Raw genomic sequence first — 57,671 nt, forward strand, 5'->3', positions numbered from 1 at the left:
GCGTCTTCTGGCCGATCTGGAGCTTGTCGATGTCGACCGGATTGACCTTGGCCTCGACCTGGAGATCGTCGGACTGGGGCACGATCAGCATCAGGGTATCGCCCGCGGTGACGACGCCGCCAACCGTATGCACGGTCGATTGCAGCACCATGCCGTCCTGCGGCGCGCGGATGTCAACGCGGCGGAGCTGGTCCTCGGCGGTGACCTTGCGCTCGATCAACTCGCCGATCTTGTCGTTGGTCTCGCGCAGATCCTTGGAGACCTCACTCACCATGTCCTTGTCGACCTGGATGATCTGGAGCTCGGTCTCGGTGATCTTGCCCTTGGCCTGCGCCCGCGAGGCGATGTATTGCGCGCGCTCGCCGTTGAGGCGGGCGGAGTCGCGCTCGAGCGTGGTGAGGCGCGAGAGCTGCACCAGATGCTTGTCGTAGAGATCGCGGACGCCGGTGAGCTCCTGCTGCACCAGGGCGATTTCCCTGTCCTTGGCCTTTTCCTGGGCGGAGAGACCTTCGATCTCCTCATTGAGCTGCTGGATGCGCTCGCGAAGCTGCGCCTTCTGGCCGGCACGGCCGTTGACGCGAACGTCAAACAGCTTGCTTTCACTGGCGATCAGCGTTCTGACGTCGGGATCGGCGACGCGATCGAGCAGCGACTGCGGGAACTGGATCTGGTCGAGGCCGCGCTGCTCGGCCTGGAGCCGCGCCGCGCGCGCCTGTGCGGCGTCGAGATTCTTGGTAACGATGGCAAGGTTCGCCTTGGTGACGGTATCGTCGAGCCGCACTACGATGTCGCCGGCTTTGACCACGTCGCCATCGCGGGCGCGCACCTCGCCGACAACCCCGCCGGTCGGGTGCTGTACCTTCTTGACGTTGGATTCGACGACGATCTGCCCGGGCGCGATCAGCGCACCCGAAATCAGCATCGTGGATGCCCAGCCGCCCAGCCCAACGGCCAGAATCAGCATGATCGACAGCCCGAGGATCAGGTGAAACCTGATCGAATGCCGCACGCCCTGCTTCGCGCCGGGCTTCGTGCCGCCAATCGTCATCGTACTCATGGCTTGGTCACTCCGCCCTCGCTGACGATCTTGATCGGCGCCGGCGGCGCGACACGGGGCTGCAGCACCTGGGCCAGCACCTGCTCCTTGGGACCAAAGGCCTGCACACGGCCATCGCGCAGCACCAGGATCTGGTCGACCGCCTCGACGCCGATCGGCCGGTGCGCCACGACGATGACGATGGCACCGCGTTCGCGCGCCGCGCGGATCGCGCGGGTCAGCGCCTCGTCGCCCTCGGTGTCGAGATTGGAGTTCGGCTCGTCGAGCACGATCAGGAACGGATTGCCGTAGAGCGCGCGCGCCAGCGCGACGCGCTGCGCCTGGCCTGCGGAGAGGGCAGCGCCCTGCTCGCCGACCTGCGTGTTATAGCCCTCGCGCATCTTGATGATCATCTCGTGCACGCCGGCCTCTTTGGCCGCGGCGATGATGCCGTCCGACGTCGCCTCGGGATCAAAGCGGCTGATGTTCTGCGCGATGGTGCCGCCGAACAGTTCGACGTCCTGCGGCAGATAGCCGATATGGCGGCCGAGCACATCCGACGACCATTGGTCCAGCGCCGCGCCGTCGAGCCGCACCTTGCCGCGGACCGGCTGCCAGACGCCGACGAGTGCGCGGATCAGCGACGACTTGCCGGAGCCGCTCGGCCCGATCACGCCGAGACCATTGCCCGCGGTCAGCGCGAAGGTGGCGTCCTGCACGATGAGGCGCTGATCGCCCGGCGGCACAATGGAGACGCCTTCGACCGACAGCCGGCTGGAGGGCACCTGCAGTTGCGTCGGCATCGCCTGCGCCGGCATCTGCTCCAAGAGCCGGCTGAGGCGATGCCAGCTCTGGCGGGCGGCGACGAAGGACTTCCAGTGCGCGATCGCGAGATCAACCGGCGCCAATGCGCGCGCCGCCAGGATCGAGCCGGCGATGATGATGCCCGCGGTCGCCTCCTGGTGGATGACGAGATAGGCACCGACCGCGAGCACGGCCGATTGCAGCATCATGCGCAGCACCTTTGCGACCGCACCGAGACCGCCAGCGATGTCGCTCGCGCGCTGATTGCCGGTGAGATATTTTTCGTTGGCCTCGCTCCAGCGCTGGTTCAGCCGGCCGGCCATGCCCATCGACACCAGCACCTCGGCGTTGCGTCGGCTGGCCTGGGCGAGATCGTTGCGCTGTGCGGCGAGCCCCATCGCCTCGCGCGCCGGCTGGCGCGACATGAACTCCGTGACCAGCGTCAGCCCCACCAGGATGATGGCGCCGATCAGCGCGGTCACGCCGATCAGGACGTGGAAGGCGAAACAGATGGCGAGATAGAGCGGCAGCCAGGGTAGATCGAAAAACGCGCTCGGTCCCATGCCGCCGAGGAAGGCGCGGACATTGTCGAGATCGCGAAGCGGCTGCAGTCCCTCGTTGCGGCCACCGATCATAAGCGGCAGGCGCACGATGGTGTCGAACACGCGCTTGTTGAGAGCTTCGTCGAGCGCGGTGCCGACCCGCCCGAGGATGCGCCCGCGGATCATGTCGAGCACGCCCTGCGCGATATAGAGGCCGCCGGCCAGGATGATCAGGCCGACCAGGGTCGGGATGCTGCGGCTCGGCAGCACCCGGTCATAGACCTCCAGCATGAAGATCGACCCAGTCAGATAGAGCAGGTTGATCATGCAGCTCATCAGCCCAACGCCAATGAACGCCGTGCGACAGGCGCGCAAAGCGTCACTGAGCTCTGAACGGCGAAAGCCGGGAACGGCTGCCATCAGTCTGATCTCTTTCGGGTAATGGGCGAAGCCCCTGATCTAAAATGCAATTTCAGGGCTACTTGACCCGGATTAACACCGCGTTTTCGGCCCTTGTCCAATGCAGTCAATAAATCCTAGAAACTGGTACTTCATCATCTACCCCGACCGCGCACGTGCGCAAGTCCGGAATTTCACAGGCTCGCGGCTTTTTCTTCCAAGCTTAACGGCCCTCCCCAGCCTGCAAGCGGCGCCGGGTTCCGACTTGCCAAGCCTCCCGCTAAAGCCGGCCACCGCCGCGGAGCAGCCGCACAACCAGCAGCAGAATGACCGCGCCGATGGCGGAATAGACGATCTCGGACACGAGGCCGGTGCCGAGGCGAATGCCGAGCTTCGGAAACAGGAAGCTCGCCACCAGTGCGCCGGCGATGCCGACCACGATGTCGCCGATGATACCGAACCCGGTCCCGCGCACCACCTTGCCGGCCAGCCAGCCCGCGATCAGGCCGACGAACAGGATGACGAGCAGGCCTTCATTGGAAATGTACATGAGTGAGGTCCCTCTCCGCGAACGGCCTCATGGAACCGGAACGGCGATGAATGAGGTGTGAATGTGCTTCACCTTCGTCCGGTTGCCCCTCAAACAAAAATCGCGAAAACAACCCCATGCAAAGTAGACCGGCACTCGCCGGGATGCGCCCGGTGAATTGTGACAAGTCCATCTTGGCACAAGAGATTTTTCTGTCCTGGCGCAGAAGATTTTCGAAGTAAGGAGCGGGCGAAGTAAGGCGCGCACTTCTCTCTCATTCCCTCCCTCCTTGCGGGGGGAGCGGCAGGGAGGGGGTAGCCACGAACTCCGATCTCGCTTGGGGCTACCCCCTCCCCAGCCCTCCCCCGCAAGGGGGGAGGGAGCGCAGCGTGCGTTGGGCTGCACTTCAGCTCAAATCGACCAGGTCATATCGACAACAAGCTCGCTACGAAGCTGCTGTCACCGCCTCCGCCAGCACGCACCTTGCCGCCCTGCCGGGTGCCACCTCCACATTCGGCGGCAGTTGCTGCAGGCAGCGCGGCTGGGCCGCGGCGCAGCGGGGGGCGAAGGAGCAGTTGTGCGGCTTCTCCGCCAGCGAGGGCGGGGCGCCCGGGATGGTCTCGAGCCGCTGTCCGCGCCTCGCGCCGTGGATGGTGGAGGCGAGCAGGCCCTTGGCATAGGGATGCAGCGGCGCGCGGACGATGTCGCGAAGGCTGCCCTGCTCCACGATCTGGCCGGCATACATCACCGCGACGCGGTCGCAGATCTCGATTGCGACGCCGATGTCGTGGGTGACGAAGATGACGGACATGCCGAACTCGCGCTGCAGCTCGCGCAACAACAGCAAAATCTGGATCTGCACGGTGGCATCGAGCGCGGTGGTCGGCTCGTCCGCGAGCAGGATCTTCGGCCGGCAGGCCAGCGCCAGCGCGATCATCGCACGCTGGCGCATGCCGCCGGACATCTCATGCGGATAGGCGTCCAGCCGGCGTTTGGCCGAGGGGATGCGCACGACCTCGAGCATCTCGAGCGCGCGCGCCCTGCCCTCCGCAAAACTCTTGCCTTCATGGCGCACCACGCTTTCGGCGATCTGCGCGCCGATGGTGTAGACCGGATCGAGCGCCAGTGCAGGCTCCTGGAAGATCATCGAGACGGTCTGGCCGCGGAAGGCGGAGAGCTCCTCGTCGTTCATCGCGAGCACGTCGCGGCCCATGACGTTGACGCGGCCGGAGATCTGCGTGCGCTTTCTCGGCAATAGCCGCATCAGCGCGCGCAGCGTCACGCTCTTGCCCGAGCCGGACTCGCCGAGCAGGCCCAGCACCTCACTGTTCCCGAGCGAGAGGCTAAGGTCGTTCACGGCGAAGACCGTGCGCTCGCCGGTAAAGCGGATGTTGAGGCCTGAGATCTCGACGAGCTTTGTCATGACGGCAGTTTCGGTACCCGGTCGTGGTAATCGGTCACGCGCTGGAAGGCGGCGCCGATGGTGAGCAAGGTCGCCTCATCGAAGGAGCGACCGATGAGCTGCATGCCGATCGGCAGGCCGCTTTGAGTGAAGCCGGACGGCACCGTCAGCGACGGCAGGCCGAGATAATTCACCGGACGGGTGAACAGCGTCAGCCGCTGCAACAGCGCCGGCGCGTTCGGTCCGCCGCCGACGTCGCTCTCCGCAATCGTCGGCGCTGGCACCGGCGAGGCCGGCGCGATGACCGCATCGACGTCAGCGGTTGCCGCATTGTGCGCGGCGAGCGCCGGCCCGCGCCAGCGCATCGCCTCCAGATAGGTGATGGCGGGAACGGCGAGCCCGTTCTGCAGGCGCATCAGGACCTGCGGGCCATAATCCTGCGGCCGCTCGATCATCCAGCGCTTGTGGAAGGCGGCGGCTTCGACGGCGAGAATGAGCTGGCTCGCCGCGGACAATTGCCGCTGGTCCGGCAGCTCGACCTTGATGATGTCGGCGCCCTCGCGCTTGAGCACCGCGATGGTCTCGTCCAGCACACGCGCGACCTCGCTGTCGAGATCGTCGACATAGAACGACGCGGGCACGCCGATCTTCAGGCCCTTCAGCGAGCCCTTCGTCGCGACGACATAGTCCGCGAGCGGCTCGTGGCTTGCGGTCGGGTCCTCGGGATCGGGGCCGGCGATCAATGCCAGCAGCAACGCGCAGTCCTCGGCGGTGCGAGCGAGCGGGCCGACCGTGTCCAGCGACTGCGACAGCGGCATCGCGCCGGCGCGGCTGACGCGACTCCAGGTGGTCTTCAGCCCCGTGACGCCACAGAAATGCGCGGGCATGCGGATCGAGCCGCCGGTGTCGGAGCCGAGCGCGGCATAAGTGAGCCGCGCCGCGACCGACGAGCCGGAGCCCGACGAGGAGCCGCCGGTGATGTGCGCGACATTCCAGGGATTGCACACCGGGCCGTAGTGGCTGTTGTGGCCGGTCGGGCCGTAGGCGAATTCGGCCATATGCAGCGTGCCGAGCCGGACCTGGCCGGCATCCTTCAGCCGCTGCAAGGCGGTCGACGTGGTGGTGGCGACGAAGTCGCGGCGGATCAGCGAGCCGCAGGTCGCGACCTTGCCGGCATCGTAATACATGTCCTTGTGCGCGAGCGGCACGCCGTGCAGCGGGCCGCTCACTTCGCCTTTGGCCAGCGCGGCGTCGGCGGCATCGGCCGCCTTCAGCGCCGCCTCCGATTCGATTGCCATGAAGGCATTGAGATGCGGTTGCCACTGCTCGATGCGATGCAGCAAGGCCCGCGTCACCTCTTGCGAGGACACCTGCTTCAGCGCGATCGCACGCGCGACCTCGGTGAGCGTCATCAAGGCGGGCTCGGTGCTCATTTCGAAACCTTCACATGCTGCGCGACCACGTAAAGCGCGGGCTCGAGATCGAACGGCAGCGTGCCGGCGATAGCCGCGAAACCTTCGAAAGCCGGTCCGATCGAGTTGGAGATGCGCGTCGCGATCTCGTCATCCACGGCAATGCCGGCCACCTGCGCCGTCGCCTTGATCTCTTTTGTCGTTGGTCTCGTCATGCAAGTTCCTCCCTCGGCGCGCGGCTATGGCCTGAACCCGGGATCGCCATGTAGCACGCGGCCTCGTGGCCCATCTTATCGAGCGCGGTGAGCTTTGGTGTAGCTTTTGCGCAGAGCGGTTCCGCAAACGGGCAACGGGTGTGGAAGCGGCAGCCCGACGGCGGATCGATCGGATTGGGCGGATCGCCCGTGATCGGCGGCTTCTCGGTGCGCCTGTCAGGGTCGGAGGACGGCATCGCGGCGAGCAGCGCGCGTGTATAGGGATGCGCGGGTGCGTCCCAGACCTGGTCGACCGGGCCGAGCTCGACAACCTCGCCGAGATACATCACCAGCACGCGATCACTGATGTAGCGCACCACGTTGAGGTCGTGGCTGATGAAGAGATAGGTCAGGCCGAACTCGCGCTTGAGATCGGCGAGCAGGTTGAGCACCTGCGCCTCGACCGATTTGTCCAGCGCGGAGACGGCCTCGTCCAGGATCACCAGCCGCGGCGACAGTGCCAGCGCTCGCGCGATGTTGACGCGCTGGCGCTGGCCGCCGGAAATCTCGTGCGGATAGCGGTTGGCGAAATTTTCCGGCCGCAAGCCCACCTTGCCGAGCAGCTCGCGCGCCAGCGCGCGCGCCGCGCTGTCAGCCATGCCGTGGACCTTCGGGCCGAAGGCGATCGACTCCTCGATCGTCAGGCGCGGATTGAGCGAGGCATAGGAGTCCTGGAACACCATCTGCATGCCGCGGCGCAATTCGCGCAAGGACAGCGACCGGCCGACGGTCATGCCGTCATAGACGATGTCGCCGGCATCGCGCGGCATCAGATGCATCAACAGCCGCGCGGTGGTCGACTTGCCGCAGCCGGACTCGCCGACGATGCCGACCGTCTCGCCCTTGGCGACGGAGAAGGAGACGTTGTCGACGGCGCGCACGGTGCGCTTGGCGCTGAACAGCTCGCCGCGAACCGGAAAATGTTTTGTCAGGCCGCTCACCCGCAGGAGCGGCTGCGCCACGCCGCCGCGGTCTTCGACCGGCTCGAGCATTTCGACAGTGGTGGTGGTTTCGCTCATGGCCTAGTTCCTGATATCCATGGCGCTGCGCAGGCCGTCCGAGAGCAGGTTGAAACAGATCGAGACCGCGAAGATCATCGCGCCGGGAAGCGCGGCGACCCAGGGATTGACGTAGATCGCGGTGCGCAGCGTGTTGAGCATCAGGCCCCATTCCGGCTCCGGCGGCTTGGTGCCGAGGCCGAGGAAGGAGAGCCCTGCGGCCAGGATCATCGAGACCGAGATCAGGCTGGTGGCATAGACGAAGATCGCGCCCAGCACGTTGCCGAGGATGTGCACGCGCATGATGGTGAAGGGACCCGCGCCGGAGGCGCGCGCGGCCTCGACGAAGTCCATGTTGCGCACGCCGGTGGTGACGCTTTCGGCGACGCGCGTGATCTGCGGCACGAACACGATGGTCAGCGCCACGATGGAGTTGAGGATGCCGGCCCCCAACGCGCCGGAGATCGCGATTGCGAGCAGCACGGAGGGGAAGGCGTAGAACACGTCGACCGTGCGCATGATCGCGGTGTTGAGCCTGCCGCCGACATAGCCGGCAATGATGCCGAGCGAGGTGCCGATGCCGATGGCGAGAATCACGGGCAGGATGCCGATGACGAGCGACAGTCGCCCGCCATAGATCAGTCGCGCCAGCATGTCGCGGCCGAGCTCGTCGGTGCCGAGCGGATAGCCGGGCGTTGCGATGTGACGGAGACGGCGGATCATCGAGCCCTTGTAGGGATCCTCCAGCCCAAGCCACGGCGCGAGCAGCGCCGAGAGAAAGATCAGGAGCAGCACCAGCGCGCAGGCGATGCTGACCTTGTCGCGCAGGATGCGGCGGCCGACGGTCGCCCAATAGCCGCGCGCCTTGGTCGCCGGCGCGGCCTGAAGTGCCGCATCGCTCGTCGCGGACAACGGAAGCTCGCTCATCGGCTAGCCCCGCTTGATGCGCGGATCGATCGCGGCCTGCGCGATATCGACCAGCAGATTGAGGAAGACGAAGAACAGCGCCAGCACCAGGATGGTGCCCTGCAGCAGCGGCAGGTCGCGCTGGAAGATCGCCGAATTCAAGAGGAAGCCCGAGCCCGGCCAGGAGAACACGGTCTCGATCAGGATCGAGCCGCCGAGCATGTAGCCGAGCTGCAGCCCCATCACCGCCAGCGCCGTGGGCGCCGCATTCTTGATGACGTGGCGGAACACCCCTCGCTCGCGCAGGCCTTTTGCGCGCAAAGCCTCGACGAAGTCCTGCGAGAGAATATCGCCGGTGAGTGCACGCACCGTGCGGGTGACGATGCCCATCGGGATCACCGACGTCGTGATCGCCGGCAGAACCAGGTATTTGAGATGCGCCCAGTCCCAGGCCCAGGCGCCGGAACCGCCGGGACCGGCGCCGACCGCGGGCAGCCAGTTCAGCTCGACCGAGAAGATGATGACGAGCAGCATGCCGAGCCAGTAATGCGGCACCGAGACGCCGGCGATCGCAAAGGACGTCGCCAGCTTGTCGATCCAGGTCTCGCGGAAATAACCGGCGATCAGGCCGAACAACAGGCCGAGCGTGAAGCCGATGATGGCCGCCGCAATCGCCAGCGTGACGGTGTTACCGACCGCGCGCATGACCTCGGCAAGCACGGGACGCCCCGTCGCGATTGAGTTGCCGAGATCGCCATGCAGCGCGCGCAGCAGCCACAGTCCGAACTGCACCGGCAGCGGCCGGTCGAAGCCGTAGGCGGCGCGAAGCTGCGCCGCGAGCTCCTGCGAGGCGTCGGCCGGCAGCACCGCCACCAGCGGATCGCCCGGCGTGATGTGCACGAGCAGAAAGCACACCAGCGCCACGCTGATGACGATCGGGACGACGTAGACGATGCGTCTGGCGATATAGGCGAGCACGTTTGGTTCTTTCTTCCTTCTCCCCTTGCGGGAGAAGGTGGCGCGAAGCGCCGGATGAAGGGTTCTGTCCGCGGGTGCAGTCATTTCGAACGAGGGGTCCGCATCCGCGGAGGGAGACCCCTCACCCGGCTTCGCTTTGCGAAGCCACCCTCTCCCACAAGGGAGAGGGTGCACCGGTCGTGTTGCGCGAGCTACTGCGTCATCGAGATCGGCGAGAAATCGACGAACCAGCTCTTGGGCTGCACGAAGCCCTTGACCTTCGGACTCATCGCACGCGGTGCGACGTCGTGGGCGACGTAGAGGAAGGCCGCATCGTCGACGGAGGCCGCGTGCAGTTCGGCGAGCGCGGCGTCGCGGGCGGCGGGATCGAAGGTCTGCCGCGCCTTTTTCACCAGCTCATCGAACTTGGGATTGTTGATGAAGCCCCAATTGTTCGAGACCGGCGGCGCCATGCCCGATTGCAGGAAGCGCACCAGCGCAAAGAACGGGTCCATCGCCGCATAGGTGACGTTGGTGGCGTTGGAGCCATTGGCGCTGGGATCCTTGGCGCCGCGCCGCCAGTTGGTGAACAGCGTATTCCACTCGATGACGTCGAGCTGCACGTCGAAATAGCACTCGGCGAGTGCCTGCTGCAGATATTCGTTCATCGGCAGCGGCAGCATCTGGCCCGAACCGGATGCCGAGGTCTGCACCTTCACCGTCAGCTTCTTGTTGGGGCCGTAACCTGCTTCCTGCATCAGCTTCTGCGCTGCCGCCTTGTCGTACTTGATCTGGAACGTGGGATTGCCGCGCCAGGGATGGCCGGGCTCGAAGGTGCCGGTCGCCGGCACCATCAGGCCGGCAAGCAGCCCATCCTTCAGGCCTTCGCGGTCGACGCAGAGGTTCGCCGCCTTGCGCACGCGGATGTCATTCCAGGGTGAGCCTTCGACGCGCGAGAACTGCCAAGGCCAGACATGCGGCTCTTCGTTGGAATAGAGCACGAAGCCGCGCTGCTTGATCTCCGGCAACGCATCCGGCGCCGGCGCCTCGACCCAGTCGACCTGGCCGGAGAGCAGCGCCGCGGTGCGCGCATTGGCTTCGGGCATCGGCAAGAGCACCATCTTGTCGACCTTGGGCACGCGCGCCTTGTCCCAGTAGCTCGCGTTCTTGACGAGCTCGAGCCGCTCGCGCGGCGTGAAGCTCGACATTTTCCAAGGTCCGGTGCCCGAGGCGTCCTTGGCGAACGCGGCCCAGGCTGCTTGCGACTTCGCCTTGGCGTCGGCGCCTTCGGCGGCATCATAAAGCTTTTGCCACTTCGCCGGGCTCGCCATGAAGAGATTGGTGAGGTTGATCGGCAGGAAGCTGTCGGGCTCCTTGGTGGTGAGCTCGACGGTCATGTCGTCAATTTTCTTCGCGGAGGCGAGCGTGGGCATGCGCGAGGCGGTAACGCCGACCTGGCTCGCGTCGAATTGCGGCGCGTCCTGCTTCAGCACCTTCTCGACATTCCACACCACGGCGTCGGCGTTGAACGGCGAGCCATCATGGAAGGTGACGCCGGGACGCAGCTTGAATATCCACTTGGTCTTGTCGGCATCGTCGACCTTCCACTCGGTGGCAAGGCCGGGGATCACCACGCTCGCCTTGTCGGCGGAGGACAGGTCCCAACCGGTGAGCCCGTCATACATCGTGAGGCCGGTGAAGCGGTTGCCCTCAAAACCCTGATCGGGCTGGCCGAGCGTGCGCGGAATATCGGCAGCGGTCATGCCGATGCGCAGCACGGTTTCGGCATTGGCAACGCGCGGCCATGTGGCCGCCGTGCCGAGCGCGAGCACCGCGATCAACGCCGCGCGAGAAGTCTTCTTAATAAGCATCGCCTCAATCCTTTTCCGGCTTTCGATGACTATTTTTGATGCAATCGTATGCAATGGCTATGCCAATGGGGAAACTTATTCTGCAAATTGCCCATGCGACGACAAGTCCTTGTGATCGCGCGCCGCTAAACGCGTCGCGCTGCATATTCTGGCATCGAGCTTGCAAGTTTGGCCCCGATTTCTCCCTTCTCGATTCTCCCTTGGAGCCTTGGGCCATGCGTATTCGATCATCGATTTGCCTCGCCGTGCTTGTGCTGGCGTTCTCTGCAATCTCGGCGCGCGCCGAAACCGTGGTGCGCTACGGCATCTCGATGGCGGATATTCCGCTGACGACGGGCCAGCCCGATCGCGGTGCCGGCGCCTATCAGTTCACGGCCTACACGATCTACGATCCGCTGGTCGCCTGGGAGATGGACGTCGCCGACCGGCCCGGCAGGCTGGTGCCGGGGCTCGCCACCGAATGGAAGGTCGACGACAACGACAAGACCAAATGGCGCTTCAGCTTGCGCAAGGGCGTGAGGTTTCACGACGGCAGCGAGTTCAATGCCGATGCGGTGATCTGGAATCTCGACAAGGTGCTCAACGACAAGGCGCCGCAATTCGACAAGCGCCAGAGCGCGCAGGTGAAGACGCGCCTGCCCTCGGTCGCGAGCTACGCCAAGATCGATGACTTCACGGTGGAGATCACGACCAAGACGGTCGACTCCTTCTTTCCCTATCAGATGCTCTGGTTCCTGGTGTCGAGCCCCGCGCAGTACGACAAGCTCGGCAAGGACTGGGACAAGTTCGCAAGCCAGCCCTCCGGCACCGGCCCGTTCAAGCTGACAAAACTCGTGCCGCGCGAGCTCGCGGAGCTCACCAAGAACCCGGACTACTGGAACAAGAAGCGCATTGCGAAGGTCGATAGAATCGTGCTGGTGCCGATGCCGGAAGCGCTGACGCGCACCAACGCGCTGCTGGCCGGGCAGGTCGATCTGATCGAGACGCCGGCGCCGGACGCCGTGCCGCAGCTCAAGGCGGCCGGCATGAAGATCGTCGACAACATCACGCCGCATGTCTGGAATTATCATCTCAGCGTGCTGCCCGGCTCGCCCTGGACCGACATTCGCCTGCGCAAGGCGCTCAACCTCGCGATCGACCGCGAGGGCGTGGTCGGCCTGATGAACGGCCTCGCCAAGCCGGCGAAAGGTCAAGTCGATCCGTCGAGCCCGTGGTTCGGCAAGCCGAGCTTCGACATCACGTATGATCTCGCTGCTGCCAAGAAGCTGGTCGAGGAGGCCGGCTACTCCAAGGACAAGCCGCTGAAGACCACCTTCATCATCGCCCAAGGCGGCACCGGGCAGATGCTGTCGCTGCCAATGAACGAATTCCTGCAGCAGAGTTTCAAGGAAATCAGCATCGACATCGACTTCAAGGTCGTCGAGCTCGAGACGTTATATACGCATTGGCGCAAGGGCGCGGCCGACGAAATGAACGCAGGCATCACCGCCAACAACATCGCCTATGTCACCTCGGATCCGCTCTACGCCATCGTACGCTTCTTCGCCTCCGACCAGATCGCGCCGGTCGGCGTCAACTGGGGCGGCTACAAGAACCCGAAGGTCGATGCGCTGATCAATGAAGCCAAGCAGACTTTCGACACCGTCAGGCAGGACGATCTGATCGCACAGGCGCATGCCCTGATCGTCGACGACGCCGTGCTGGTCTGGGTCGTCCACGACACCAACCCGCACGCGCTGTCGCCCAGGATCAAGCAGTTCGTCCAGGCGCAGCACTGGTTCCAGGACCTGACCACGATCGGGGTGGAGTGAGGGAGTTGAGGCACATCGCAACCACAAATAACTCTGTCGTCCCGGCGCAGGCCGGGACCGACACCTTGCTTTAGGCTCCTGCGGAGCTCACGCACGCAGCGCAGCCCCGCTACTTCGTCAGCAGCGCATAAGCACCGGACCAGCCGTCGGGGGGTGGATTGAGCTGGAAGTCCTTGATGCGCGCCTCGTAAAGCTTGAACAGCTTTTCCAGCGTGTCGGCGTCCTCGCTGCGACGGCCGCGCTCGATCGCGCCGAGCGCACCTTGCCAGTTGCGGCTGCGATAGCAGCCGAGCATCTCGATGGTGATGTTGCGGAGGCGCTGGAAGGCCGCCGAGTGCATCACGTCCTCGCGGCCGGCGATCGCATAGATGACTTCCGGCTCGGTCTTGCCCTTGACCATGATGAAATCGAGCTCGAGGATCGCGAACTTGTCCTTGGCGGCGAGCGCGGTCGAGGAGCCGACGATGATCGGGAATCCGTATTCCTTCGATTGCCCCTCCAGGCGCGAGGCCAGGTTCACGCTGTCGCCGAGCACCGAATAGTTGAACTTGCGGTCCGAGCCCATATTGCCGACCACGCCGATGCCGGTGTTAAGGCCGATGCCGACATTGAGCGGAATGTAGACATGGCCGCCCTCGGCGGCCTCCTGTTCGCGCTCCTTGTTGACCATTTCGATCTGCTCGAGCATCCGGATCGCGGCCTCGCAGGCATTGATCTCGTGCTGCGCATCGTCGAGCGGCGCGTTCCAGAACGCCATGATGGCGTCGCCCATATATTTGTCGATATAGCCCTTCTGCTCGATGATCACGTTGGTCAGCGGCGTCAGGAAACGGTTCATCAGGGCGGTTAGCCCTTGCGGATCGTGCTTGTAGGTTTCCGAGATCGTGGTGAAGCCGCGCACGTCGGAGAACATGATCGTCATCTCGCGCTCCTCGCCGCCGAGGACGAGCTTTTCCGGCGCGAGCGCGAGCTGCTCGACCAGAACCGGCGACATGTATTGCGCGAACATGCCGCGGATCTGCACGCGCTGGCGCTGCTCGCGGACGAAGCTCGCGAAGATCAGCGTCAGATAGATCGCGGTGGTCGACAACAGCGGATAGGTGAAGTCGATGAGGTAGCGGTACCGCGCGTAGAAGAACCAGGACACGCCGATCAGGATGGCCGCGAACATCGCACCCGCGAGCACCAGCCGCACGGGTCCCAGATTCGGCGTGAAGGCGATGACGAGGAGGCCGATGACCAGCGCCGCGAGCAGCTCGACGCCGAGCGCGTAGTTCGGCAGGGAGATGACCGCGCCGCTCAGCACGCTTTCGAGCACCTGGGCATGGATCTCGACGCCCGGCATCGTGGACGACACCGGCGTGGTCTTGATGTCGTTGAGCCCGACCGCGGAGGTGCCGATCAGCACCAGCTTGCCGGAGATCCTGCCGGGCGACACCTTGTTGTCAAGCACGTCGGCCGCCGAGACATAGATCGAGGGATCCTGGCGGGCATAGTGAACCCAGAGCTGGCCGTTCTTGTCGGTCGGAATCTCGAGGCCCTTGAGGCGGACCGCCCTGATCCCGGTCTTGTCGGTCCTGACCAGGAGCGTCGGCGTGCTGGTGACAACCCGCAGGATCTCGAGGCTGAGCGAAGGCATGATGTTGCCTTGCGCGCGCATGATCATCGGCACGCGGCGGATCAGGCCGTCACGCTCGGTCTTGATGGTGAACAGGCCGCGGCCGGCCGCCGCCGTCTCGATGATGGGCACATTGCGCAGCAGGCCGGGGAATGCGTACAGGAAGCGCTCGGCGCCCTCCTCGCCGACCGTGGCGACGCCCGTGAAGGGAAGTGTCTTGTCGATCTCGGCGGTCGCAGCCGGCTGTCCGGTCTCGCCCAGCACCACGCGCGAGCGCTTGATGGCTTCGGAGAGGATCTGGTCGTTGGTCGGCAGCTCGCGCAGCTTGGCGCGGGTGACGTCGTCCAGATAGCGCATCTGGCTCGCGACAATGTCCGGATTGAGCCGGTCGGCCTCGGAGAACACGACGTCGAACCCGATCGCCACCGCGCCGAGGTTGGTGAGGCCGAGGATCATGTCCGCGATCCGCGTGCGCGGCCACGGCCACTGGCCGAGCCTGGCCAGGCTCTTGTCGTCGATGTCGACGATGGTGACCGGCCGCGCCGTCTTATGGCGCGGATCGATGAGCTGAAACATGTCGAAGGTGCGTAGGCGCAGCTCCTGGATCGGCGGCGGATCCCAGAGGCGAAGCCCGGCGAATCCGATCAGCAGCGCCAGGCACATCAGCCGCGCAAAGCCGAACTTCCGCGCGAACCACCGCCGCAGGGTCTTAAAGCGCTTCATTCTGGTCGGACTTCCTGTCCTGCGTCACGCCACAGGCCCCGATCATGGCGCCTAGTCGCGCGATTGGCTATTCCCCGGCGGTGCAAGATTGAGGTTTTTTGCCGCGGTCCAGGCGGGCCGCCCCGCCGGGAGGCCAGGCGTTCCTCAGGTGATGTGGAAAATGAAATCGCTCGCCTTGAGGTTTGCGGCGACCACGCTCTTTAGCAAGATCGATTCATGCTCGGTGACCGGCGCGCTCTCGAACGGGGTGACCTGCTGGGTCCACGTCACCAGCGTGCCTGTGCCGTCGGACTGCTGGGTGATAACGAGATCGTTGATGGAGCTGACGTCCGAGAACTGCCGCAGGTCGATCTTGTCCACGCCCGTCGCAAAATCGTTGATGATGTGCTGGCCGTCGGCACCCGACGCGTTTGGCGAGAACACGAACTGATCCTTGCCGGCGCCGCCGATCAGCGTGTCGTTCGTCTCGGTCGCAAAGATGACATCCTTGCCGTCCGTGCCTTGCAGCGTGATGCCGTTGCTCGTATCGCCCGCCTCGTTGAAGATGAAGTGAACGACATCGGAGTGACCGGCGGAATCGGTGACGGTCAGCGTGATCTCGTCGTCGAGCGGGGCCGGGACGCCGGGATTGTAGGTGATGCCGTTCTCGAAGGCGAGGTTGATGTCGTCGAGCGAGCGGGGCGTGGGATCGACATCGACGCTGCTGCCCTCATGCGCGGTGAGTGCCGTGACCGTGAAGGTATCCGTCGAAGCGCCGGAATCGGTATCGACGACCCGGAGATTGGTGATGAGGTCGGTGTTGGTCTCGTTGCTATGCCAGACCTGGAAGCTTTCGGTGTCGATGACCGGTCCGCCCACGGGAGCCGTCACCTCCGTGCTGATGGTGGTGACGTCGTGCGAGACCGGGGTCGGGCCGCCGGTGCCTGTGCTCGTGAGGTCGATCGTCGCCGGCGACGTGACACCACCCGTATAAGTGTCGTCGAGGGCGTGCACGCCCAGCGCGCCCGGCGTACCGGTGTAACCGTCGGCCGGCACGAAGCGGATCAGCGTATCCGGGCTGAGCACCAGCGCATGCGCATCATCGACCGATCCGATGTCGACCCACTGACCGCCAACCTCGTATTGCCAGACGCCCTGTGCGGAGGTTGCGGCATCCGACGTCACCGCGACCGCCTTCAGGCTCGCACCATTGTCGACGTCGTGGAACTTGCCCGCGAAGAGAACGCTGATGGCCTCTCCGCCCGGATTGCTTTCGTTGCCGGCGACGGACGGCAAGGACGCGTTGTCCAGCGTCGGGGCGTCGTTGACGCCGTTGATCGTGATGGTGACGTCCTGGCTGACTGTGCCGCCGTGGTGATCATCAAACGTGACGGTGTAGACCTGAGTGATGGTCTGGCCCGCGGCCAGCGACTGCAGCGTCTGATCGCTGTCGTCGAGCGTGAAGTGCCAGCCGAGCGTCGCGCCGTTGTCCGTGTCGGTGGTCAGCTCGGTCACCGACGGATCGATTGTGAAGGTGCCGATATGCGAGCTGCTGTCGAAGCCCGGCAGAGCCGAGCTGACGGATGAAGACTTGAACGTCGATGTCGCCGTGTGGGTGTCGATCAGATCCAGATCCTGGATCGCCAGCGTGCCGTCGAGCGACAGCGTCAGGCCCGTATCCTCGGTGACGTCGCCCGCTGCCGCCGCCGCACCGCTTGTGATCGTCGGCGCGTCATTGACGCCGGTGATGGTGACCGTGACGTCCTGCGACACCGTCGCATTGTGGTCGTCGGTGAAGGTGACGGTATAGACCTGGGTGATGGTCTGGCCTTCGGCCAGCGACTGCAACACCGGATTAGAGTCGTCGAGCGTGAAGTGCCAGCCCAGCGAGGCACCGTTGTCGGTGTCGGTGTTCACTTCGGTCACCGACGAATCGATCGTGAAGGTACCGATATGATCGGTGCCGTCGCCGAAGCCGGGCAGATGCGCATTCGACGTCGACGACTTGAACGCCACCTGCGCCGTATGGGTGTCGATCAGATCGAGATCCTGGATCGTAAGCGTGCCGTCGATCGACAGCGTCAGGCCGGTGTCCTCGGTGACCTTGCCCGTTGCCGCGGCGGCGCTGCTGGTGATGGTCGGGGCGTCGTTGGTGCCGGTGATGGTGACCGTGACGTCCTGGCCGACAGTTCCGCCGTGATGATCGTCGACGGTGACGGTGTAGACCTGGGTGATGGTCTGGCCCTCGGCCAGCGACTGCAGCACCGGATTAGAGTCGTCGAGCGTAAAGCTCCAGCCGACCGACCCGATGGTGCTGACGCCGGGATGCTCGGTCACCGCCGTCAGCGCGAACGTCCCGATCTCGCTGAGGGGCGCGGTTTCCGAATAGCCTGGCAGGTTGGCGTGTGCATCCGACGACTTCAGCACGAAGCTCGCCGTGTGAGTGTCCGTGAGGTCGGGATCGCGGAAGGTGATCGTGCCGTTCGCTGCCAGCGTCGTCGCCGCATCCTCGGTCAGCGCTCCGGTCGCGGTCGTCGACTGGTCGACGATCGTCGGCACGTCGTTGGTGCCCTCGATATTAACGTCAGCGCCATTGATAGAGACGGTGACCGGCGTACTGACGACGCCGCCGTGCCCGTCATCGACCTGCACCACGTAATTGAGGACCAGCGTCTCGCCGTCGGCGAGGAAATCGAAAAAGTGGTCGGCGACGCTATAGGTCCATTTGGCCGTACCATTGTTGGCATTGCCCGCGGCCTGCACCACGGTGAGCGGCACCTCGACGGCGGCGATCGCGGCCAACTGCTCCGGGGTCAGTGACGACGTGACATCGTGGCCTTGCGCATCGAGATATTTGAACGGTTGGGTCGACGAGATCGCCGCACTCACGATCGGCCGATCGGTCAAATCGACGTCGGTGAAGGTGACGGTGCCGGTGATGGTATCCAGAACCGTGTTGCCGGTCCCGATCTGCTCGATCACGGTACCGCCCGACGTCGCGATGGTCGGCTTGTCGTTGGTGCCGGTGATCGTGATGGTGATCGGGATGTAGGTCGTTTCGTTGTTCGGTGCGAAATTATTGTCGACGCGAACGACGTAGGTCAGCGTCAGCGTCTCGCCCGCCGCGAGGAAGTCGAAGCTCTTGTCGGGAATGCTGTAGGTCCAGACCGCCGAGCCGTTGTTGTGGTTGTTTGCATCGGGCACGACCGCGATCTTGATCTGGGTCGCCGCGATGTCCTGCTGCTGCAGCGCCGTGAGCGTGGCGGTGACGTCCTGCTGGCCGGCGTTCTTGTAGACGTAGTTGGGCGCGAGATCGACCTGCACCGTCGGCTGGTCGCCCCGATTGAAGTCGAGGAAGGTGATCCTGCCGCTGACCGTGTCGAGATCGGTCGCGTCGCCGGTCTTGTCGGCGCGCTCGGTGAGCAGGAACGCCGTCTGCACATTGCCGTCGAGATTGAGGCTCCGTGCCTCGGGCGGACCGGGGATGCGGTCGTTCGACGTCGTATGGTCGGCGGGCGCCTGCGGCGTCGGACCTAGCTGGTTGAGATTGACGAAGGTCGGGATCGCGACAAAGCCCGCGGCCGTCTTGATCACGAGACCGTCACTGGTCTGCGTGATCGTATCGGTGAAGTTCGTGGTCAGCTTGGTGTTGCTGTTGTTGTCGGTGAACTTCAGCGTGAACACATCCGTGATCAGCTTCTGCACGTCCGGCGACAGCAGCGCATTGCTGACCGAGACGTTGCCGCCGCTGATCTGGATCATCTGACCGGCCTGGTTGACGGTCGCGATCGGCAGCAGCGTGATCTTGTCGAACAGGATGTAGGAGCCGGTCGTGCCGTTGGGCTCGACCAGCACCTGGAAGTTCGCCTGCGGCTGCGGATCGCCGCCGCCGGGGGGCACGATGAAATTGATCTGGGTCAGCACCGCCGTGCCGCGGATGCCCATGGTGGCGACCGGCGTGTCGACCTTCATGTCGCCGTGCTTGGCGGTCTCGCCGGCAACGAAGGTGATGGTGCCCGCGACCAGGCTGAGCAGCGAGGAGTTGTTCGACCCATTGGGGTCGTAGACCATGTCGTTCAGCACCATCCGCGCGTTGGAGGACAGGCCGAACACAGTGCCGTCGATGAAGGTAATGCCGAGCGTCGAATCCGCGCCGGTCGAGACCACGTCGCCCTTCTCGACGTTGTCGCCATTGTTCAGGATGATCGAGACGCCGTTGCGCACCGCGGTCGCGCTGCCGGCGAGCTTCGTGACGTGGCCGATGACCTCCGCGCCAGCCGCGCCGGCCGCCGCCTGCGCGTACTGGACGTGACCGGTGAGCGCGCTGACGATGTCGCCGGTGAGATGCGCGCCGTCCGGTGAGGCGATCGCCGCGCGTTTGTCGCCTTTGAAATAATCGTGAACGACGAACTCATGACCGTCGTTGGACAGCACGAGATCGACGCCGGCGCGGCGGAACTCACCGTGGAAGATCAGGTTCGGATCGGGAACAACGACGGCGCCGTCCGGGACATGACCATGCGATTTCGCCGTGAAGGAATCGACATGGACGTCGGCGGGCGGGTGTAAACCCTGGCCATCCAAGGAGAGCGCGGCGTCAAGCTTGCCAGCGTAGTAATTCAACGGGGCACCGTAAAAACGTTAATATTGAAATAAGTATCGGGCGCGCGGGCCCCGCCTAAGCTTGCATATCATTACCAAGTCCTTAGTGAAACCGTCTATTGCTTGTGTGATTTCGCATCACAAGACCACCCGACCCCGATCCGGGTAGTGGGACCGGAGAGGAAGCAAGGTAAATTTTCGAGGTTCCCCAGTCGAATTCAGCTCATTCAGACGCATATTTCGTCTTTTGAAGTATACTGCCGTCAAAGTTCGGCGGCGATTACTTGTGTCATCTTTGGTTCGTGGTGCCCTGCAGCATCCTGCAGCAAACACGGAACTAAAACTGTGAGGCAGCTAACAGAACCCGTGAAATTAGCGGCCCGTTAGCCATAGAACGCAGAATCAATTGTTCCACAGCCTGCACCGGCAATTGGTTCCATTTCACGGCAACTCCGGCCTCAGTTGCGGCCGATCCGTAAAATTTTACCCAAAACGTCTAGTCTGATTTCAGTCTGTTATTGGTTTTTGGCGCCCTCCGCCGCGCGCGTTAAGCTGACCAAAACGCCCCGCCTCGCACCATCTGCGCGAAAGCAACAAAGCCCGGCACGGACAGGTCGAGGGGATCTGACGAAGCCGGAAGGGGAAGTCAGATGGAGACCACAGCTCGCAGGCGCGCCTGGCGCGCAATCCTGGTCCTGTGCGGATTGAGCCTGCTCGGACCAAACGCCGAGCTTCGCGCCGGCACGCTGCTGTCGCCGGGATCCGCCGTGCTGGTGCGCAAATCGGCCGAGCCGTTCGGCGTGTTCGCCTTCGCCATCTCCACCGGCAGCCTGCGGCAGAAATGGTCCGCGCTGAAGGACAAGATCGATGACGACATGGTGCAGCTCGCGCTCTGCGACGGCGACCGCGACAACTGCGCCTCGCCCGCGGCCCTCAAGCTGCTCGCCATCGTCGACCGGGCTCGCGCCCGCGACGGACGCGCGCGGCTGGGCGAGACCAATCGCGCCATCAACCTCGCCATCAAGGCTGCGAATGACGGCGCTGAGGATGTCTGGAGCTCACCGCTTGCGACCTTCCAGCGCGGCACCGGAGACTGCGAGGACTACGCCATCGCCAAGCTGGCTGCGTTGCGGCTCGCCGGCGTTGCGGCCGAAGACCTCCGCATCGTGGTGGTGCGCGACACGCACTCCGGCGCAGAGCACGCGGTCGCGGCCGCGCGGCTCGACGGCCGCTGGCTGATGCTCGACAACCGCCGCATGGCGATGGTCGAGGACGAGGACGCCCGGAGCTATCAGCCGCTGTTCGTGCTCTATCGATCCGCCGTGCTGAAATATGTCGACGAGCCGGTGCGCGTGTCGCTGGTCGCCGTAAGCGCGGCGATGCACTGAGCCGGGCGACTTGTAGCCCGTACCGCCACAAAGGCATTTCGCCGCGCGATCGGGGAAGCTAGCATGGCCGCCACCATGCTGGGGGGCAACGGAATGCGGTTCATCGTGCTGACTGTGCTTGCGCTGCTGGCGTCGCCGGCCTTCGCGCAATCCGGCACGTCCGATCGCTCCATCGCCGACAAGCTGCCGTTGTTCACCAAGAACAACTGCGCGCAGAACCGCGATCCCGCCAATCAAATGTTCTGCGGCGATGCCCAGCTCGCCGCCGCTGCCGAGAAATTGAGCGGAGCGATCGAAGCGCGGCTGGCTCGCTTGCCCGATCGCCTGCCCGCGATCGAAGAGAATGCGATCTGGATCCGCCAGCGCAGTCTCGGTTGCGGAATCATCGGCCAGGCTGCGGTTCGCTACGAGGATGTCGAACGGGTCAAGGCCTGCCTCCTCAAGGTGACCGAGGAGCGCGCCGCCATCCTGCGCGATCCCGATTTCGACTGCCTCGCCGCCAACACGGCGGCGGGCGCGCTGATCTGCGCCGACCCGGCGCTGGCGCTGACCGAAACGGAGCTCAACAAAGAGGTCCTCGGCCTGATCAACAAGCTGAACCCGACCGAGGCGCGCTTTGCCTTCGCCGAGTACGGACGCTGGACCAGGGAGCGCGACCGCAAATGCAATCTGGTCGGCAAGGAGAACGTGCCGCTTGCTGAGCTTTCGCCCGCGGAAGATTGTCTCGCCGACTACCTGAGCAGCAAGACCGCGGAGATCGCCGCCGCCAAAGGCGATCCGAAGAAGGTGTTCGGCCGGCAGATCGCGGCGCAGCTCCCCGACACCGATGCCGTCGACTTCTGCGCGGCGCGAATTCATGCGGCGAGTTCATGCGGCAACTTCGTCCGGATCAACCGCGTCTTCGCGGTCGACAGTCAGGTGACCGAGCAGGAGGCACAGGTCACCGGCGAGATCGAAATGGTCGTGCTGGCGCCCTTCACCGCCTGCAGCAAGATTGCCTCGACCTGCACCGGCACCTGCTGGGACACGAGGTCCGGCCGTCCGCAGCCGGGCGCCGCCAACAGGGAGCGCTCCGCAGAAGCCTTCAACGTGACGCGCCGCTTGCGGATCCAGCGGACTTTCGCCTTCGTGAAAGCCGCCGACGGTTGGCGATGCCGCGAAGACGAGCTGGCGCCGGTGAACTCGGGGATTGCGAGCGGGGGGTCGTAGGTCCTTCTCCCTCTCCCCGCTCTTCGCGGGGAGAGGGTTGGGGTGAGGGGCTGCTTCCGCAAATTCGGCTCAAGAGGGACTCGCTGAGAGCCCCCCTCACCCGGAATTCAAGCTTCGCTTGAATTCCGACCTCTCCCCGCAAGCGGGGAGAGGTGAAGTCAGAACATCAGATTGTCCTTCACCAGCACCCAGCGGCCGCCCTTGACCTGCTGCACCTGGGTGATGGTGTTGGCGAGGTGGTCGGTCTTGGAGAACTTGGTCGGCGGCGAATTGAAGATGTCGAGGAATTTGTCACCGGACTCCAGCGCGTCCAGCATCTTCTGGCCGGTGAGATCCTTGCCGGCCTTCTGCGCATAGAAGCCGAAGGTCATCACGGCGTTATAGCCGATGATCGCCTGGGTATTGGCGTCGGTGCCGAACATCTTCTTGTAGTTGACGAGCCAGTCATGGACCTTGCCCTTGGCCGTGTCCTCGTACGGGATCTCGAAGCCGCTCGCGGCGTAGAGCCCTTCGACCGCGTCCTTGCCGAGGGTGGGCACTTCCAGCACGTTGGTCGGCGTGGCGCCGAGGAAGGTGACGTCCCAGCCGAGCTTCTTTGCTTCGCCCATCGCACCGATGGTCTCGCGGATCACGGTGCCGAGCACGACGAGATCGCAGCCGTCCGATTTCATCTTGGCGACCTGCGCGCTGAAATCGGAGGCGCCACGCTTGTAGCTCGTCACAGAAGCAGGCTGCACCTTCATGGCGGTGAGTTGCTGGTTGAAGCCGTCGAGCACGTTCTTCCCGTACTCGTCGTCCTGGTGCATGATGCAAGGCTTCTTGAAGTTCTTCCACTCCATCATGTATTTGAGCGCGGCCCGCGTGCTCTCGACGTACGGCAGCAGGTTGTTGAACTTCAGCCGCTCCTGCGGCTTGGCCGGATCGAACTTGAAGGTGAACTCGGCCGCCGTCAGCGGAAAGAGCTGAAGCACGCCGGCGTCGAACAGCGTGTCCTGCGCTGCCAGCACCGTCGGCGAGCCCATCGGGCCGATCATCGCGAAGATCTTGTCGCGCTCGACCATCTTCTGCGTGGCGAGCACCGCCTTCTTCGGGTCGTAGCCGTTGTCTTCCAGGATCATCTTGATCTTGCGGCCGTTGATGCCGCCGGCCGCGTTGATCTCCTCCACCGCCATCTTCATGCCGTTGGAGACCGGTACGCCCCAGACCTTGATCGGACCCGACAGATCCTGATGGGTGCCGATGACGATCTCGGATCCCGAGATGCCTTCATTGGTGACCTTGGTCTGCGCCGCGGCCGGCAGATGGGTGAGCGCCACCGCGCCTACCGCAAGGCCGAACGCCCTCAACGACTTCGACATTGACGTCTCCTCTCCTTGGGCCCGTGTTGTGCGAAGGGCGGGGCCATCGCTGCTTCGCTTCTTTTCTGCGCACACCCCGTGCCGGAAAACCTGCTTCCACTTTCCGGGGCATGCGCTCTCAAGCCACCGCGCGCTCGCGATACATCGCGTCGATTTCGGCGGCGTAACGCTTGTTCACGAAGCTGCGCTTCAGCTTCATGGTCGGCGTCAGCTCCTCGTCCTCCGGAGTGAGCTGACGTTCGATCAGGTAGAATTTCTTGATGGTCTCGACGCGGGCGAAATTCGCGTTGACCTGCTCGATCTCGCGCCAGATCAGGTCCTGGATTTCCATCGCCCGGCACAGGCTCGCATAATTGGTGAAGGGAATGTCGTGGTCCTGGGCGAACTTCTCGACGTTCTCCTGGTCGATCATGACAAGGCAGGTGAGATAGGCCCGCTTGTCGCCGATCACGACGGCGTCGGAGATGTAGGGCGAGAATTTGAGCTGGTTCTCGATCTCCGAGGGCGTGATGTTCTTGCCGCCGGCGGTGATGATGATGTCCTTCATACGGTCGGTGATCCTGACGAAGCCTTCGTTGTCGATGGTGCCGACGTCGCCGGTGTGCAGCCAGCCGCGCGGATCGATCGTCTCCGCCGTCTTCTCCGGCTGGTTCAGGTAGCCCATGAACAGGAAGTCGCCCCGGATCAGGATCTCGCCTTCGGGCGAGAGCGCGACCTCGCCCCAGGGTACCGCCTTGCCGACCGAGCCGAGCTTGATGTGCTCCGTCGGCATCATGGTCGCGACGCCGCAATTCTCGGTCTGGCCGTAGAGCTCGTGCATGTCGATGCCGAGCGCGAGATACCAACGGATCAGGTCGGGCGCGATCGGTGCTGCCCCTGTGTACGCAATGCGGCAGCGGTCGAGCCCGATCATGCGGCGGATGTTGCGGAACACCAGCCGGTAGGCGAGACGGTTGGCCAAGCGAAGCGACAGCGACGGCGTCGTCCCCTCGAGCCGGCAATCGACCATGCGGTAGCCGATGTCGATGGCACGACGATAGACCCATTGCTGGAGCGGCGTCGCATCCTTCAACGCGATGGTGATGGCGGAGTAGAATTTTTCCCAGATCCGCGGCACCGCCAGGAACACGGTCGGCTGCACCTCGCGCAGATTGTCCGGCACGGTCTCCGGGCTCTCGGCAAAATTCATCACCGAGCCGAGCGCGACCGAGATGTAGTAACCGCCGACCCGTTCGGCGACGTGGCAGAGCGGCAGGAAGATCAGCCGGTCCTCGTCTTCGCTCGCCGGAATGAAATCATTGGCGTGCCGCATCTGATGCGTCACGCTGCGGTTGGCATGCATCGCGCCCTTGGGCGGGCCGGTCGTGCCCGAGGTGTAGACGAGAACCGCGAGATCGCCTGCGCTGCGGCTGTCGATCATCTCCTGCCACAGCGCCTCGCGGCCGACCATGTGATTGCGGCCGAGCGCGCGAAACTCGTCCAGCGACATCACCATGTCGTCGGTAAAGCCGCTGAGGCCCTCCATGTCGAACACAATGATCTTCTGCAAGGTCGGGCAGCGCGTGCGGCAGGCGAGGATCTTGTCGAGTTGCTCTTCGTCCTCGGCGAAGATCACCTTCGTGCGGGAATCGTTGACGAGATATTCGACCTGAGCCGACGCATCGGTCGGATAGATGCCGGACGAGACGCCGCCGGCACATAGGATGCCCATGTCGGCGTAGACCCATTCGGGCACCGCGTTGGCGATGATGGAGGCGACATCGCCGGGCATGAAGCCGCTCGCATGAAGCGCATAGGCGATCTCCTTGGAGATCGAGAGCCACTCGCGCCAGTTCGTCGGCTGCCAGATGCCGAACTTCTTCTCGCGAATTGCGGGCCGGTCGCCCCGCGTCTCAGCGGCGCGCAGAAAGCTCTTCGCGATCGTGTCAGCGACCGTCAGCACCGCCGGTCGGGCCATGCCATTCCCTCCTTGTCGCTTCCCCTCCGCTGCCTGCCTTGCCGGCGGTCTATCTCTTACGGACGGGCAATGCCATTTAACGCCACGTTTTCTTCTTTTTCCAGCGCCGTTCGCCCCGCGCGCCCTGCTCTTTGGCGCCAAGGTAAAATTCCTGGATGTCCTGGGAATGCATCAAGCGGTCGCAGGTGTCGTTCATCACGACACGCCCGATCTCCAGCACATAACCGTAATGCGCCGTCTCCAGTGCTACCTTCGCGTTCTGCTCGACCAGCAGGATCGACATGCCCTGCTCCTCGTTGACGCGGCGGATGATCGTGAAGATCTCCCTCACGAGGATCGGCGACAACCCCAGCGATGGCTCGTCGAGCAGCAACAGCGTCGGCCGGTTCATCAGCGCACGCCCGATCGCGAGCATCTGCTGCTCGCCGCCGGAAAGCTGGCCGGCCGGCTGGTCGATGCGCTCCTTCAAGCGCGGGAAATAGCCGTAGACCCGCTCCAGATCCTCCACCACACCGTCGCGATCCTTGCGCGGATAGGCACCCATCATCAGGTTCTCGCGCACCGACAGGAACGGAAACACCTCGCGCCCCTCCGGCACGTGGCTGAGGCCGAGCCGCACGATCTTGTCCGCTTCCATGCGCTGGATCGGCTTGCCCAGGAATTCGATCGCGCCCTTCTGCGGATCGAGAATGCCCGAGATCGTCTTCAGCACCGTGGTCTTGCCGGCGCCGTTGGCGCCGAGCAGCGCGACGATGCGGCCGCGCGGCACCTCCAGCGAGATGCCGCGGATCGCCATGATCGGCCCGTAATAGCTCTCGACATTGGAGAGCTTTAAGATGATGTCGGGCGTCACCGTCGCATCCATCGCGTCAGGCTCCAAGATAGGCGGCGACGACGTCGGGATGCTGCTGCACCTCGGCCGGCGAACCCATGGCGAGCACCCGGCCGTAGTTCAGCGCGATCACGCGATCGGAGACGCGGTTGACCAGCGTCATGTCATGCTCGACCATCAGCACGGTGATGCCGAGCTCGCTCTTCATGTCGCGGATCCAGAACGACATGTCGTCGGTCTCCTCGACGTTGAGGCCGGAGGACGGCTCATCCAAGAGGATCAGCTTCGGCTCCGAGCACAGCGCGCGCGCAAGCTCGATCACCTTGCGCACGCCGTAGGGCAGGCCTGAGATCAGTTTGTCGCGATAGGGCTCGAGATCGAGGAACTCGATGACCTGCTCGACGCGGCGGCGATGCACCTTCTCATTGGCCCGGACGCTCGGCAGGAACAGGAGCTCCTGCCAGAGCCGCGTGGTCGAATGCCGGTGCCGCCCGACCAGGAGGTTGGAGAGCACGGTCGCGTTCTCGAACAGCTCGATGTTCTGGAAGGTGCGGGCAATGCCGAGTTTTGCGATGTCGTAAGGCGGCTGCTCGGTGATGTCCTGGTCCTCGAAGAAGATGCGGCCCGAGGTCGGCCGGTAGATCCGCGAGATCAGGTTGAAGATCGAGCTCTTGCCGGCGCCGTTCGGTCCGATGATCGAAAGGATCTCGCCCTTCTCGACCGCGAACGACACCGCATCGACCGCTTTCAGGCCGCCGAAGTGCAGCGACAGATTCTCGGCGCGGAAATAGCTCACCGGTTCCGCTCCGATTTCACGTAGATCTTCTGCCGCTTGAAGGTGGCGCGCTTGTAGAGCGGGAAGAGCTGGAAGAAGAGCTTGATCTTGAGCCAGCGGCCGTACAGACCGAGCGGTTCGAACAGCACGAACAGCACGATGATGATGCCGTAGATCGCGCCCTTCAACCCGTTCAGCGAGGCGAAGGCCGCGACCTTCGACTGGATGTTTCCGGCAGTCTCCGTGCCCGCCCCGAGCGTCGCGGCGACACCGGCGATGATGCCGGGCATGTCGTCCTTGAGGTAGGTCAGGAACGGATCGAGCATCACGATGAAGATCGCACCCAGCACCGCGCCGTGCAGGCTGAAGGTGCCGCCGATCAGGATCACGATAATGAACTCGATCGAGAGCTGGAGCGTGAACATCTCCGGCGAGATGAAGGAGAGCTTGTGCGCGAACAGCACGCCGGCAAATCCGGTGATCGCCGCCGAGATCGCAAAGGACTTCACCTTGTACAGCGCGACATTGACACCCATGCTGCGCGCCGCCGTCTCGGAGTCGCGGATCGCGACGAAGGCGCGGCCGGTCGGCGAGCGCAACAGATTGAGCGTGCCGACGATGGTCAGCACCAGCACGGCGAGGCAGAGGAAATAGAAGGTCGGGCTGTCGCGCGGCACCGCGACGCCGAGCAGCGACAGCGTCTTGATGCGCATGCCCTCATTGCCGTTGGTGACGCTTTCCCAGCGCGCCAGGATCTCTTCGACGATGAAGGCGAAGGAAATGGTGGCGATGACGAGATAGATGCCCTGGAGCCGCAGCGCCGGGAAGCCGACCAGCGCGCCGATGAGGCCGGTCAGAAGCCCGGCGGCGAGGAAATAGACCGGGAACGGCACGTTGTATTTCTGCAGGTAAGCCGCGGTGTAGGCGCCAATCGCAAGGAATGCGGCATGGCCAAGCGAGGCCTGCCCGGTGAAGCCGGTCAGGATCAACAGCGCAACTCCGACGGTCGCATAGATGCAGACGAAGACGAGCTGGCTCATCAAATAGCTGGAGAGCACGTAAGGCGCGATCAGCAGCACAGCGATCAAGAGGCCATATGAGACCACATAGCCCGAATGCGGAAACAGGCGGATGTCGTCCTCATAATCGGTCTTGAACAGGAAGCGCATGGCGTTCAGACCTTCTTGCGGACGTGAAGGCCGAACAGGCCTTCGGGCTTGAGCAGCAGCACGGCGAGCAGCACGATGTAGGGCGCAACGTCCTTCCAGCCCTCGGGCAGATAGAAGCCGGCCATGCTCTCGATCACCCCGATCAGCACACCGCCGACGACGGCGCCGGGAATCGAGCCGAAGCCGCCGAGCACGGCCGCAGGAAAGGCCTTCAGCCCGAGCACGAGGCCGACATTGGAGTGGATAAAGGTGATCGGCGCCAGCAGCACGCCGGCGCAGGTCGCGACCGCGGCGCTGATCGCCCAGACGATCGACACGACGCGCTTGACCGGGATGCCCATGTAGTAGGCGGCCAGCATGTTCTCGGAGCTCGCGCGCATTGCGGTGCCGAGCGTCGTCTTGTTGAAGAACAAATAGAGGAGCGTGCAGAGGATGATCGTGGCGGCGATCACCGAGAGCTTGTCATAGGCGAGCACCAGCGAGCCGATCCGCAGCACGCCCTGGCTGAACGGGGTGTCGATCTTGAAATCGTCGGTGCCCCAGATCATGCCCGCAACCGAGCGCAGGAAATAGCCGAGGCCGATGGTCGCCATGATGATGGAGAATTGCGGATAGCCCAGAATCGGCCGCACCACCACGCGCTCGGCCAGCATGCCGAACAGCGCCATGGCGGCGACCGCGCCGGCGAAGCCGAGCCAGTAGTTCAGGCCCATCATGCCGATGAAGGTGAAGGCGAAGAAGCCGCCCAGCATCATCAGATCGCCCTGGGCGAAATTGACGACCTCGGTGGCCTTGTAGACGAGCACGAAGCCGAGCGCGATCAGGCCGTAGACGCAGCCGAGCGCGACGCCGCTGACAAGCTGCTGAACGAAGTCCAGCATCGCCGTACGTCCTCCCGACGCAACCGGCGGTTCTTTTTGACCGCCTCGCCGCATCTTGTGTCCAGTCGCTACGCAGTCGTTTCGCCGCGCTAGCGCTATTTGTCCCGGCGCCAATTCAGCCTGAACCGTCCATCGCTGTCAATAAACGGTGACTTGCCTTTGGTCGATGCCGGATGGCGGAATTTGCTGCCGTAGATTCACGGTGCCGAAACATCTTGGGGGCATGGTCACGGGCAATGCGAAACCGGATGGTGTGGCCGTCATGAAGCCGGACAACGCGGCACTCGAGGTCCGAGGGTTAACGAAGCGTTTTGACCGTTTGGCGGTCGATGGCCTCGATCTCACCATCCATGCCGGCGAATTCTACGCACTGGTCGGCCCCAACGGCGCCGGCAAGACCACCACCCTGCGCATGGTTGCCGGCCTGCTCAGGCCCGATGCCGGCGCCGTGTCGATCTTCGGCATCGATGCGCTCGAAAATCCCGTCGCCGCCAAGCAGGTGATGGCGTGGGTGTCCGACGAGCCGATGATCTATGACAAGCTGACGCCGCTCGAATATCTCGAATTCGTCGCCGGCCTCTGGGGCATCCCGCCGCGCGTCTCGGAGCCGGTGGCGCAGGAGCTGTTGAGCTCGCTCGGCCTCGCGCCGCACCGGCACGAGCGCTGCGAGGGTTTTTCCAAGGGCATGCGCCAGAAGGTCGCGCTCGCCGGCGCGCTGGTGCACGATCCCCGCCTCATCATCCTCGACGAGCCGCTCACCGGGTTGGATGCGGTCTCCGCCCGTCACGTCAAAGGACTGTTGAGCGAGCGCGTCCGCGCCGGCTGCACCGTGATCATGACCACGCATATTCTCGAGGTCGCCGAGCGCATGGCCGACCGCATCGGCGTGATCGCGTCGGGCCGCCTGGTCGCCGAGGGCACGCTTGCCGACCTGCGCCGGCAGAACGGCCATGCCGACACCAGCCTCGAGGATCTCTTCATCGCGCTGGTGACGCTCCAGGCCGCCGCATGAGCTCGGCGACGGCGCTCTCCTGGTTCGCGCGTCACGAGCTCCGGCTCGCCTGGCGCGAATGGGTCGCGATGATGACGGGCGGACGCAAGCGCAGGCGCGCCGCCGTGATCGGCCTGATCGCCTTCGCCGCGCTGCTGCACCTGCCGGCCTGGGCGGTGATCGGCCGCTTTGCCGGGCTGCAATTGCCGCTCGACAAATCGTCGCTGATCGTGATCACGGCGACGATCGGGCTGGCCTGGACGTTGATGCTGTCGCAGGCGATCGAATCGGTGACGCGGGTGTTTTATGCCCGCGCCGACCTCGACCTCATCATGTCGTCGCCGGCGATGCTGACCAACCTGTTCTCGGTGCGCATCGCCGCGATCGCGCTGGCGATCACGGCGATGGCGCTGCTGTTCTCGACGCCTTTCATCGACGTGCTGGTGATCGGCGGCGGCGCGCGGTGGCTTACGGCGTTCGGGGTGGTCATCGCCATGGGCCTGTCGGCCGCGGCGATCGCGATCGCCGTCACCATCCTCCTGTTCCGCCTGATCGGGCCGGCGCGGACGCGCCTCATTGCCCAAATCCTGGCGGCCATCATCGGCGCCGGCTTCGTGATCGCGCTGCAGATCGCCGCGATCATGTCCTACGGCACGTTGTCGCGCTTCACCATGTTGACCTCCGATGCCGCAGCCGCCTACGCGCCCGACGCCGACAGCATCCTGTGGTGGCCGGCGCGGGCGACCATGGGCGACAGCGCCGCGCTATTGTCTCTGCTCGCCCTTGGGCTGGTGCTGCTCGGAAGCGTCATGGCGCTGTTCTCGGACCGCTTCGCCGACACTGCAATCGACGCCGCCGGTTACGGCGCGGCCGGCCGCCGGCGTGCGAAGGAGCGCCCATTCCGCGCCGGATCGCGCCAGCAGGCGCTGCAGCGCAAGGAGTTCCTGCTGCTCTGGCGCGATCCCTGGCTGATCTCGCAGACCTTGATGCAGCTTCTCTATCTGGTGCCGCCGGCGCTGCTGCTCTGGCGCAGCTTTTCCGACAGCTCCGCGGCGCTGACACTGATCACGCCGGTGATCGTGATGGCGGCCGGACAGCTCGCGGGCGGGCTCGCCTGGCTGACGATTTCGGGCGAGGACGCACCCGACCTGGTCGCGACCGCGCCACTGTCACCCTCGCGCGTCATCCGCGCAAAGATCGAGGTGGTGCTGATCGCGATCGCCGTCATCTTCACCCCGCTGGTCGCAGCGCTCGCCTTCGCATCGCTATTCCAGGCCGCGATCACTGCTGGCGCCATCATCGTCAGCGCAGCCTCCGCCACCGCGATCCAGCTCTGGTTCCGGGTGCAGGCCCGGCGCAGCCAGTTCCGCCGCCGCCAGACCTCCTCGCGGCTTGCGACCTTCGCCGAAGCCTTCTCCTCGATCGGCTGGGCCGCCACCGCCGCGCTCTTCCTTGCGCTTCCGATCGCCGGCCTCATCAGCGGCCTGATCACCGCGGGCCTCGTCGCCATCACCTGGAAGTTCAGCCCGCGGCATGAATGAGGCTGCGACACTGACGCGCTGTTGATCGCGCGCTGTTGGCCGCGCGCCGCATTGCGCGTTAGACTTCCTCGGGCGTCATCGGGGACGAATTCATGTGGCGACTTGCTTCCGCGGCCCTCGCGCTGTTCGGCGCATTCCTCAGCCCTGCCCTCGCGCAACAGCAGCCGCAGCGCAGCGAGTGCCTGGCAATGGCCAACGCGGCGCCGCGCGCGGTGCCGGTGGCGTTTCGGCAGGCGGCGAACGTGGCCGAGGTCGAGATCACCTATGCCGGCCATTCCACCTATGTCATCGACACGCCCGGCGGCTTGCGCATCGCGACCGACTATAGCGGCGCCTATCAGGTCGGCCGGCTGCCCGACGTCGTCACCATGAACCGGGCCCACAGCACCCACTACACTCTGTTTCCCGACAGGCGCATTCCGCATGTGCTGCATGGCTGGGGCGAAGACGGCAAGCCGGCGCTGATCTCGGAGCGCATCGGCGACACCTTCATCCGCAATGTCACGACCGACATCCGCCGCTATTTCGGCGACGATGCCGGCGTCGACATGATCCGCGACGGCAATTCGATCTTCATCTTCGAAGTCGCGGGCCTCTGCATCGGCCATCTCGGCCATCTGCACCACAAGCTCGACGACAGCCATTTTGCCCAGATCGGCCGGCTCGACATCGTGATGGTGCCGATCGACGGGACCTACACCATGTCGCTGGAGGGCATCTCGGAGATCACCAAGCGCCTGCGCGCCTCCGTGGTGCTGCCGATGCACCGCTTCGCCACCCCGCTCGACGACTTCATGCGCCGCATCGGCAGGGATTTCGAGATCGACCGGCGGCTCGAGCGCAGCTTCCGGATGTCGCGCGATGCGCTGCCGGGTACGCCGACGGTGATCATCCTCGACGGGGTCTGACGCGCAATTTTCTCCAAGTCCCCTGCCATCCGTTCGTGCTGGTCTGCCGCCAACAGGAGATCATCATGACCGAATTTGCGAGATTTCTGCACGCGGACGGACCGCATCCCGAGCACGCCGCGGCACTTCAGCTTTACGGACGGTTCGTCGGCGACTGGGACGCCGAGATCACGGCCCATGCGCCCGATGGCAACCGGCACGTCGCGCCCGGCGAAATCCATTTCGGCTGGGTGCTCGAAGGGCGCGCCGTCCAGGACGTCTGGATCATCCCGCGCCCTGCCGGCGCGCCGGCCTTTCCGATCGCGGGCAACTGGTACGGCACGACTTTGCGGGTCTACGATCCAACCATCACGGCCTGGCGGATTGCCTGGTTCGATCTCGGGCGCAGCGTGTTCCGCCAGCAGATCGGCCGGCCTCGGGGGCCGGATATCGTGCAGGAGGGCACGACCGAGACCGGCGACCTGACGCGCTGGAGCTTTACCGAGATCACGGAGGATTCCTTCCACTGGCTCGGTGAGGTCAAGCCGGCCACCGCGCCGGACTGGCGGCTGAACGTCGACGTGAGGGCACGGCGACGCAAGGGCTGACGACCGCGCCGATATGCCCCGCGATGACGGACGTGGGTTGCGCGGCGCGCGCTGCTGTGCGCGCGGACGAGATGCTAGGCTTCCCGTACAATAATCATAAGGGGAAGCGAACGCCAATGGCAGCAAGCGGCCTGCCCGCCAACACCAGCGGACTATTCGTCGAACCGCGCGAGGACTGGCTCGCGCAGCATCAGGAAGAGGTCATCGATCCCTTACGGCCGATCGTCGATCCCCATCATCATCTCTGGAACCGCGGCCAGCGCTACCTGATCGAGGAGATGGCGGCCGACATCGCCTCCGGCCACAACATCATCGCCACCGTCTATGTCGATTGCCGCTCGATGTATCGCGCGCACGGCCCAGAGGCATTCCGGCCCGTGGGCGAGGTCGAGTTCGCGAACGGCGTCGCCGCGATGAGCGCAAGCGGCGGCTATGGCAAGGCCGCGATCTGCGCCGGCATCGTCAGCCACGTCAACCTGCTGCTGGGCGATGCGGCGAGACCGGTGCTGGAGGCGGAGATCGCCGCCGGGAACGGACGCTTCCGCGGAATCCGGCACTCCTCGGCCTGGGACGCGGACCCCGTCGTCGCCGGCATGTATGCGAACCGGCCGAAGGGATTGTTGCAGGATGCGACCTTCCGTAAGGGCTTTGCCTGCCTTGCGCCCTTGAGCCTGAGCTTCGACGCCTGGCTGTTTCATCCGCAGATCGGCGAACTGACCGAGCTTGCGCGCGCCTTCCCCGACACCAGGATCGTGCTCGACCATTGCGGCGGCCCGGCCGGCGTCGGCCGATTCGCCGGGCGGCGCGAGGAGGTGTTTGCGCAATGGCGCACGTCGATCCGCGAGATCGCCAAGTGCGAGAATGTGGTGGTCAAGCTCGGCGGGCTCGCGATGTGCCTGCTCGGCTATGACTTCCATCTTCGCCCCAAGCCGCCTTCGTCGGAGGAGCTTGCCGCGGCCTGGCGACCCTATATCGAGACCTGCATCGAGGCGTTTGGCGTGGGGCGCGCGATGTTCGAGAGCAACTTTCCGCCCGACAAGGGCCAGTGCAGCTATCAGGTGATCTTCAATACCTTCAAGCGTATCGCGGCACCACTGAGCGAGGCCGAGAAGACCGCGCTGTTCTCGCAGACGGCCACAAACTTCTACCGGCTCGAGCTTCCGTCATGACGTGAAGAGGGGCCGGGAGTTCATCCCGGCCCCTCTTCCGTCGCAGTCGCTGGGAAGCGTCTTGGAGAAACTAGCCGGCGCTCATCAGCGTCGCCGGGCGACGCTCGCCGGACGCGAAGAACATCCGCTTGAGCTTGTTGACGACGCGGACCATGAAGCCGATCAGCACCGGGTTGGTCTTGCGGCAGAAGGCGATCTTCTTGACATAGCCCTCGACATGCCACTTGGCGTGGGCGCCGTCGCGGAAGAACACCACGTCGCCGACGCCATAGCGCTTCGGCGGCATGCCGTCACTTTCGAGAACAATCGATCCTTCCAGGATCATGATCGTCTCGTCGAAATCGTAGTACCAGTTGAAGCGCCCTTCGGTGCAGGACCAGATGATGGTCGATGCAGTGCCGTCGCTGCTGGTCGACAGGATGTGCGAGCGCGACACCGGATTGCCTTCGATGATCCAGGCCGGGTCGATCGGCCGCAGCTCAAGATCCACATTGCAACTACTGGTTTCGATCAATGCGCGCGACATCGGCTTCCCCAAGAGATAGACTATACTAGGTGGGTCATCAGGCCCGGATGTTTCAAAAGATGTCCGAGACGCTAGTAGGGGCCTTTTAATTCTTCCTTACGCAGGCTCGGACAATCAGCCCTAAGTTGCATGTGCGATACGGTTAACGTGCCGACTTGCCTGCAGATTCGTGCATCCGAACACTTCTTCTCCGGGGTGCGACAAAATGCGCGTCGCGCTGGCGCTTGGGGCGCTGAAGCTTCGGCATCGTCATGGCCAGGCTTGTCCCGGCCATCCACGCCTTGCCCTGCAGTACAAAGAACGTGGATGCCCGGGACAAGCCCGGGCATGACGGCAGTCGCATATGCGATGCCCTGCAGGCAGAGGTGATCAGAGCTCTGGGCTCACACTGATCCAACCAGAACTCACCGCGCCTTACTTCGCCCACTCGCCTTTGCGGAACACCGGCACCTTGCTGCCGTCGGCAAGAATGCCGTCGATGTCGGTCTCGGCTGAGCCGATCATCCAATCGATATGGATCAGGCTCTGGTTGCCGCCCTGCGCCGCGATCTGCTGCGGCGTGAGCTGCGCGCCATTGACGAAGCACTTCGAATAGCACTGGCCGAGCGCGATGTGGGAGGCCGCGTTCTCGTCGAACAGCGTGTTGAAGAACAACAGTCCGCTTTGCGAGATCGGCGAGGAGTGCGGCACCAGCGCCACTTCGCCGAGCCGCCGCGCGCCCTCATCGGTGTCGAGCACCTTGTTCAGTACCTCCTCGCCGCGCGAGGCCTTGGCGTCGACGATCTTGCCGTCCTCGAAGCGCACCGCGATGTTGTCGATCAGCGTGCCCTGATAGGATAGCGGCTTCGAGCTCACGACATGGCCATAGACCCGTCGGCAATGCGGCGTGGTGAAGACCTCCTCGGTCGGGATGTTGGCGTTGCAGCTAATACCGTTCTTGGAGAGCGAGGCACCGCCCTCCCACTCATGGCCGTCGGCAAGGCCGATGGTGAGGTCGGTGCCCGGTCCGGTATACTGCAGCGCGCGGAAACGTTTGGCGTTGAGCCAGTTGGTGCGCTCACGCAGCACCGCATTGTGGTTCGCCCAGTTCGCGATCGCATCCTCACGGTCGACGCGGGAGGCGGCGAAGATCGCATCCGCGAGTCTGCCGACCGCGACCTCCTCGGAGTCGCCAGGGAACACCTGCTTCGCCCAGGACGGGCTCGGATAGGCGATGATGTTCCAGTTGGTGTCGAAATTGACGATCTTTTCCAGCGCCGGCTGATAAGCCATCGAATTGGCCTTGCTGGCGCGCGCGACCTTGGCGGGATCCTCGCCCGACAGCAGCATCGGATTGTCGCCGACGATGGCGAGCCGCGCGGTGTTGTCGGAGAACGCCTTGGCCATGCCCTCATAGAGCCAGCCGGCGGCGCGATCGAAGCTGTTGTCGTGGCCATGACGGTAGCGCGCCAGCGTCATCTCTTCATCCGACAGGATCGGCGTGACGATGCCGGCGCCGGCCTTGTAGGCGTGCACGGCGATCCGCCGCACCAGGGGCAGCGCGATCGCCGGCGCCGTCAAGAGAAGATCCTGTCCCGGCCGCAAGCCCAGGCCCACCTTCACCGCCACCTCGGCCAGCCGGTCGAGTTTCGCGGGATCGATGGGAGTGGCGGAATTGCGGTGATCGGTCATGCGGAATCCTCTGTAAGGGTCACTGTCTCATCTAAGTCTAGCATCGCGAGGCACAATAGCGCGAGCGTCTTGCGCCCCCTGAAAGATACGGAGTTTCACGCATCCTGGTTTTCAACGCGTTGACGATTTCAGCACCCGATCCACCATGGCCGGCGCGAGGCCAAGGTAATTTTTCGGTGAGGTGAGCGCCTCGATGGCGGCGCGGTCGATCCTGCTCGAAATGCGCGGATCGGCCGAGAGCGCATCCGCAAGGCCCAAGCACTTCTCATTGGCGAGCCGGCAGGCGTCATAGACGACGTCATGTGCCTCCTGCCGGCCGATCTGCGGGGCCAGTCCCATCATCACCGCCTCCGCCACGATCAGGCCGCGGCTGATGGCCAGATTGTCATCCATCTTCTTTTCATCCACGATGAGACCCGCAAGCGCAAACTTCGCCTGATGCAACGCGCCCGCGGTCAGCACGAAGCTTTCCGGGATTGCCATCCACTCGGCGTGCCAGGGACCGGTGGCGCGCTCGAAATCCTGCACCATTGCATCTAACATCAGGCCGGCATGCTGGCGCACCGCCTTGGAGGCGGCGAGCATCAGTTCGGAGGAGATCGGGTTGCGTTTCTGCGGCATGGTCGAGGACGCGCCGCGCCCCTTGACGAAGGGCTCGTAGACTTCGGCGAACTCGGTCGAGGCCATGATCATGATGTCGAGCGCGATCTTGCCGAGCGAGCCGGTGACGAGCGCCAGGAAATTCACGGCCTCCGCAAAACCGTCGCGGGCGACGTGCCAGGTCGAGGCGGGAACGCCGAGCTTCAGCTCGGCGCAGAGCGCCTCCTGCACCTCGAAACCCTTGTCTCCGAGCGAGGCCAGCGTACCGGCGGCGCCGGCGAACTGGCCGACCAGGACGCGCGGCTTGAGCTGCGCCAGCCGTTCGGCGTGGCGATCGAACATGGCGAGCCAGATCGCAGCCTTGTAGCCGAACGTCACCGGCAGCGCCTGCTGCAGATGGGTGCGGCCCGCCATCGGCGTATCGCGGTAACGTTTTGACAGATTCGCGAGGATGCCGCGCAATTCGGCGATGTCCTGACCGATGATCTCGAACGCGGCACGTAGTTGCAGGACCACAGCGGTGTCCATGATGTCCTGGGTGGTCGCGCCCCAATGCACGTAGCGGCCGGCATCGCCGCACTGCTCCACCATCTGATGCACCAGCGGCAGGATCGGATAGCCGACGATGTCGGTCTCTTGCCGCAACAGATCGAAATCGAGTGCGGCAACGTTGGTCCGCGCCGCGATCGCCTCGGCCGCATCTTGCGGAATCACGCCGCATTTGGCTTCTGCCTTCGCCAGCGCCACCTCGACCTCGACATAGCGTGAGACCAGCGCGAGATCCGAAAACACCTCCCGCATCCCCGGCGTGCCGAAGGCATCGCGGAACAGGATGGAATCGAGCACGGTCGTGGAGGTCGGAAAGGCGGGCATCGGCGCTTCTTCGTGGTTGGTGTGTTGTGTACGGCCTCAGCTTACGCAGGCCGCGCCGTTCGGCAATCGACATTCGCCGTTCGCCGCATACTCTCGTCGTTCGGTACTCCTACCGTCCGGCTTTCGCCAGGACGACATTGGGGAGGTGTCTCGCGCTGCCTCAACGCCGTCATTGCGAGGATCTCGCGACAAAATTGCGCAGCAATTTTGCGCTGAAGCGACGAAGCAATCCAGAGTCTCTCCGCGTAGTGCGTAGCGGTTCGCGCCGGGCCAGCGGCACTCCCAGCGTGCGGCGGGCTGCCGCGGCATCGTAGGCTTGCTCCAGCAGCGCAGCATTGTCTGCGATGATTTACATAGCCTGACGCTCGCGCGATTGATCGAATCGCTCCAAACAATTCGAACCGAACCGCCACATTCCCTTCGAGGTTGTATCCCTATCCGCAAATGGCATGGCAGGCATCCCGCAATTGGATGAACCGACCATGCCGTTCAATGGACTTACAGACTTCAAGCCGGAATCCATTTTGACATTTCATTTTCTTGATTTTGTCGTGAGGCCAGAGATTTCGACGTGCAGTTTGTGTTCAGGGACCACCTTCTCGACACCGATCGGCGTGAGCTGAGCCGCGAGCAGGTTCCCGTTTCCGTGGAGCCGCAGGTTTTCGACCTCGTCGTCCACCTCATGGAAAATCGTGACCGGGTCGTCAGCAAGGACGAGCTGATCGACAAGATTTGGCACGGACGCCTCGTCTCCGAGTCCACCCTGACCAGCCGGATCAACGCGGCCCGCAAGGCGATCGGCGATGACGGCGCGAGCCAGGCGCTGATCCGCACCGTGGCCCGCAAGGGCTTTCGCTTCGTCGGCGACGTCGCGACGAAGACCGCGGCTGCTGCGTTGGAACCCGGCCGGGAACCTGGACAGACGCAGGCTGCGCCGGCTCTGCCCGACCGGCCCGCGATCGCCGTGCTGCCTTTCACCAACATGAGCGGCGACCGCGAGCAAGACTATTTTTCCGACGGGATCAGCGAGGACATCATCACCGCGCTGTCGAAGCTGCGCTGGTTCTTCGTCGTCGCGCGCAACTCGTCCTTCGTCTACAAGGGCCGCGCCGTGCACATCCACGAGATCGCGCGCGAGCTCGGCGTGCGCTACGTGGTCGAAGGCAGCGTACGGCGTAGCGGCGAGCGCTTACGCATCTCGGCGCAGCTCAACGACGTCTCGACCGGCAGCCATCTCTGGGCCGAGCGTTACGACCGGGGCCTTGCCGACGTCTTCGCCGTGCAGGACGAGATTACCGAGGCGATCGTCGCCGCGATCGAGCCGCAGCTCTATGCCGCCGAAAGCTTTCGCGCGCAGCAGAAGCCGCCGGGCAGCCTGGACGCCTGGGACCTCCTGATGCGCGCGCTGTCGCACTACTGGCGCATCACGCGCGAGGACAATGAGGCCGCGCAGACGTTGCTCGCCAAGGCGAGCGCGATCGATCCGGCCTATGGCAAGGCACTCGGTCTGCTCGCGACCAGCCACATTTTCGGCGCGCACATGGGCTGGGCCGACATGGAGGCAACCATCCCGGTCGCCGAGCACGCCGCGCTGGCGGCCGTTGCGGCAGATCGCGACGATCCCTGGGCCCATCACGGCCTTGCCTACACCTACCTGTTCCGCCGCCGCTTCGACGACGCGCTGGCGGAGTTCGAGCTGGCGCTGCAGCTCAACCCGAATTTCGCGATGTCGTATGCGTTTTACGGCGTCACGCTGTGTTATGCCGGCCGCTGGCAGGAGGGCGATGCCGCCGCCCGACGCGCGCTGCGGCTGAGCCCGCGCGACCCGTTCGCAGCGATCTATTGCGGCGTTGCCGCCTACGCCCAGTTCATCGGACGCAACTATGACGAGGCCGTGCAAATGGCGCGCGAGTCGCTCAGGCAGCGCGGCGATTTCGTCGGCGCGCACCGTGTGCTCACCGCCTCAGCCGGCATGCTTGGCAATCGCGAGCTCGCCGCCTCCGCACTGCAGGGACTGCGCCGCGCCCAGCCGAATATCTCGCTCGGCTGGATCATGAACGAACTCCCGATGCAGAAAGACGAGGACCGCAAGCACTATCTCGAAGGATTCCGGCGCGCGGGGATGAAGTGAAAGCGATCCCGCCGCCGCTGACGGTGCACCCTCTCCCCTTGTGGGAGAGGGTGGATTCGATGCGAAGCATCGAAGCCGGGTGAGGGGTCTCTCTCCGGGCGTCACCCTTTCAAGTGCGCGGAGAGAGACCCCTCATCCGGCGCTTCGCGCCACCTTCTCCCACAAGGGGCCTGTTGCGCTACTGGCTTTTGAGGCCGAGACAGGTCAGGGGAGAAGCTGGTTGCCGGGGTAGCGGGCCGACGAAGGGGTCGGCTGGTGCCCTCGGCGGGCGGCTCAGGCTGTGATCGCAGCCCATTTCCTCATGTTGAACGCGATGGAGGCGAGCAGGACTTGCCCGCTTGCTTTGGCAAGACCGACATAACGGATGCAGGTCAGTCGCATGCGGCGTTTGAGGGTGGCGAAGGTGGTCTCCACCGTTGCCCGTCGTCGGGCGATGAGAAGGTTGTAGCGTTTGAGCCTCGGCGGCAGCTCCGGGTGATGCCTGTTGGGACGACGTGCGATGCGGGGCTTTTTGCCTTCAGCTTTCAGCCGGGCCCGCCTGGCATGGGTGTCATAGGCGGCATCGGCCCACACCACGGCTTCGTCGCCGCGGATCAGATCGTCCGCAGGCGTCGTGTCGTTGATATTGGCGGGCGTGGTCAGCACCGACCGGATCAGGCCGGAGCCCTCATCGACACCCATGTGAGCCTTGTAACCGAAGGTCGAGCCGCTTTTGCCTTGCCGCTTGGCAAACCGGGCATCGGGATCCTTCGACGGCTGTTCTTGCGTCGGAGGCGCTGACACCGCCTGGATCAATGTCGCATCCAGCATCGTGCCGCGCTTCAGGATGACACCAGCATTCTCAAGCTGACGATCGAGCTCACCAAACAGCTTGTCCAGCAGCCCTTGCTCAACAAGCTGGTTCCGGAAGCGGTTCAGGACCGTGTGATCAGGCGTCGCATCTTCGAGACTGAGACCCACGAAGCGCTTGAACGACAAGCGGTCCCCCAGCGCCTCCTCGAGCTCGCGCTCCGAAAGACCATAGAGCGACTGCAACAGCAGCGCGCGAAACAGCACCAGCACCGGATAGCCCGGGCGGCCAGGGCTTCCTTCATCCCGCAAATGCGCCATCAGCTTCTCGAACCGGTACCATTTGACCAAGCTCGACAACCGATCCAGCGCCGCATTGGCACCGGCTCCCTTCGGCAGCCACGCCTCAATAAAACTCGGCTGCCCCGTCTGCTTCACCGCCATCGTCAGTCCTCCAGGGCTCTGCCCTACAGAATCACAGTCGTGGGATTACGCAACAGGCCCCTACAGAATCACAGTCGTGGGATTACGCAACAGGCCCACAAGGGGAGAAGGGATCGCAGCGTGCGCTTGGCTACTCCTGCGCGGTCTCGCCTACTCCTGCATCATCTCGCCGCTGCCGCCGAACTCGGCGGGAAAGTCCTTCAGCTTGGGCAGGCCGTCGCGCATCGGCAGCACCGTCTCGGCATAGTTGACGTGGACGGCGGGCGCGAAGGTGAGCGTGGGGATGGTGGCGGCGAACACGTCGATCATGTCGAGCGGCGGGTGATTGGTCATGAGATGACCGCCGCACTTCTTGCAATATTTGCGCTGGCTGAGCGGCGTCTTGGCGTAGGTCTCGACATGCTCGGCGCCAGCCGTGATGCGCACGGCTTCCGGCTTCCACAGGCTGAAGGCGTTCACGGGTCCGCCCGACCACGAGCGGCAGGAGCGGCAGTGGCAATAGCCCATCGCCTCCGGCGCGCCCGTGACCTCGACCGTGACGGCGCCACAGAAGCAATTTCCGACATGTTTCATTGGGGTTCTCTCCTTGTGAAAATGAAATTTGGCGAGGCGGGCTGCCTCTTCTCCCTCTCCCCGTTCTTACGGGGCCGCGACGAGCTTCGCTCGCGCTGAGAGGGTCGGGGTGAGAGGCTGCTTCACCATTGCGGTGAGAGTTCGACTCGCGGAGGCTCCCCCTCACCCGCCGCGCTCCGGACGATGCTTTGCATCGCTCGGCGCGCGTCGGCCTCTCCCCGCAAGCAAGGAGAGGCGTGGTCCGCACCGCAGGCTTACGCCGATCTGCGCCAGGGAATAAGCATCGATACGCGTTGTTTGTACTCCCGGTACTCGTCGCCGAAGAGGTCGACGAGATCGCGCTCCTCCAGCGCGATGCCGACGAAGATGTAGAGCGTGGTCACGGCCGCGAACAGCAGATGGCCCACTGTCATGGTCGGCGCTGCCCAGAACGCAATGATGAAGCCGAGATAGAGCGGATGACGCACGATTTTGTAGAACAGCGGCGTCTTGAAGCGCGGTGGCGGCGCTTCCTTGTCGAGGAGATGATTGGTCACCTGGTGCAGCCCGAACAGCTCGAAATGATTGATCACGAAGGTCGAGGTGAAGACCAGCACCCAGCCTGCCAGCGCCAGCGTGACCAGTGTGACGGCGAGATCCGGATTTTCGACATCCCAAACGATCGCGGGTAGCGGGCGCCATTGCCAGAACAGGAGGAGCAGCGACAGGCTCGCCGCTAGCACGTAGGTGCTGCGCTCGACGGGCTTGGGGATCACTTGCGTCCACCACGCCTTGAACCGCTGGCGCGCCATCACGCTGTGTTGAATGGCGAACAGCGCCATCAGCAGAAGATTGATGATGACGGCTTCGACCGCGGGCGTATCGGTTCCGGTGTCGATGCTCTTGGGTACCACCAGCCCCATGACGAAGCCGATGGCGTAGAGAACGGTCACGAAAAACACGAGATACGCCGCAATTCCGTACAGAAAGGCGATGAATTTAAATATGCGAGAGCCCGCAAAATCCGGGCTGATAGAATGCACGTGGTTATCAAATTGGGTCATAGACAGCTCCGTTGTGCCGAGGCGTCGGCACTGCTTGGTCGCTGCAACATGCCGTATTGGACCGGTCTAAGCTTTTGCGGACGATTGATTTTAGCCTGAGACCACTTTGATTTTTGCTTGAGATGACAGAATCGTGCGATTTCGCCTTGAAAATTATGTGCTCGACGACGGCCTGCGCGAGCTGACCTGCGACGGCGCCACGGTTCCGCTGCAACCGCAGGTGTTCGATCTGCTGCTCTATCTCGTCACCGAACGCGCCCGCGTGGTCAGCAAGGATGACCTGATCCGCCATGTCTGGAGCGACCGGATCGTCTCGGACTCCGCCCTGAACAGCCGCATCAACGCCGCACGCAAGGCCCTCGGCGACGACGGCGCGGCACAGCGGCTGATCAAGACCGTTCCGCGTAAGGGCTTTCGCTTCGTCGGCGACGTCGCGGCGGAAGCCGCTGTCCCGCCCGCACCAGCCGAAGGCGGATCGTCGCCGGCGCGGCCGACGCCCGCACGACCGGCAATCGCGGTGCTCGCCTTCGAGAACATGAGCGAAGATCCCGAGCAGGAATATTTCGGCGACGGCATCAGCGAAGACATTCTCACCGCGCTGTCGAAGCAGCGCTGGTTCCTGGTGATCGCCCGCAATTCGTCCTTCACCTACAAGGGCCGCGCGGTCCATATCCGGCAGATCGCCGAGGAACTCGGCGTCCGCTACATCGTCGAAGGCAGCGTGCGAAAGGCGGAGAACCGCGTGCGGATCACCGCGCAGCTCAACGACGCGACCACCGGCAGCCATCTCTGGGCCGAGCGCTACGACCGCGAGCTCGTCGACGTCTTCACCGTGCAGGACGAGATCACCAACGCGATCGTCGCGGCGATCGAGCCGCAGATCCATGCGGCGGAGAATTTTCGCGCGCACCGCAAGCCGCCAGCGAGCCTGGATGCCTGGGACCTCGTGATGCGGGCGCTGTCGCATTACTGGCGCGTGACGCCGCAGGACCATATCGCGGCGCAGGCGCTGCTGGAACGTGCGGTCGCGATCGACCCGACCTACGGCCAGGCGCTGTCGGTGCTGGCGGCGAGCCACATGTTCGGCGTCCATCTCGGCTGGGCCGAGCTTGCCAAGGCGGCTCCGATCGCGGAAGCCGCAGCGCTCGCCGCGGTGCGCTGCGACCACGAGGATGCCTGGGCGCATACCGCGCTCGGCAGCGTCTTCTTCTCGACGCGCAGGCTCGCCGACGCGCTGTCCGAGTTCGAGCAGGCGCTCGCGCTCAACCCGAACTTCTCGCTGGCGCAGGGCTATTACGCGCTGGCGCTGTCTTATGCCGGCCGTTCCAAGGATTCGTTCGAAGCGGCGCAGAAGGCGATCAGGCTCAGTCCGCGCGATCCGTCGCTGGCGATCTATCACGGCATCGCCGGCTATGCGCGCTTCACCGAGCGGCGTTATGACGAAGCCATTGCGCTCGCGCGCGAGGCAATCCGCCACCGCGGCGACCTCACCGGCGCCTATCGCGTGCTGGCGGTCTCCGCCGGCATGACCGGCGATGTGGGGCTTGCAGAGATGGCGCTCCGCGAACTCCGGCGCACCCAGCCCAACATCTCGCTGCATTGGATCGCGACGCAACTGCCGTGGACCAACGCGGCCGACCGCGAGCACTATCTGGAGGGCTTCCGGCGGGCTGGCCTGAAGTGAGGCCCTCTCCCGAGCTGTACATTTTTTGAGCGGTCACTGTCGAGACTTTCATCTTGCGGCGCGGAACGGGACCGTGTGAGCCTCGATAACGGATGGGGACTGGGATGGGCTGGCCGCGCCTTTGCACGCGATGACGTTGCGGAGCGCGTGCGGCTGGCCGCGCTTGAGAAAGATACGTCATGCTGAAACGAGTGTTGCTTGGTCTCCTCCTCGCGTCAGGCCTCACGGCCACGGCGTCGGCGCAAGAGCCGAAGACGGGAGGCGTGATCAATGCGGTGATCCAGCCCGAGCCGCCCGGCCTGATGCTTGCGATGATCCAGAATGGTCCGACCCAGATGGTGTCGGGTAACATCTTCGAGGGGCTCTTGCGCTACAGCCCCAAGCTCGAGCCGCAGCCGGAGCTCGCCGAGAGTTGGAGCGTCAGCGAGGACGCCAAGACCTACACCTTCAAGCTTCGGAAGGGCGTGACCTGGCATGACGGAAAGCCCTTCACCTCCGCCGACGTGCTGTTCTCGGTCGAGATGCTGAAGCAGACGCACGCCCGCGCCCGCAATAATCTCGTGCAGGTCGACAAGGTCGAGGCGCCCGACGACTACACCGTGGTGTTCACGCTGAAGCAGCCGTTCGGCCCCTTCCTTGGCATCTTCGAGGTCGGCTCGATGCCGATGGTGCCGAAGCATCTCTATGAAGGCACCGACTGGAAGACCAATCCCTACAACAACGCGCCGGTCGGCACCGGCCCCTTCATGTTCAAGGAGTGGCAGAAGGGCTCGTTCATCCGCCTGGTCAGAAACCCGAACTACCACGAGAAGGGCAAACCCTATCTAGACGAGATCTACTGGCAGATCATCCCGGACGCCGCCGCCCGCTCGGTGGCGTTCGAGACCGGCAAGGTCGACGTGCTGCCCGGCGGCTCGGTTGAGAATTTCGACGTGCCGCGGCTGTCCAAGCTGAAGGACACCTGCGTCACCGGCGCCGGCTGGGAGTTCTTCTCGCCGCTGGCCTGGCTCTGGCTCAACAATCGTCAGGGACCGCTCGCCGACAAACGGGTGCGGCAGGCGATCCTGTATGCAATCGACCGCGATTTCGCCAAGGACGTGATCTGGAATGGGCTCGGCAAGGTCGCCACCGGTCCGTCGGCCTCGACGATCAAGTACTACACCGACGACGTGCCGAAATATCCGTACGACCCGGCCAAGGCCAAGGCGCTGCTCAAGGAGGCCGGCTACAAGGGCGAGAAGATCCGCCTGCTCCCCCTCGCCTATGGCGAGACCTGGCAGCGCTGGGGCGAGGCCGTGAAGCAGAACCTCCAGGACGTCGGCATGAACATCGAGACGATCGCAACCGATGTTGCCGGCGGCAACCAGAAGATCGGCGACTGGGACTACGACATCGCCTTCACCTATCTCTACCAATACGGCGATCCCGCGCTCGGGGTGGGACGCAACTACGTCTCCAGCGCGATTGCCAAAGGCCAGGTGTTCAACAACGTCGAGGGCTACTCCAATCCCGAGATCGACAAGCTCTTTGCCGATGGTGCGGTCGCAACGCCCGATGCCAGGCGCAAGGAGATCTACGAGAAGGCGCAGAAGATCCTGGTCGAGGACGTGCCGGTGGCCTGGATGCTCGAGCTGCAATTCCCGACCATCACGCGCTGCAAGGTCAAGAACCTGATCACCACCGCGATCGGCGTCAATGACGGCTTCAAGGACGCATGGCTCGACAAGTGATGTCCTGCCACTTCACCTCTCCCCTCAAGCGGGGCGAGGGAGCCCACGGCCCGCCCGTGTGGCCATAGTTACGACCACCAACATGGCTCCCTAAAATGCTCTCCTTCGTCGCTCAACGTGTCCTGAAGGGCGCGATCGTCCTGCTCGCGATCGTCGTCCTCAATTTCCTTCTGATCCGGCTTGCGCCCGGTGATCCCGCGGTCGTGATGGCAGGCGAGGCCGGCGCCAGCGATCAGGTCTTCGTCAAGCAATTGCGGGAAAAGTTCGGTCTCGACAAGCCACTGCCCGAGCAGCTCTTCATCTACGTCAAGGGTGTCGTCACCTTCGATCTCGGCTTCTCCTTCCGCCAGCAGGCGCCGGTGTCGAAGCTGATCCTCGAACGGCTGCCGGCGACGCTGCTGCTCACGCTGACGGCATTCGCGATCTCGCTGGCGCTCGGCATCCTGTTCGGCACCTTAGCTGCGCGCTTCGCCGGGACATGGCTCGATACCGCCGTCACCGTGTTCGCGCTGATCTTCTACGCCATGCCGATCTTCTGGGTGGCGCTGATGGGGATCCTCCTGTTCTCCGTCGCGGTCGATTGGCTGCCGAGCTTCGGCTACGACACGGTCGGCGGCAACTTCACGGGCTTCGCCCATGTGATCGACGTCGCAAAGCACCTGATCATGCCGGCGATGACGCTCGGCCTGTTCTTCATGGCGACCTATACCCGCATGACGCGGGCCTCGATGCTGGAGGTGAAGCGGCTCGACTTCATCAAGACCGCGCGCGCCAAGGGCCTGTCCGATGCCGTGATCCAGCGTCGCCACGTGCTGCGCAACGCGCTGCTGCCGGTCGTGACGCTGGCCGGCGTGCATTCCGGCACGCTGATCGGCGGCGCGGTCATCACCGAGACCGTGTTCGCCTGGCCCGGCATCGGGCGGCTGATGTACGACGCGCTCTTGCAGCGCGACTATAACCTCTTGCTCGGCGTCTTCGTGATCTGCTCCGCCATGGTGCTGATCTTCAACCTCATCACCGACCTCGTCTACCGCCTGGTCGACCCGCGCATCGAATTCGCCGCATGAAACAGTTCTGGACATCGATGATGCGCAGCCCGAGCGGCGTCATCGGCCTCATCATCCTTCTCTTCGCGATCTCGGTCGCGGTGTTCGGGCCGATGCTGTTCCCGAACTCGCCCTGGCGCATGGTGCAGCGGCCGTTCCTGCCACCCTTCACGCTCTCGACCGTGCCGCTCGGCACCGACGCGCTCGGCCGCGACGTCTTCGCCGGCATGATCTTTGGCGCACGCGTGTCGCTTCTGGTCGGACTCGTTTCCACGCTGGCCGCACTGATCGTCGGCGTTCCGATCGGCGCCACGGCCGGCTATTTCGGCGGCAAGGTCGATGATGCCCTGATGCGGTTCACCGAATTCTTCCAAACCATCCCGAGCTTCGCGCTCGCGATCGTGCTGGTCGCGATCCTGCAGCCCTCGATCCATTCGATCGTGGCCTCGATCGCGGTGGTGAGCTGGCCGCCGGTCGCCCGCCTCGTCCGCGGCGAGGTGCTGTCGCTGCGCACGCGGGAATATGTCCAGGCTGCCGTGGTCACAGGCCAGAGCAGCACCTGGATCATCCTGCGCGAGATTTTGCCAAACGCGCTGTCGCCGGTGATCGTGCTGGCTTCGCTGATGGTGGCGACCGCGATCCTGCTGGAATCCTCGCTGTCGTTCCTCGGCCTCGGCGATCCCAATCTGATCTCCTGGGGCTACATGGTCGGCGCCGGCCGCACCGTGATCCGGCAGGCCTGGTGGATTACCGTGTTCCCTGGTGTCGCCATCCTGTTCTCGGTGCTCGGCCTGAACCTGATCGGCGAGGGCCTCAACGACGCGCTCAATCCGCGCCTGTCGCGCGAAGGACGCTGATGATGACCACCCCGCCCGTCGTCTCCATCAAGAACCTCAAGATCGCGCTGCCGAAGGGCGCCGAGCGGCCGTTCGCGGTCGATGGCGTCTCGCTGGACCTGAAGCCCGGCAAGATCGTCTGCGTGGTCGGCGAATCCGGCTCCGGCAAATCGATGTGCGCGCATGCGCTGATGGGCCTCTTGCCGGACACGGTTGCCGTCACCTCCGGCGAGATCCAGTTCGAAGGCCGCGACCTGCTGGGACTCGACGACGACGCCTGGCGCGACCTGCGCGGCCGCAGGCTCGCGATGATCTTTCAGGAGCCGATGACCGCGCTCAATCCGTTGATGCGGATCGGCGACCAGATGGCGGAGATGTTCGAGGCGCACGGCCTGCTCTCGCCCAAGGAGCGGCGCGCGAAGGCGCTGGCGCTGGCTCGCGAGGTCGGCCTGCCCGACCCCGAGCGGATCGTGCGCGCCTATCCGCACCAGCTCTCCGGCGGCCAGCGCCAGCGCGCCATGATCGCGATGGCGCTCGCGCTCGAGCCTGTGGTGCTTGTCGCGGACGAACCGACCACCGCACTCGACGTCACCACACAGGCCCAGATCCTGAAGCTGATCCGCAATCTCCAGCAGAGCCGCAACATGGCGGTGATGTTCATCACCCATGATTTTGGCGTGGTCGCAGACATCGCCGACCAGGTCGTGGTCCTGCGCCATGGCAAGGTCGTCGAGGAGGGTCCCGCCTCGGCCGTCTTCGATCAGCCGCAGCACGACTACACAAAGGCGCTGCTCGCCGCCGTGCCGTCGATGGACCCGCCGGCGCGCACCCCGCTCGACGATCGGGCCAAGGCCGTCGAGGTAATCGGGCTGGACAAGACTTACGTCACCTCGGGCGGCTGGTTCCGCGAGGACCGCCGCGTCGATGCGGCGTGCGAGGTCAATTTCACCATCCTGAAAGGCGAGACGCTCGGCCTCGTCGGCGAATCCGGCTCCGGCAAGTCGTCGGTAGCGCGCCTCGTGATGCGGCTGATCGAGCCTGACCGCGGCACGGTGCGGATCGGCGAGACAGATCTCACCTCGCTCCAAGGCAAGGCGCTGCGCGCCGAGCGCCATCGCATCCAGATGATCTTCCAGGATCCGTTCGCTTCGCTCAATCCGCGCCGCAAGATCGGACACATCATCGCCGACGGCCCGATCGCGGCGGGCACCGAGTCGAAGGCGGCGTTCGCACGCGCCCGCGATCTCCTGAAGATGGTCGGCTTGGATGCCGGCGCGCTCGACCGCTACCCGCATCAATTTTCCGGCGGCCAGCGCCAGCGCATCGGAATTGCGCGCGCGCTCGCGCTCGATCCTGAGATCATCGTCGCCGACGAGGCGGTCTCCGCGCTCGACGTCTCGGTGCAGGCGCAGGTCTTGAAGCTGCTCGAAAACCTCAAGGCCCGCCTCGACCTGTCGATGCTGTTCATCACCCACGACTTACGCGTCGCCGCGCAAATCTGCGACCGCATCGCGGTGATGCAGCGCGGCGCCATCGTCGAGCTGAAGCCGACGGCGCAGCTCTTCGCCGCGCCCGAGCACGTCTATACGCGCGAGCTGCTGGCGGCGGTGCCGGGACGGAAGCAGCGCGCGCCCGCGGCGTGAGCGATCGGTCGCGCGCCGGTGCCGCCACGGGTTCGTCGAACTTTGAGATGGTTCCAAAGATTTGCGCACTGGCCGAGACGAAACATATTCGATCCAGCAGCATTTGCTCCGGGCGACTGCGCTTGCTGATGACAGCAGGGGGTAAGGTGGCACCAGCATTCGCTCGCCCGGCTGCTGAAGCCTCGCACGAGGTGGTGAGTAGCTTCACAATCCGGCGCGAGAGAGCCGGTAACGCTAGAGTGTCCGGAGCAGTCACGCGCTTTTTATCCCATCGTGATTGCCTAGCCAGCTTCAAAGCTGCAAGTGGCACCCTACTTCAGGATCAAATGATATCCATCATCTCATGATGGATTTGCTTGCGAATGTTTGGAGCGAACGGAGCGAATATGGGCGAAGTTATACAGTTTGTCTCGAGATCCGAGCGCGAGCGAGCGCGCCTCATCAAGGAAGCACGCGCGATATATGACAGCATCTTCCCGGCAGCCGAGCCGGTCGCGCAGCAGGACAACGCAACGATCACTCGCGGCAACGACGGGGGCAATCTCTCGTGATCAAGATCATCGCCGTGCTCTGCAGCCTCTCCTCTCCGGCAAATTGCCACGAGCAGATCGTCACCACCTCGGACTTCGCTAACGTCTCTGTGCAGTCCTGTCTGATGGGCGCACCGCAGCTCGCCGAATGGATGAACCAGCATCCCGCGGAGCGCCTCGCGGCGTGGCGCTGCGTGATCGGCCAACAGAACGGCAGGGGAGCTTAGGCCGCTCTGCCGTGCCCCGAGCACGCCTATACGCGCAAGCCTCATCGCAAACCAGCCATCTTGTACAGCGGCGAAGCGCCCGTCGAGGACCCAGCGGTGACGACACGACATCCCCGGAGTAACATGCCGTGTGCGCCGTCTGAGCGTCGCCGATAAGCAGGCATGAAGGGGGAAGCCGGATGGAAGTCGCTGGCCTGGTCCTTCCCGTGTTCGCGATCATCGTCACCGGCTGGCTGGCCGGGGAGCTCGGCTATCTCTCCCGCTCGCTTGCCGACGCCCTGGTGCATTTTGCCTACAACGTGGCGATGCCGGCGCTGCTGATCGTCACGATCGCCCAGGAGCCCGCACGCAATCTGCTGGAGTGGCGCTTTCTGCTCGCATTCGGCGGTGGCTCCCTCCTTTGCTTCGCGCTCGTCTTCCTGGCGGTTCGCGCTGGCGGAAAGCATGATCTCGCCAGCAGCACGATCTATGGAATGGCGGCAGCGATGACCAATACCGGCTTCGTGGCGCTGCCGATCCTACACGCCATCTACGGCCAGCCTGCCGTTCTGCCGGCCGCGGTGGCAACGGTGTTCGTGGCAGCCGTGATGTTCCCAATCACGGTCATCCTGCTGGAACGGCGGGACGCTCGCAGATCGTCGCACGCCGCCGGATTGGTGAGACAGATCGTGCTCAATCCGATGGTGCTGTCGACGCTCATCGGTCTCGGATGGGCGGTCTCGGGCTTGCCGATTCCAAAACCGGTCGCGGCCTATCTGAACATGATCGCGGCCGCACTCACGCCTTGCGCGCTGTTTGCCATCGGACTCGGCCTGTCCGTCGAAGGCCTGCGCTCCAACCTCACGGCATCATTCGCGCTCGCGGCCGTGAAGCTCGTGATCATGCCGCTGATCGTCTACGGACTTTGTTTGGTTTGTGGCTTCAATCCACTCTACACGGTCGCCGCCGTCGTCTGCGCGGCGGTGCCGACCGCAAAAACCGTGTACGTCCTGGCCCACGAGCACAAGGTCGAGGAGGCGCTGGTCGCGGCCACGGTGTCGATCACGACGGTTCTGTCAGTCGGGACGCTGCTCGTCGCGCTCTACCTTCTGTCCGGACTGGCGACGGTCACACACTAGGGCCGTCGGGTCGCGCTGGACCGGCTCGCCCTCTATCGCATTGGCGGATTGGTGTTGCGCCAGGTAGGGACCGCGTTGGTCACCCCGACCGAGGGCCAGTTATACGTTCCGACCGATGGAGCGGTGACTGTCCCGACCGACTGGCCGGAGCTGCCGTAAGTCCTGGGTTGCGTTGCTACCGGCGCTGCGGCGCCGCTGCCATAAGTCGGAGCCACCACGCGCGTGCCATGATGTCTGGCGGCACTGTGCTTCTTCGCCTCGGCAGCGAAGGGCGCGGCGAGCAACCCGACAGCGACGAGTGCGGCAGTGGCGAGTCTGATGCGTGTCATGGCGGATCCTTTCGTCGACGCTGCCCCGTCGCAGCGACCGTTGATTGATCGGACGGCCGTTGTACGCGCCAAGCTGACAACGCCGGGCCGGCGGAAATGTGCCGGATTGCGCAGGAACTGTCCGATCGGCGCCGCATCGGGCGGCACGCGTTGCAGTTATGCCGCTCCTTCAGGACGCGACCGCGGGCATCATAGCCTTGAAGGCCGCTATCGCCTTGTCGTCGCCGATCACGTCATCGCGATGCGCTCCGGGATGCTCGATCACGGCGAGCAGCGCGTCGGCGATCCGGCCGATCTGCTTGCCGAGCCTGCGACATCGGAGAGCACGTCCTTCTCGACCTCGGGCGCGCTGCGACATTCTGTCGCGCGAACCGGAACCATATAACAATTTTAGATGGTTTTGACTCTACAATTGTAGATACGAATACGATCGTTCTTAGGTTGTATGCGCTATCTCGTCGGCGGACGTGAAATGGAATTGAAATGCCGGACGGGTTTGAGCACCACACCAGAGCCTATGGCCTGTATCTCCGGAATTGGATTGCCCTGGCAACCCTGACTCTGGTCATCGGCATATCCTTGCCCATGGCCGGCTTCTCCCTTGAGCTTGACGGAGAAACATGGGGAGAGCTGTGCCTTTCGGCTGTCCTGGTCGCGGCCGGCCATATCCTGTTCTCGCAAAGCCGCTGGCGGCTTGCATTCGTCGTTGTTTCCATTGCGCAGCTCGGCCTGCTCTCGATGCTTGCGGCCCTTCTGACCTATGTCGCGGCGTCGGCGAGCCTGCCGTTGCAGGACGCGACACTGGATCACTGGGATCGGGCGCTCGGACTGGACTGGGCCGCCTACTACCGGTTCATGACCGCGCGGACCGAGTTTTTGCCGTACGCACTTCTGGCCTATGGCGCGATCGCGCTGCCGCCGTTCTGCGTGCCCCTTGTCCTCGGGCTGACGGGGCACCCCGTCCGGCTGCAACGTTTCACGATGGCGACGCTGCTGACTCTCTGCATCGTGGCGATCATGTCGGCGCTCATACCCGCGATCGGAACGTACCAGCTCTACGACCTGCCGACGGAATTTGCGACGTACAAGGCGACGGGTTACCTGATCCAGCTCGAGCGGCTGCCGGTGATCAGGAGCGGAGACCTGCATGTTCTCGTCGTCTCGCAGATCGGCGGCATCGTCACCTTCCCAAGCTTTCATGCCGCGGCGGCAGTTCTCGCGCTATGGGCCTGGTGGGGCGTCTGGTGGATGCGTCCATGGGCATTCTTGATGAGCGCCGCCATGTTGATTGCGACGCCCTTGCTTGGCGGTCACTATTTCGTGGACGTCTTCGCCGGGATCGCCGTCGCAGGCATCGCAATCGCACTCGCATCGTCGATCGAGCGGCGCCCCTTTGCCGCACCGGCCGCGGCGAGCGCGTCGCTGCCGGTTGCATCAGCCTGAGGCGCATTGATCTGCCACGACCGCCGGGCAGGGCCGCTGCCAAGATCTTGCGCGCGAAGACACCTTGTTGGCGTTCGCTTAACCCTGTCTGCTGATGTCCGTGCAAATGGATACATCCGGAGACATTACGCAACAGTCTGCAACTTTTGCTTACCTTTCGCCCCTAGGTTGTCCTATCGAAACCCCAGGGGGTCAAGGATGACAACGATCGAGCTGCCTGCGGCCTCGCCGCCTCAAGCTGCCGCACCGGCGCGCATCCGTACCCTCTGCATCCTGTTCTTTTTCTCAGGCTTCCCGGCGCTGATCTACCAGCTCACTTGGCAGCGCAGCCTGTTCCGAATATTCGGCGTCAACACGGAATCGGTGACCATCGTCGTCACCGCGTTCATGCTCGGGCTCGGCCTTGGCAGCCTCGCTGGAGGCTGGCTATCGAAGCGCGACAATATCAAGCCGCTGTTGCTGCTCGGGACCATCGAGCTTGCGACCGCCGCCTTCGGCCTGGTGTCGCTGTCGGTCTTCGACCTGGTCGGCCGGCTCACATCCGACATGTCGCTGCCGGCGATCGCGGCGATCAACCTTCTGCTCGTGCTCCTGCCGACGCTAATGATGGGCGCGACGCTTCCGATCCTCGTCTCCTATCTCGTTAGGATCTCCGGCCAGATCGGCAGCGCAGTCGGCACGCTGTATTTCGTCAACACGCTCGGCGCCGGCGCTGCCTGCCTGATGTCCGGCGTGCTGATCTTCCCCTTCCTCGGCATGCATAGTGCGATCATGATCGCGGCCGGCCTCAATATCACGGTCGGCCTCGGCGCCATCGCTGCGCATGTCATCGGCCGTGCGCCGGCCGCCGCTTCGCCAGGTGTGTCCATTCACCGCACGGCAGCACCCGTCCTCGGCATGGGCTTTGTCTCCGCGCTCGCGGTCGCCGGCGGCTTCATCTCGCTGTCCTACGAGATCTATCTGTTCCGCACCATTTCCTTCGCTTCAGGATCGAGCTCACTCGCCTTTGCGATCACACTATGCAGCTTCTTGATCGGCATCGCCGTCGGCGCCCAGCATGCCGGGCAGGTCTGCGAGACGCGGTCCGCAAAAGACGCAATCGCGCGCGCGGCGATGGACCTGGTCTGGGCCAACGGCTTCGCCGCCGCATTCCTGCCGCTGATAGCACAATTGGCCAGCAACGTTGCCGCCATGATGATCGTCGCCGTGATCGCGACCTATCTGATCGCGCGGCAGTGGGGCGCGCTGCTCCCCTATCTGTCGCAATTCGGCATCGCCGCCGACGCCGGTGCGGGCCAGCAGACCGCCCTGCTCTATTTCTCCAACATTGTCGGCTGCGCCACGGGCGCGGTGCTGACTGGATTCGTCCTGACGGATTATTTCGGCCTGAAGCAAATGGCCGTGTTACTGCTGATCGCGGGAACGCTGTGCGCCCTCGTGCTCGCATACTCTTATCCAGCGACGCGGCGCGAGCGTCTGCGCTTCGGCGTCATCGCGACCAGCGTGCTCGTTCTCGGCATCGCCGCGAACGCCCTGTTCGCGCAGCGGCTGCTGGAAAATCTCCAGAGCAAGTCGATCGCCGACCATGATTTCGCAAGAGTCGTGGAAAACCACAGCGGCATCATCACTATCGACACCGAGGGCACTGTATTCGGCAACGGCATGTACGACGGCGCCTTCAACACCGACGTCAAGCACGACCGCAACGGCATCATCCGCCCCTATACGCTGAGCCTGTTCCACGGCGCGCCGCGCGACGTGCTGATGATCGGACTCGCCTCCGGCTCCTGGGCCCAGGTCATCGCCAACAATCCGGATGTCGCCTCGCTGACCGTCGTCGAGATCAACCGCGGCTATCTTCAGATCATCGCGGCGCAGGACGACGTCAAATCAGTCCTCAACAATCCCAAGGTCCGGATCATCGAAGACGACGGCCGCCGCTGGCTCACCCATCATCCCGAGGCGCATTTCGATGCCGTGGTCGTCAACGCCACCTGGCACTTCCGTGCCAACGCATCCAATCTGCTGTCGTCCGAATTCATGGAGCTGGTGAAGCGGCATCTCAACGAGGGCGGCATCTACCTCTACAATACCACCAATTCGCGACGCGCCCAGCGCACCGCCTGCGTCGCATTCGCCCATGGCGCCCACTTCCTCAATCACATGGTCGTCTCGCAATCGCCGATCGATTGGAACCATGCCCGCTGGCGCAGGACGCTCGAGGCCTACCGCATCGACGGCAAACCCGAATTCGCCGCCGGCAACGCAGCCGATCAGGCAGTGCTCGACCGGCTCATGACCGATTACCGCGAGGACGGGCCGATGTTCGAGCAATGCCCGCAGCTCCCTTCCGCAACCGAAGGCGAGACGCCGATCACTGACGACAATATGGGCACCGAGTGGCGCTACTTCCTCGGCCTGGAATGAGTCCGCCTCGCAAAGGACCGAACGTCTGCTGTCATCGCCACAGGATAAACCCGAATCACCCCTAGCGCGTTCCGCTCGACGCACTTACGGAACGAACAGCATGACCGGCCCCGAACTGAAGCAGCTTCGCACCGACCTCTCCGACGCCATTGAGCGGAAGCTGACCGCGGCCGACATGGCGAAGCTGTGCGGATTGCCAGACAAGGGCGGCGCCGACACGATCCGGCGCTGGGAGGTGAGCGGACCGACACCGGCCGCGACCAAGGTGCTGCGCGTGCTCGCGATGGCAAGCGAGCGCCATCCGATCCTGGAGAACTTCAATGTGTTCGATCGCCACGACGTGCGCGAGCAAGACCGCCCCGCACGGCGCGCGGCATTCCGCGCGCAAATGTGCGACGAGGTGCGGCGCCGTCTTGGTTAACGAGCGGCGCATGCAGACGGCGCTGCGCGCGCAACGTTAAGCCTTCCTTCAGCGTTTCTTAAGCCGCCATTAAGCACAAAAAACCATTTACGACCCAACAAGTTGGGTTGGCTGCTGTTGTGCCACGGATGTGACAGCATTTTCGTCAAAAGCGAGCTATCTGCGAAAGCAACGACGGCGCGGCAAGCGCGCCTGCCGGGAATGAAGTGTTGGAGTTCTAAGACGATGAAGAAGATCCTGTTTGCGACCGTGGCGCTGTTCGTGGTGGGCGCAGCCGCGCCGGCCGTCGGTGCCGATCTCGGCGCCCGCAACTATTACAAGTCGCCTGCGCCGGCCTATGCCGCGCCGATCTACAACTGGACCGGATTCTATCTCGGCGCCCATCTCGGCGGCGCGTTCTCCAGCGACAACAATTTCAACGGCCTCTCGACCGGCAACAACGGCAACGGCCGTTTCCTGGGCGGCGTGCAGGTCGGCGCAGACTGGCAGATGAACCCGAACTTCGTGGTCGGCCTCGAGGGCCAGTATTCCTGGCTCTCCGGCAGTGTCGGCGCGGTATTCCCCGGCGGATTTGCCTACACCAACGACCAGCGCGGGCTCGGCTCGATCACCGGTCGCGTCGGCTACACCTGGGGTCCGGGCCTCGTCTACGTGAAGGGCGGCTACGCCTATTCGGACAACAACGAGAAGGTGACGCTCGGCGGCGTACCGGTCGGCTTCGTCATCGATGGCGATCACCGCAACGGCTACACCGTCGGCGCCGGCATCGAATACATGTTCGCGCCGAACTGGTCGGCCAAGGCCGAGTACCAATATTACAATTTCGGCGACGCGCATTTCACCGCGCCCGGTCCGCTCGTTGCGGCCGGCAGCTTCACGACCGACGATCACACCGTCAAGGCAGGTCTCAACTACCGCTTCAACTGGGCAGGCCCGGTCGTCGCGCGCTACTGATCGGTTAGCAAAACCTTATCCTGAC

General features: G+C 64.2%; 46 protein-coding genes (1 of these 46 only partly in view). 20 read left to right on the top strand and 26 right to left on the bottom strand.

Going from position 1 to position 57,671, the window contains the following annotated elements:
- The 10 genes from MTX21_RS22940 to MTX21_RS22985 all read right to left on the bottom strand — a co-directional run.
- A protein-coding gene (locus MTX21_RS22940; protein ID WP_280966945.1) for an HlyD family type I secretion periplasmic adaptor subunit crosses the window boundary here: on the bottom strand, positions 1-1,057 show its 5' portion. Its footprint begins 278 nt before the window's first position; 1,057 of the gene's 1,335 nt are visible here — the first part of the coding sequence; the start codon lies at positions 1,055-1,057; its stop codon lies off the left edge, out of view.
- Positions 1,054-2,802: a type I secretion system permease/ATPase gene (locus MTX21_RS22945; RefSeq protein ID WP_280966946.1), complete on the bottom strand. Its 1,749-nt coding sequence runs from the start codon at positions 2,800-2,802 to the stop codon at positions 1,054-1,056. The genes MTX21_RS22940 and MTX21_RS22945 overlap by 4 nt, the downstream gene beginning before the upstream one ends.
- Before the next feature lie 259 nt (positions 2,803-3,061).
- Positions 3,062-3,331 carry a GlsB/YeaQ/YmgE family stress response membrane protein gene (locus tag MTX21_RS22950; protein ID WP_279373246.1) on the bottom strand — a complete coding sequence of 90 codons (270 nt, stop codon included), beginning with the start codon at positions 3,329-3,331 and terminating at the stop codon, positions 3,062-3,064.
- Positions 3,332-3,755: 424 nt separating this feature from the next.
- Complete coding sequence (locus MTX21_RS22955; RefSeq protein WP_280966947.1) at positions 3,756-4,733, bottom strand: ABC transporter ATP-binding protein; 978 nt, start codon at positions 4,731-4,733, stop codon at positions 3,756-3,758.
- Positions 4,730-6,145 carry an amidase gene (locus tag MTX21_RS22960; protein WP_280966948.1) on the bottom strand — a complete coding sequence of 472 codons (1,416 nt, stop codon included), beginning with the start codon at positions 6,143-6,145 and terminating at the stop codon, positions 4,730-4,732. The genes MTX21_RS22955 and MTX21_RS22960 overlap by 4 nt, the downstream gene beginning before the upstream one ends.
- The gene (locus MTX21_RS22965) at positions 6,142-6,339 is read right to left on the bottom strand and encodes a hypothetical protein (RefSeq protein ID WP_280966949.1); all 198 of its coding nucleotides are present in this window, start codon (positions 6,337-6,339) and stop codon (positions 6,142-6,144) included. Before MTX21_RS22965 ends, MTX21_RS22960 begins: the two co-directional genes overlap by 4 nt.
- The gene (locus MTX21_RS22970) at positions 6,336-7,397 is read right to left on the bottom strand and encodes an ABC transporter ATP-binding protein (protein WP_280966950.1); all 1,062 of its coding nucleotides are present in this window, start codon (positions 7,395-7,397) and stop codon (positions 6,336-6,338) included. The genes MTX21_RS22965 and MTX21_RS22970 overlap by 4 nt, the downstream gene beginning before the upstream one ends.
- A 3-nt stretch (positions 7,398-7,400) precedes the next feature.
- The gene (locus MTX21_RS22975) at positions 7,401-8,303 is read right to left on the bottom strand and encodes an ABC transporter permease (RefSeq protein ID WP_280966951.1); all 903 of its coding nucleotides are present in this window, start codon (positions 8,301-8,303) and stop codon (positions 7,401-7,403) included.
- Positions 8,304-8,306: 3 nt separating this feature from the next.
- A complete protein-coding gene (locus MTX21_RS22980) occupies positions 8,307-9,260 on the bottom strand; it encodes an ABC transporter permease (protein ID WP_279373252.1) in 954 nt (317 codons plus the stop codon).
- A 191-nt stretch (positions 9,261-9,451) separates the two neighbouring features.
- Positions 9,452-11,110: an ABC transporter substrate-binding protein gene (locus MTX21_RS22985; protein WP_280966952.1), complete on the bottom strand. Its 1,659-nt coding sequence runs from the start codon at positions 11,108-11,110 to the stop codon at positions 9,452-9,454.
- A 215-nt stretch (positions 11,111-11,325) separates the two neighbouring features.
- Between MTX21_RS22985 and MTX21_RS22990 the strand changes: the two genes are divergently transcribed.
- A complete protein-coding gene (locus MTX21_RS22990; protein WP_280966953.1) occupies positions 11,326-12,921 on the top strand; it encodes an ABC transporter substrate-binding protein in 1,596 nt (531 codons plus the stop codon).
- A 109-nt stretch (positions 12,922-13,030) separates the two neighbouring features.
- On the opposite strand, the gene MTX21_RS22995 is transcribed toward MTX21_RS22990, so the two are convergent.
- Both MTX21_RS22995 and MTX21_RS23000 read right to left on the bottom strand, forming a co-directional pair.
- Positions 13,031-15,262, bottom strand: coding sequence for an adenylate/guanylate cyclase domain-containing protein (locus MTX21_RS22995; RefSeq protein ID WP_280966954.1), 2,232 nt, complete (start codon positions 15,260-15,262; stop codon positions 13,031-13,033).
- A gap of 144 nt (positions 15,263-15,406) precedes the next feature.
- Positions 15,407-19,864: a VCBS domain-containing protein gene (locus MTX21_RS23000; protein WP_280966955.1), complete on the bottom strand. Its 4,458-nt coding sequence runs from the start codon at positions 19,862-19,864 to the stop codon at positions 15,407-15,409.
- Between the two features lie 629 nt (positions 19,865-20,493).
- On the opposite strand from MTX21_RS23000, the gene MTX21_RS23005 reads away from it, so the two are divergent.
- Entirely contained in the window at positions 20,494-21,231 is a 738-nt protein-coding gene (locus tag MTX21_RS23005; RefSeq protein WP_280966956.1) for a transglutaminase-like cysteine peptidase, read from the top strand.
- A gap of 93 nt (positions 21,232-21,324) precedes the next feature.
- Positions 21,325-22,440 carry a lysozyme inhibitor LprI family protein gene (locus MTX21_RS23010; protein WP_341511650.1) on the top strand — a complete coding sequence of 372 codons (1,116 nt, stop codon included), beginning with the start codon at positions 21,325-21,327 and terminating at the stop codon, positions 22,438-22,440.
- A gap of 158 nt (positions 22,441-22,598) precedes the next feature.
- On the opposite strand, the gene MTX21_RS23015 is transcribed toward MTX21_RS23010, so the two are convergent.
- The 6 genes from MTX21_RS23015 to MTX21_RS23040 all read right to left on the bottom strand — a co-directional run bounded on the left by MTX21_RS23015 (position 22,599) and on the right by MTX21_RS23040 (position 29,412).
- Complete coding sequence (locus tag MTX21_RS23015) at positions 22,599-23,798, bottom strand: ABC transporter substrate-binding protein (protein ID WP_280966958.1); 1,200 nt, start codon at positions 23,796-23,798, stop codon at positions 22,599-22,601.
- A gap of 118 nt (positions 23,799-23,916) precedes the next feature.
- Complete coding sequence (locus MTX21_RS23020) at positions 23,917-25,755, bottom strand: AMP-dependent synthetase/ligase (protein WP_280966959.1); 1,839 nt, start codon at positions 25,753-25,755, stop codon at positions 23,917-23,919.
- A 76-nt stretch (positions 25,756-25,831) separates the two neighbouring features.
- Positions 25,832-26,620, bottom strand: a complete 789-nt coding sequence (locus tag MTX21_RS23025; protein ID WP_280966960.1) for an ABC transporter ATP-binding protein — start codon at positions 26,618-26,620, stop codon at positions 25,832-25,834.
- A 4-nt stretch (positions 26,621-26,624) separates the two neighbouring features.
- Positions 26,625-27,383 carry an ABC transporter ATP-binding protein gene (locus tag MTX21_RS23030; protein ID WP_280966961.1) on the bottom strand — a complete coding sequence of 253 codons (759 nt, stop codon included), beginning with the start codon at positions 27,381-27,383 and terminating at the stop codon, positions 26,625-26,627.
- Positions 27,380-28,531, bottom strand: a complete 1,152-nt coding sequence (locus MTX21_RS23035; protein ID WP_280966962.1) for a branched-chain amino acid ABC transporter permease — start codon at positions 28,529-28,531, stop codon at positions 27,380-27,382. The genes MTX21_RS23030 and MTX21_RS23035 overlap by 4 nt, the downstream gene beginning before the upstream one ends.
- Before the next feature lie 5 nt (positions 28,532-28,536).
- Positions 28,537-29,412 (bottom strand): branched-chain amino acid ABC transporter permease, encoded by an 876-nt coding sequence (locus MTX21_RS23040; protein ID WP_280966963.1) that lies wholly within the window; start codon positions 29,410-29,412, stop codon positions 28,537-28,539.
- Between the two features lie 262 nt (positions 29,413-29,674).
- Here MTX21_RS23040 and MTX21_RS23045 point away from each other — a divergent pair, with 262 nt between their 5' ends.
- From MTX21_RS23045 to MTX21_RS23065, 5 genes are all read left to right on the top strand, one after another.
- Complete coding sequence (locus MTX21_RS23045) at positions 29,675-30,424, top strand: ABC transporter ATP-binding protein (RefSeq protein ID WP_280966964.1); 750 nt, start codon at positions 29,675-29,677, stop codon at positions 30,422-30,424.
- Positions 30,421-31,944 (top strand): permease, encoded by a 1,524-nt coding sequence (locus MTX21_RS23050; protein WP_280966965.1) that lies wholly within the window; start codon positions 30,421-30,423, stop codon positions 31,942-31,944. The genes MTX21_RS23045 and MTX21_RS23050 overlap by 4 nt, the downstream gene beginning before the upstream one ends.
- A 92-nt stretch (positions 31,945-32,036) precedes the next feature.
- A complete protein-coding gene (locus MTX21_RS23055; protein WP_280966966.1) occupies positions 32,037-32,852 on the top strand; it encodes an MBL fold metallo-hydrolase in 816 nt (271 codons plus the stop codon).
- Between the two features lie 65 nt (positions 32,853-32,917).
- A complete protein-coding gene (locus tag MTX21_RS23060) occupies positions 32,918-33,439 on the top strand; it encodes a hypothetical protein (protein ID WP_280966967.1) in 522 nt (173 codons plus the stop codon).
- A gap of 116 nt (positions 33,440-33,555) precedes the next feature.
- A complete protein-coding gene (locus tag MTX21_RS23065; RefSeq protein ID WP_280966968.1) occupies positions 33,556-34,608 on the top strand; it encodes an amidohydrolase family protein in 1,053 nt (350 codons plus the stop codon).
- 70 nt (positions 34,609-34,678) lie between these two features.
- On the opposite strand, the gene MTX21_RS23070 is transcribed toward MTX21_RS23065, so the two are convergent.
- The 3 genes from MTX21_RS23070 to pcaB form a co-directional block, all read right to left on the bottom strand.
- Positions 34,679-35,134: a cupin domain-containing protein gene (locus tag MTX21_RS23070; protein ID WP_280966969.1), complete on the bottom strand. Its 456-nt coding sequence runs from the start codon at positions 35,132-35,134 to the stop codon at positions 34,679-34,681.
- Positions 35,135-35,548: 414 nt separating this feature from the next.
- Positions 35,549-36,805: an aminopeptidase gene (locus MTX21_RS23075; protein WP_280966970.1), complete on the bottom strand. Its 1,257-nt coding sequence runs from the start codon at positions 36,803-36,805 to the stop codon at positions 35,549-35,551.
- 111 nt (positions 36,806-36,916) lie between these two features.
- The gene (gene pcaB / locus MTX21_RS23080; protein ID WP_280966971.1) at positions 36,917-38,278 is read right to left on the bottom strand and encodes a 3-carboxy-cis,cis-muconate cycloisomerase; all 1,362 of its coding nucleotides are present in this window, start codon (positions 38,276-38,278) and stop codon (positions 36,917-36,919) included.
- Positions 38,279-38,849: 571 nt separating this feature from the next.
- Between pcaB and MTX21_RS23085 the strand changes: the two genes are divergently transcribed.
- The gene (locus MTX21_RS23085) at positions 38,850-40,409 is read left to right on the top strand and encodes a winged helix-turn-helix domain-containing protein (RefSeq protein ID WP_280966972.1); all 1,560 of its coding nucleotides are present in this window, start codon (positions 38,850-38,852) and stop codon (positions 40,407-40,409) included.
- A gap of 273 nt (positions 40,410-40,682) precedes the next feature.
- On the opposite strand, the gene MTX21_RS23090 is transcribed toward MTX21_RS23085, so the two are convergent.
- From MTX21_RS23090 to mddA, 3 genes are all read right to left on the bottom strand, one after another.
- Complete coding sequence (locus tag MTX21_RS23090; protein ID WP_280964961.1) at positions 40,683-41,642, bottom strand: IS5 family transposase; 960 nt, start codon at positions 41,640-41,642, stop codon at positions 40,683-40,685.
- 150 nt (positions 41,643-41,792) lie between these two features.
- Positions 41,793-42,215 carry a GFA family protein gene (locus MTX21_RS23095; RefSeq protein ID WP_280966973.1) on the bottom strand — a complete coding sequence of 141 codons (423 nt, stop codon included), beginning with the start codon at positions 42,213-42,215 and terminating at the stop codon, positions 41,793-41,795.
- A gap of 254 nt (positions 42,216-42,469) precedes the next feature.
- Complete coding sequence (mddA, locus tag MTX21_RS23100) at positions 42,470-43,258, bottom strand: methanethiol S-methyltransferase (protein ID WP_280966974.1); 789 nt, start codon at positions 43,256-43,258, stop codon at positions 42,470-42,472.
- 133 nt (positions 43,259-43,391) lie between these two features.
- Between mddA and MTX21_RS23105 the strand changes: the two genes are divergently transcribed.
- From MTX21_RS23105 to MTX21_RS23135, 7 genes are all read left to right on the top strand, one after another.
- Positions 43,392-44,942, top strand: a complete 1,551-nt coding sequence (locus tag MTX21_RS23105) for a winged helix-turn-helix domain-containing tetratricopeptide repeat protein (RefSeq protein WP_280966975.1) — start codon at positions 43,392-43,394, stop codon at positions 44,940-44,942.
- Positions 44,943-45,121: 179 nt separating this feature from the next.
- Complete coding sequence (locus MTX21_RS23110; RefSeq protein WP_280966976.1) at positions 45,122-46,672, top strand: ABC transporter substrate-binding protein; 1,551 nt, start codon at positions 45,122-45,124, stop codon at positions 46,670-46,672.
- Positions 46,673-46,767: 95 nt separating this feature from the next.
- Positions 46,768-47,739: an ABC transporter permease gene (locus MTX21_RS23115; protein ID WP_280966977.1), complete on the top strand. Its 972-nt coding sequence runs from the start codon at positions 46,768-46,770 to the stop codon at positions 47,737-47,739.
- Entirely contained in the window at positions 47,736-48,575 is an 840-nt protein-coding gene (locus MTX21_RS23120; RefSeq protein WP_280966978.1) for an ABC transporter permease, read from the top strand. The genes MTX21_RS23115 and MTX21_RS23120 overlap by 4 nt, the downstream gene beginning before the upstream one ends.
- 2 nt (positions 48,576-48,577) lie before the next feature.
- Positions 48,578-50,197, top strand: a complete 1,620-nt coding sequence (locus MTX21_RS23125) for an ABC transporter ATP-binding protein (RefSeq protein WP_280966979.1) — start codon at positions 48,578-48,580, stop codon at positions 50,195-50,197.
- 547 nt (positions 50,198-50,744) lie between these two features.
- On the top strand, positions 50,745-50,954 hold the full coding sequence (locus MTX21_RS23130; RefSeq protein ID WP_280966980.1) for a hypothetical protein: 210 nt from the start codon (positions 50,745-50,747) through the stop codon (positions 50,952-50,954).
- Positions 50,955-51,133: 179 nt separating this feature from the next.
- Complete coding sequence (locus tag MTX21_RS23135; protein ID WP_280966981.1) at positions 51,134-52,072, top strand: AEC family transporter; 939 nt, start codon at positions 51,134-51,136, stop codon at positions 52,070-52,072.
- A 32-nt stretch (positions 52,073-52,104) separates the two neighbouring features.
- Here the strand turns inward: MTX21_RS23135 and MTX21_RS23140 are convergent, their stop codons facing one another.
- Positions 52,105-52,401 (bottom strand): hypothetical protein, encoded by a 297-nt coding sequence (locus tag MTX21_RS23140; protein ID WP_280966982.1) that lies wholly within the window; start codon positions 52,399-52,401, stop codon positions 52,105-52,107.
- A gap of 169 nt (positions 52,402-52,570) precedes the next feature.
- Complete coding sequence (locus MTX21_RS23145; RefSeq protein WP_280966983.1) at positions 52,571-52,759, bottom strand: hypothetical protein; 189 nt, start codon at positions 52,757-52,759, stop codon at positions 52,571-52,573.
- A 125-nt stretch (positions 52,760-52,884) separates the two neighbouring features.
- Between MTX21_RS23145 and MTX21_RS23150 the strand changes: the two genes are divergently transcribed.
- The 4 genes from MTX21_RS23150 to MTX21_RS23165 all read left to right on the top strand — a co-directional run bounded on the left by MTX21_RS23150 (position 52,885) and on the right by MTX21_RS23165 (position 57,646).
- Positions 52,885-53,844: a phosphatase PAP2 family protein gene (locus tag MTX21_RS23150; protein ID WP_280966984.1), complete on the top strand. Its 960-nt coding sequence runs from the start codon at positions 52,885-52,887 to the stop codon at positions 53,842-53,844.
- Positions 53,845-54,042: 198 nt separating this feature from the next.
- Positions 54,043-56,271 carry a fused MFS/spermidine synthase gene (locus tag MTX21_RS23155; RefSeq protein ID WP_280966985.1) on the top strand — a complete coding sequence of 743 codons (2,229 nt, stop codon included), beginning with the start codon at positions 54,043-54,045 and terminating at the stop codon, positions 56,269-56,271.
- Positions 56,272-56,371: 100 nt separating this feature from the next.
- The gene (locus tag MTX21_RS23160) at positions 56,372-56,692 is read left to right on the top strand and encodes a hypothetical protein (RefSeq protein ID WP_280966986.1); all 321 of its coding nucleotides are present in this window, start codon (positions 56,372-56,374) and stop codon (positions 56,690-56,692) included.
- 225 nt (positions 56,693-56,917) lie between these two features.
- Positions 56,918-57,646, top strand: coding sequence for an outer membrane protein (locus tag MTX21_RS23165; protein WP_280966987.1), 729 nt, complete (start codon positions 56,918-56,920; stop codon positions 57,644-57,646).
- Positions 57,647-57,671: the final 25 nt, after the last annotated feature.

Origin of the sequence: Bradyrhizobium sp. ISRA430 (genome assembly GCF_029909975.1) — a bacterium.
Lineage (GTDB): Bacteria > Pseudomonadota > Alphaproteobacteria > Rhizobiales > Xanthobacteraceae > Bradyrhizobium.

Coding starts and splice junctions, on each gene's coding strand:
- MTX21_RS22945 (WP_280966946.1), bottom strand. CDS start 2,802: ATGGCAGCCGTTCCCGGCTTTCGCCGTTCAGAGCTCAGTGACGCTTTG.
- MTX21_RS22950 (WP_279373246.1), bottom strand. CDS start 3,331: ATGTACATTTCCAATGAAGGCCTGCTCGTCATCCTGTTCGTCGGCCTG.
- MTX21_RS22955 (WP_280966947.1), bottom strand. CDS start 4,733: ATGACAAAGCTCGTCGAGATCTCAGGCCTCAACATCCGCTTTACCGGC.
- MTX21_RS22960 (WP_280966948.1), bottom strand. CDS start 6,145: ATGAGCACCGAGCCCGCCTTGATGACGCTCACCGAGGTCGCGCGTGCG.
- MTX21_RS22965 (WP_280966949.1), bottom strand. CDS start 6,339: ATGACGAGACCAACGACAAAAGAGATCAAGGCGACGGCGCAGGTGGCC.
- MTX21_RS22970 (WP_280966950.1), bottom strand. CDS start 7,397: ATGAGCGAAACCACCACCACTGTCGAAATGCTCGAGCCGGTCGAAGAC.
- MTX21_RS22975 (WP_280966951.1), bottom strand. CDS start 8,303: ATGAGCGAGCTTCCGTTGTCCGCGACGAGCGATGCGGCACTTCAGGCC.
- MTX21_RS22985 (WP_280966952.1), bottom strand. CDS start 11,110: ATGCTTATTAAGAAGACTTCTCGCGCGGCGTTGATCGCGGTGCTCGCG.
- MTX21_RS22990 (WP_280966953.1), top strand. CDS start 11,326: ATGCGTATTCGATCATCGATTTGCCTCGCCGTGCTTGTGCTGGCGTTC.
- MTX21_RS22995 (WP_280966954.1), bottom strand. CDS start 15,262: ATGAAGCGCTTTAAGACCCTGCGGCGGTGGTTCGCGCGGAAGTTCGGC.
- MTX21_RS23005 (WP_280966956.1), top strand. CDS start 20,494: ATGGAGACCACAGCTCGCAGGCGCGCCTGGCGCGCAATCCTGGTCCTG.
- MTX21_RS23010 (WP_341511650.1), top strand. CDS start 21,325: ATGCGGTTCATCGTGCTGACTGTGCTTGCGCTGCTGGCGTCGCCGGCC.
- MTX21_RS23015 (WP_280966958.1), bottom strand. CDS start 23,798: ATGTCGAAGTCGTTGAGGGCGTTCGGCCTTGCGGTAGGCGCGGTGGCG.
- MTX21_RS23020 (WP_280966959.1), bottom strand. CDS start 25,755: ATGGCCCGACCGGCGGTGCTGACGGTCGCTGACACGATCGCGAAGAGC.
- MTX21_RS23025 (WP_280966960.1), bottom strand. CDS start 26,620: ATGGATGCGACGGTGACGCCCGACATCATCTTAAAGCTCTCCAATGTC.
- MTX21_RS23035 (WP_280966962.1), bottom strand. CDS start 28,531: ATGCGCTTCCTGTTCAAGACCGATTATGAGGACGACATCCGCCTGTTT.
- MTX21_RS23040 (WP_280966963.1), bottom strand. CDS start 29,412: ATGCTGGACTTCGTTCAGCAGCTTGTCAGCGGCGTCGCGCTCGGCTGC.
- MTX21_RS23045 (WP_280966964.1), top strand. CDS start 29,675: ATGAAGCCGGACAACGCGGCACTCGAGGTCCGAGGGTTAACGAAGCGT.
- MTX21_RS23050 (WP_280966965.1), top strand. CDS start 30,421: ATGAGCTCGGCGACGGCGCTCTCCTGGTTCGCGCGTCACGAGCTCCGG.
- MTX21_RS23055 (WP_280966966.1), top strand. CDS start 32,037: ATGTGGCGACTTGCTTCCGCGGCCCTCGCGCTGTTCGGCGCATTCCTC.
- MTX21_RS23060 (WP_280966967.1), top strand. CDS start 32,918: ATGACCGAATTTGCGAGATTTCTGCACGCGGACGGACCGCATCCCGAG.
- MTX21_RS23065 (WP_280966968.1), top strand. CDS start 33,556: ATGGCAGCAAGCGGCCTGCCCGCCAACACCAGCGGACTATTCGTCGAA.
- MTX21_RS23070 (WP_280966969.1), bottom strand. CDS start 35,134: ATGTCGCGCGCATTGATCGAAACCAGTAGTTGCAATGTGGATCTTGAG.
- MTX21_RS23075 (WP_280966970.1), bottom strand. CDS start 36,805: ATGACCGATCACCGCAATTCCGCCACTCCCATCGATCCCGCGAAACTC.
- pcaB (WP_280966971.1), bottom strand. CDS start 38,278: ATGCCCGCCTTTCCGACCTCCACGACCGTGCTCGATTCCATCCTGTTC.
- MTX21_RS23090 (WP_280964961.1), bottom strand. CDS start 41,642: ATGGCGGTGAAGCAGACGGGGCAGCCGAGTTTTATTGAGGCGTGGCTG.
- MTX21_RS23095 (WP_280966973.1), bottom strand. CDS start 42,215: ATGAAACATGTCGGAAATTGCTTCTGTGGCGCCGTCACGGTCGAGGTC.
- mddA (WP_280966974.1), bottom strand. CDS start 43,258: ATGACCCAATTTGATAACCACGTGCATTCTATCAGCCCGGATTTTGCG.
- MTX21_RS23110 (WP_280966976.1), top strand. CDS start 45,122: ATGCTGAAACGAGTGTTGCTTGGTCTCCTCCTCGCGTCAGGCCTCACG.
- MTX21_RS23115 (WP_280966977.1), top strand. CDS start 46,768: ATGCTCTCCTTCGTCGCTCAACGTGTCCTGAAGGGCGCGATCGTCCTG.
- MTX21_RS23120 (WP_280966978.1), top strand. CDS start 47,736: ATGAAACAGTTCTGGACATCGATGATGCGCAGCCCGAGCGGCGTCATC.
- MTX21_RS23125 (WP_280966979.1), top strand. CDS start 48,578: ATGACCACCCCGCCCGTCGTCTCCATCAAGAACCTCAAGATCGCGCTG.
- MTX21_RS23135 (WP_280966981.1), top strand. CDS start 51,134: ATGGAAGTCGCTGGCCTGGTCCTTCCCGTGTTCGCGATCATCGTCACC.
- MTX21_RS23140 (WP_280966982.1), bottom strand. CDS start 52,401: ATGACACGCATCAGACTCGCCACTGCCGCACTCGTCGCTGTCGGGTTG.
- MTX21_RS23145 (WP_280966983.1), bottom strand. CDS start 52,759: ATGTCGCAGCGCGCCCGAGGTCGAGAAGGACGTGCTCTCCGATGTCGC.
- MTX21_RS23150 (WP_280966984.1), top strand. CDS start 52,885: ATGCCGGACGGGTTTGAGCACCACACCAGAGCCTATGGCCTGTATCTC.
- MTX21_RS23155 (WP_280966985.1), top strand. CDS start 54,043: ATGACAACGATCGAGCTGCCTGCGGCCTCGCCGCCTCAAGCTGCCGCA.
- MTX21_RS23160 (WP_280966986.1), top strand. CDS start 56,372: ATGACCGGCCCCGAACTGAAGCAGCTTCGCACCGACCTCTCCGACGCC.
- MTX21_RS23165 (WP_280966987.1), top strand. CDS start 56,918: ATGAAGAAGATCCTGTTTGCGACCGTGGCGCTGTTCGTGGTGGGCGCA.